72 protein-coding genes and 6 pseudogenes (1 of these 78 cut by a window edge) are annotated in these 52,819 nt (G+C 52.7%); 67 read left to right on the top strand and 11 right to left on the bottom strand.

Annotation, left to right across the window (positions count from 1 at the left end; all coding sequences use genetic code 11):
• From silS to copM, 3 genes and pseudogenes are all read left to right on the top strand, one after another.
• Window positions 1–609, top strand: a pseudogene (gene silS / locus BV390_RS24405) (copper/silver sensor histidine kinase SilS); the annotation flags it as partial.
• A gap of 245 nt (window positions 610–854) precedes the next feature.
• Window positions 855–1,286, top strand: a complete 432-nt coding sequence (gene silE / locus BV390_RS24410) for a silver-binding protein SilE (protein WP_007374411.1) — start codon at window positions 855–857, stop codon at window positions 1,284–1,286.
• 145 nt (window positions 1,287–1,431) lie between these two features.
• Complete coding sequence (gene copM, locus BV390_RS24415; RefSeq protein WP_032752126.1) at window positions 1,432–1,782, top strand: CopM family metallochaperone; 351 nt, start codon at window positions 1,432–1,434, stop codon at window positions 1,780–1,782.
• Between the two features lie 407 nt (window positions 1,783–2,189).
• Here the strand turns inward: copM and BV390_RS24420 are convergent, their stop codons facing one another.
• Together BV390_RS24420 and merR are read right to left on the bottom strand one after the other, a co-directional pair.
• A complete protein-coding gene (locus BV390_RS24420; protein WP_007374408.1) occupies window positions 2,190–3,098 on the bottom strand; it encodes an HNH endonuclease in 909 nt (302 codons plus the stop codon).
• Between the two features lie 229 nt (window positions 3,099–3,327).
• Window positions 3,328–3,783 carry an Hg(II)-responsive transcriptional regulator gene (gene merR, locus BV390_RS24425; RefSeq protein WP_001166628.1) on the bottom strand — a complete coding sequence of 152 codons (456 nt, stop codon included), beginning with the start codon at window positions 3,781–3,783 and terminating at the stop codon, window positions 3,328–3,330.
• Window positions 3,784–3,854: 71 nt separating this feature from the next.
• On the opposite strand from merR, the gene BV390_RS24430 reads away from it, so the two are divergent.
• The 9 genes from BV390_RS24430 (at window position 3,855) to BV390_RS24475 (ending at window position 8,851) form a co-directional block, all read left to right on the top strand.
• Entirely contained in the window at window positions 3,855–4,205 is a 351-nt protein-coding gene (locus tag BV390_RS24430; RefSeq protein ID WP_001294660.1) for a mercuric transport protein MerT, read from the top strand.
• Between the two features lie 15 nt (window positions 4,206–4,220).
• Window positions 4,221–4,496, top strand: a complete 276-nt coding sequence (gene merP / locus BV390_RS24435) for a mercury resistance system periplasmic binding protein MerP (protein ID WP_000732276.1) — start codon at window positions 4,221–4,223, stop codon at window positions 4,494–4,496.
• A 27-nt stretch (window positions 4,497–4,523) separates the two neighbouring features.
• Window positions 4,524–4,931 carry an organomercurial transporter MerC gene (gene merC / locus BV390_RS24440; RefSeq protein ID WP_000522993.1) on the top strand — a complete coding sequence of 136 codons (408 nt, stop codon included), beginning with the start codon at window positions 4,524–4,526 and terminating at the stop codon, window positions 4,929–4,931.
• A gap of 38 nt (window positions 4,932–4,969) precedes the next feature.
• Window positions 4,970–6,652: a mercury(II) reductase gene (gene merA / locus BV390_RS24445; protein ID WP_032752124.1), complete on the top strand. Its 1,683-nt coding sequence runs from the start codon at window positions 4,970–4,972 to the stop codon at window positions 6,650–6,652.
• A gap of 17 nt (window positions 6,653–6,669) precedes the next feature.
• Window positions 6,670–7,035 carry a mercury resistance co-regulator MerD gene (gene merD / locus BV390_RS24450; protein WP_001277463.1) on the top strand — a complete coding sequence of 122 codons (366 nt, stop codon included), beginning with the start codon at window positions 6,670–6,672 and terminating at the stop codon, window positions 7,033–7,035.
• A complete protein-coding gene (merE, locus tag BV390_RS24455) occupies window positions 7,032–7,268 on the top strand; it encodes a broad-spectrum mercury transporter MerE (protein WP_001087807.1) in 237 nt (78 codons plus the stop codon). Before merD ends, merE begins: the two co-directional genes overlap by 4 nt.
• 65 nt (window positions 7,269–7,333) lie before the next feature.
• Window positions 7,334–7,546: a DUF3330 domain-containing protein gene (locus tag BV390_RS24465; protein WP_000993245.1), complete on the top strand. Its 213-nt coding sequence runs from the start codon at window positions 7,334–7,336 to the stop codon at window positions 7,544–7,546.
• Window positions 7,509–8,564, top strand: a complete 1,056-nt coding sequence (locus BV390_RS24470) for a hypothetical protein (RefSeq protein WP_223526262.1) — start codon at window positions 7,509–7,511, stop codon at window positions 8,562–8,564. The genes BV390_RS24465 and BV390_RS24470 overlap by 38 nt, the downstream gene beginning before the upstream one ends.
• The gene (locus BV390_RS24475; protein ID WP_032752120.1) at window positions 8,561–8,851 is read left to right on the top strand and encodes a hypothetical protein; all 291 of its coding nucleotides are present in this window, start codon (window positions 8,561–8,563) and stop codon (window positions 8,849–8,851) included. The genes BV390_RS24470 and BV390_RS24475 overlap by 4 nt, the downstream gene beginning before the upstream one ends.
• On the opposite strand, the gene BV390_RS24480 is transcribed toward BV390_RS24475, so the two are convergent.
• Window positions 8,841–9,044 carry a hypothetical protein gene (locus BV390_RS24480; RefSeq protein ID WP_013087123.1) on the bottom strand — a complete coding sequence of 68 codons (204 nt, stop codon included), beginning with the start codon at window positions 9,042–9,044 and terminating at the stop codon, window positions 8,841–8,843. The genes BV390_RS24475 and BV390_RS24480 overlap by 11 nt on opposite strands.
• A gap of 599 nt (window positions 9,045–9,643) precedes the next feature.
• Here BV390_RS24480 and BV390_RS24490 point away from each other — a divergent pair.
• From BV390_RS24490 to BV390_RS24505, 4 genes are all read left to right on the top strand, one after another.
• Complete coding sequence (locus BV390_RS24490; protein ID WP_032700769.1) at window positions 9,644–9,997, top strand: hypothetical protein; 354 nt, start codon at window positions 9,644–9,646, stop codon at window positions 9,995–9,997.
• Between the two features lie 62 nt (window positions 9,998–10,059).
• Window positions 10,060–10,668: a hypothetical protein gene (locus BV390_RS24495; RefSeq protein WP_032700768.1), complete on the top strand. Its 609-nt coding sequence runs from the start codon at window positions 10,060–10,062 to the stop codon at window positions 10,666–10,668.
• Between the two features lie 228 nt (window positions 10,669–10,896).
• Window positions 10,897–11,226 carry a hypothetical protein gene (locus BV390_RS24500; protein WP_032700767.1) on the top strand — a complete coding sequence of 110 codons (330 nt, stop codon included), beginning with the start codon at window positions 10,897–10,899 and terminating at the stop codon, window positions 11,224–11,226.
• Window positions 11,223–12,011 (top strand): site-specific integrase, encoded by a 789-nt coding sequence (locus tag BV390_RS24505; protein ID WP_047722707.1) that lies wholly within the window; start codon window positions 11,223–11,225, stop codon window positions 12,009–12,011. The genes BV390_RS24500 and BV390_RS24505 overlap by 4 nt, the downstream gene beginning before the upstream one ends.
• A gap of 56 nt (window positions 12,012–12,067) precedes the next feature.
• Here BV390_RS24505 and BV390_RS24510 read toward each other — a convergent pair whose 3' ends face one another.
• Both BV390_RS24510 and BV390_RS31205 read right to left on the bottom strand, forming a co-directional pair.
• Window positions 12,068–12,325 carry a hypothetical protein gene (locus tag BV390_RS24510; protein WP_032700766.1) on the bottom strand — a complete coding sequence of 86 codons (258 nt, stop codon included), beginning with the start codon at window positions 12,323–12,325 and terminating at the stop codon, window positions 12,068–12,070.
• 128 nt (window positions 12,326–12,453) lie between these two features.
• Window positions 12,454–12,567, bottom strand: coding sequence for a hypothetical protein (locus BV390_RS31205; protein WP_162180131.1), 114 nt, complete (start codon window positions 12,565–12,567; stop codon window positions 12,454–12,456).
• 739 nt (window positions 12,568–13,306) lie between these two features.
• On the opposite strand from BV390_RS31205, the gene repE reads away from it, so the two are divergent.
• Window positions 13,307–14,062, top strand: a complete 756-nt coding sequence (repE, locus tag BV390_RS24515; RefSeq protein WP_001568031.1) for a replication initiation protein RepE — start codon at window positions 13,307–13,309, stop codon at window positions 14,060–14,062.
• A gap of 542 nt (window positions 14,063–14,604) precedes the next feature.
• On the opposite strand, the pseudogene BV390_RS31610 reads toward repE, so the two are convergent.
• Window positions 14,605–14,680: pseudogene (locus BV390_RS31610) on the bottom strand (hypothetical protein); the annotation flags it as partial.
• Between the two features lie 129 nt (window positions 14,681–14,809).
• Between BV390_RS31610 and BV390_RS24525 the strand changes: the two are divergent.
• Window positions 14,810–16,015, top strand: a complete 1,206-nt coding sequence (locus tag BV390_RS24525; RefSeq protein WP_011977818.1) for an AAA family ATPase — start codon at window positions 14,810–14,812, stop codon at window positions 16,013–16,015.
• A complete protein-coding gene (locus BV390_RS24530) occupies window positions 16,015–16,989 on the top strand; it encodes a ParB family protein (RefSeq protein WP_021312406.1) in 975 nt (324 codons plus the stop codon). The genes BV390_RS24525 and BV390_RS24530 overlap by 1 nt, the downstream gene beginning before the upstream one ends.
• A gap of 81 nt (window positions 16,990–17,070) precedes the next feature.
• On the opposite strand, the gene BV390_RS24535 is transcribed toward BV390_RS24530, so the two are convergent.
• Window positions 17,071–18,342 carry a Y-family DNA polymerase gene (locus BV390_RS24535; RefSeq protein ID WP_032700856.1) on the bottom strand — a complete coding sequence of 424 codons (1,272 nt, stop codon included), beginning with the start codon at window positions 18,340–18,342 and terminating at the stop codon, window positions 17,071–17,073.
• Window positions 18,342–18,773: a translesion error-prone DNA polymerase V autoproteolytic subunit gene (gene umuD, locus BV390_RS24540; RefSeq protein ID WP_001568036.1), complete on the bottom strand. Its 432-nt coding sequence runs from the start codon at window positions 18,771–18,773 to the stop codon at window positions 18,342–18,344. The genes BV390_RS24535 and umuD overlap by 1 nt, the downstream gene beginning before the upstream one ends.
• Before the next feature lie 231 nt (window positions 18,774–19,004).
• On the opposite strand from umuD, the gene parM reads away from it, so the two are divergent.
• The 11 genes and pseudogenes from parM to BV390_RS24605 all read left to right on the top strand — a co-directional run bounded on the left by parM (window position 19,005) and on the right by BV390_RS24605 (window position 25,620).
• The gene (gene parM, locus BV390_RS24545) at window positions 19,005–19,976 is read left to right on the top strand and encodes a plasmid segregation protein ParM domain-containing protein (RefSeq protein ID WP_032425559.1); all 972 of its coding nucleotides are present in this window, start codon (window positions 19,005–19,007) and stop codon (window positions 19,974–19,976) included.
• A 2-nt stretch (window positions 19,977–19,978) separates the two neighbouring features.
• Window positions 19,979–20,650: a plasmid partitioning/stability family protein gene (locus tag BV390_RS24550; protein WP_032700854.1), complete on the top strand. Its 672-nt coding sequence runs from the start codon at window positions 19,979–19,981 to the stop codon at window positions 20,648–20,650.
• A 63-nt stretch (window positions 20,651–20,713) separates the two neighbouring features.
• Window positions 20,714–20,944 (top strand): hypothetical protein, encoded by a 231-nt coding sequence (locus BV390_RS24555; protein WP_032700853.1) that lies wholly within the window; start codon window positions 20,714–20,716, stop codon window positions 20,942–20,944.
• 317 nt (window positions 20,945–21,261) lie between these two features.
• A pseudogene (locus BV390_RS24560) lies at window positions 21,262–21,541 on the top strand (hypothetical protein).
• A gap of 377 nt (window positions 21,542–21,918) precedes the next feature.
• Window positions 21,919–22,599 carry a DNA methylase gene (locus BV390_RS24570; RefSeq protein WP_032700852.1) on the top strand — a complete coding sequence of 227 codons (681 nt, stop codon included), beginning with the start codon at window positions 21,919–21,921 and terminating at the stop codon, window positions 22,597–22,599.
• Complete coding sequence (locus BV390_RS24575) at window positions 22,599–22,820, top strand: hypothetical protein (protein WP_032700851.1); 222 nt, start codon at window positions 22,599–22,601, stop codon at window positions 22,818–22,820. Before BV390_RS24570 ends, BV390_RS24575 begins: the two co-directional genes overlap by 1 nt.
• An 11-nt stretch (window positions 22,821–22,831) precedes the next feature.
• A complete protein-coding gene (locus BV390_RS24580; RefSeq protein WP_032700850.1) occupies window positions 22,832–23,251 on the top strand; it encodes a DUF1380 family protein in 420 nt (139 codons plus the stop codon).
• 53 nt (window positions 23,252–23,304) lie between these two features.
• Entirely contained in the window at window positions 23,305–24,090 is a 786-nt protein-coding gene (locus BV390_RS24585) for a hypothetical protein (protein ID WP_032700849.1), read from the top strand.
• A gap of 401 nt (window positions 24,091–24,491) precedes the next feature.
• Window positions 24,492–24,920: an antirestriction protein gene (locus BV390_RS24595; RefSeq protein ID WP_032700848.1), complete on the top strand. Its 429-nt coding sequence runs from the start codon at window positions 24,492–24,494 to the stop codon at window positions 24,918–24,920.
• A 77-nt stretch (window positions 24,921–24,997) separates the two neighbouring features.
• Window positions 24,998–25,189, top strand: a complete 192-nt coding sequence (locus tag BV390_RS24600) for a hypothetical protein (RefSeq protein ID WP_032700847.1) — start codon at window positions 24,998–25,000, stop codon at window positions 25,187–25,189.
• A gap of 185 nt (window positions 25,190–25,374) precedes the next feature.
• Window positions 25,375–25,620 carry a DNA polymerase III subunit theta gene (locus BV390_RS24605; protein WP_074172513.1) on the top strand — a complete coding sequence of 82 codons (246 nt, stop codon included), beginning with the start codon at window positions 25,375–25,377 and terminating at the stop codon, window positions 25,618–25,620.
• Window positions 25,621–25,730: 110 nt separating this feature from the next.
• Here BV390_RS24605 and BV390_RS24610 read toward each other — a convergent pair.
• Window positions 25,731–25,943: pseudogene (locus tag BV390_RS24610) on the bottom strand (hypothetical protein); the annotation flags it as partial.
• A 92-nt stretch (window positions 25,944–26,035) separates the two neighbouring features.
• On the opposite strand from BV390_RS24610, the gene BV390_RS31615 reads away from it, so the two are divergent.
• From BV390_RS31615 to BV390_RS24630, 4 genes are all read left to right on the top strand, one after another.
• Complete coding sequence (locus BV390_RS31615) at window positions 26,036–26,284, top strand: hypothetical protein (RefSeq protein WP_223306709.1); 249 nt, start codon at window positions 26,036–26,038, stop codon at window positions 26,282–26,284.
• Window positions 26,285–26,412: 128 nt separating this feature from the next.
• Window positions 26,413–26,643 (top strand): CCDC81 family HU domain 1-containing protein, encoded by a 231-nt coding sequence (locus BV390_RS24620; RefSeq protein ID WP_032700845.1) that lies wholly within the window; start codon window positions 26,413–26,415, stop codon window positions 26,641–26,643.
• Window positions 26,644–26,768: 125 nt separating this feature from the next.
• Window positions 26,769–28,076, top strand: a complete 1,308-nt coding sequence (locus BV390_RS24625) for a DUF3560 domain-containing protein (protein WP_086544384.1) — start codon at window positions 26,769–26,771, stop codon at window positions 28,074–28,076.
• 48 nt (window positions 28,077–28,124) lie between these two features.
• Window positions 28,125–28,688, top strand: a complete 564-nt coding sequence (locus BV390_RS24630) for a class I SAM-dependent methyltransferase (protein ID WP_032700843.1) — start codon at window positions 28,125–28,127, stop codon at window positions 28,686–28,688.
• 273 nt (window positions 28,689–28,961) lie between these two features.
• On the opposite strand, the pseudogene BV390_RS24640 reads toward BV390_RS24630, so the two are convergent.
• A pseudogene (locus BV390_RS24640) lies at window positions 28,962–29,205 on the bottom strand (hypothetical protein); the annotation flags it as partial.
• Window positions 29,206–29,521: 316 nt separating this feature from the next.
• Between BV390_RS24640 and ssb the strand changes: the two are divergent.
• From ssb to BV390_RS24710, 13 genes and pseudogenes are all read left to right on the top strand, one after another.
• Window positions 29,522–30,070 (top strand): single-stranded DNA-binding protein, encoded by a 549-nt coding sequence (gene ssb / locus BV390_RS24650; RefSeq protein ID WP_032732060.1) that lies wholly within the window; start codon window positions 29,522–29,524, stop codon window positions 30,068–30,070.
• 48 nt (window positions 30,071–30,118) lie between these two features.
• Complete coding sequence (locus BV390_RS24655; protein ID WP_009654057.1) at window positions 30,119–30,352, top strand: DUF905 domain-containing protein; 234 nt, start codon at window positions 30,119–30,121, stop codon at window positions 30,350–30,352.
• Between the two features lie 67 nt (window positions 30,353–30,419).
• A complete protein-coding gene (locus BV390_RS24660; protein ID WP_032744120.1) occupies window positions 30,420–32,477 on the top strand; it encodes a ParB/RepB/Spo0J family partition protein in 2,058 nt (685 codons plus the stop codon).
• Window positions 32,478–32,520: 43 nt separating this feature from the next.
• Window positions 32,521–32,952 (top strand): conjugation system SOS inhibitor PsiB, encoded by a 432-nt coding sequence (gene psiB, locus BV390_RS24665; RefSeq protein ID WP_004118968.1) that lies wholly within the window; start codon window positions 32,521–32,523, stop codon window positions 32,950–32,952.
• Window positions 32,949–33,677, top strand: a complete 729-nt coding sequence (locus tag BV390_RS24670; RefSeq protein WP_004118966.1) for a plasmid SOS inhibition protein A — start codon at window positions 32,949–32,951, stop codon at window positions 33,675–33,677. The genes psiB and BV390_RS24670 overlap by 4 nt, the downstream gene beginning before the upstream one ends.
• Window positions 33,674–33,872 (top strand): annotated as a pseudogene (locus BV390_RS31985) (theronine dehydrogenase); the annotation flags it as partial. The gene BV390_RS24670 and the pseudogene BV390_RS31985, both read left to right, overlap by 4 nt.
• 208 nt (window positions 33,873–34,080) lie before the next feature.
• On the top strand, window positions 34,081–34,410 hold the full coding sequence (locus tag BV390_RS24675) for a type II toxin-antitoxin system RelE/ParE family toxin (RefSeq protein ID WP_004118963.1): 330 nt from the start codon (window positions 34,081–34,083) through the stop codon (window positions 34,408–34,410).
• On the top strand, window positions 34,391–34,672 hold the full coding sequence (locus tag BV390_RS24680; RefSeq protein WP_004118961.1) for a helix-turn-helix domain-containing protein: 282 nt from the start codon (window positions 34,391–34,393) through the stop codon (window positions 34,670–34,672). Before BV390_RS24675 ends, BV390_RS24680 begins: the two co-directional genes overlap by 20 nt.
• Window positions 34,673–35,490: 818 nt before the next feature.
• Complete coding sequence (locus tag BV390_RS24690; RefSeq protein WP_032700867.1) at window positions 35,491–35,766, top strand: hypothetical protein; 276 nt, start codon at window positions 35,491–35,493, stop codon at window positions 35,764–35,766.
• A 56-nt stretch (window positions 35,767–35,822) separates the two neighbouring features.
• Window positions 35,823–35,981 carry a hypothetical protein gene (locus BV390_RS24695; protein ID WP_162180130.1) on the top strand — a complete coding sequence of 53 codons (159 nt, stop codon included), beginning with the start codon at window positions 35,823–35,825 and terminating at the stop codon, window positions 35,979–35,981.
• Between the two features lie 25 nt (window positions 35,982–36,006).
• Window positions 36,007–36,354 (top strand): hypothetical protein, encoded by a 348-nt coding sequence (locus BV390_RS24700; RefSeq protein WP_032700835.1) that lies wholly within the window; start codon window positions 36,007–36,009, stop codon window positions 36,352–36,354.
• 93 nt (window positions 36,355–36,447) lie between these two features.
• The gene (locus BV390_RS24705; protein ID WP_032700834.1) at window positions 36,448–36,594 is read left to right on the top strand and encodes a hypothetical protein; all 147 of its coding nucleotides are present in this window, start codon (window positions 36,448–36,450) and stop codon (window positions 36,592–36,594) included.
• 684 nt (window positions 36,595–37,278) lie between these two features.
• A complete protein-coding gene (locus BV390_RS24710) occupies window positions 37,279–37,809 on the top strand; it encodes an antirestriction protein (protein ID WP_032716647.1) in 531 nt (176 codons plus the stop codon).
• A 37-nt stretch (window positions 37,810–37,846) separates the two neighbouring features.
• Here BV390_RS24710 and BV390_RS24715 read toward each other — a convergent pair whose 3' ends face one another.
• On the bottom strand, window positions 37,847–38,326 hold the full coding sequence (locus BV390_RS24715) for a transglycosylase SLT domain-containing protein (protein ID WP_032732069.1): 480 nt from the start codon (window positions 38,324–38,326) through the stop codon (window positions 37,847–37,849).
• A 424-nt stretch (window positions 38,327–38,750) separates the two neighbouring features.
• On the opposite strand from BV390_RS24715, the gene traM reads away from it, so the two are divergent.
• The 20 genes from traM to traN form a co-directional block, all read left to right on the top strand.
• Window positions 38,751–39,137, top strand: coding sequence for a conjugal transfer relaxosome DNA-binding protein TraM (gene traM / locus BV390_RS24720; RefSeq protein ID WP_032744117.1), 387 nt, complete (start codon window positions 38,751–38,753; stop codon window positions 39,135–39,137).
• A gap of 188 nt (window positions 39,138–39,325) precedes the next feature.
• Window positions 39,326–40,000, top strand: coding sequence for a hypothetical protein (locus BV390_RS24725; protein WP_077254474.1), 675 nt, complete (start codon window positions 39,326–39,328; stop codon window positions 39,998–40,000).
• Between the two features lie 196 nt (window positions 40,001–40,196).
• Complete coding sequence (locus BV390_RS24730; protein ID WP_071995759.1) at window positions 40,197–40,352, top strand: TraY domain-containing protein; 156 nt, start codon at window positions 40,197–40,199, stop codon at window positions 40,350–40,352.
• 73 nt (window positions 40,353–40,425) lie between these two features.
• The gene (gene traA, locus BV390_RS24735; RefSeq protein WP_032744115.1) at window positions 40,426–40,794 is read left to right on the top strand and encodes a type IV conjugative transfer system pilin TraA; all 369 of its coding nucleotides are present in this window, start codon (window positions 40,426–40,428) and stop codon (window positions 40,792–40,794) included.
• 13 nt (window positions 40,795–40,807) lie between these two features.
• Entirely contained in the window at window positions 40,808–41,113 is a 306-nt protein-coding gene (gene traL, locus BV390_RS24740; RefSeq protein WP_032744112.1) for a type IV conjugative transfer system protein TraL, read from the top strand.
• Between the two features lie 18 nt (window positions 41,114–41,131).
• Complete coding sequence (traE, locus tag BV390_RS24745; RefSeq protein ID WP_032744110.1) at window positions 41,132–41,698, top strand: type IV conjugative transfer system protein TraE; 567 nt, start codon at window positions 41,132–41,134, stop codon at window positions 41,696–41,698.
• Complete coding sequence (gene traK / locus BV390_RS24750; RefSeq protein ID WP_032744107.1) at window positions 41,685–42,419, top strand: type-F conjugative transfer system secretin TraK; 735 nt, start codon at window positions 41,685–41,687, stop codon at window positions 42,417–42,419. Before traE ends, traK begins: the two co-directional genes overlap by 14 nt.
• Window positions 42,419–43,843: an F-type conjugal transfer pilus assembly protein TraB gene (gene traB / locus BV390_RS24755; protein ID WP_085397430.1), complete on the top strand. Its 1,425-nt coding sequence runs from the start codon at window positions 42,419–42,421 to the stop codon at window positions 43,841–43,843. Before traK ends, traB begins: the two co-directional genes overlap by 1 nt.
• Window positions 43,844–43,905: 62 nt before the next feature.
• Window positions 43,906–44,475, top strand: coding sequence for a type IV conjugative transfer system lipoprotein TraV (traV, locus tag BV390_RS24760; RefSeq protein WP_071995755.1), 570 nt, complete (start codon window positions 43,906–43,908; stop codon window positions 44,473–44,475).
• Between the two features lie 610 nt (window positions 44,476–45,085).
• The gene (locus BV390_RS24775) at window positions 45,086–45,337 is read left to right on the top strand and encodes a hypothetical protein (RefSeq protein ID WP_048252518.1); all 252 of its coding nucleotides are present in this window, start codon (window positions 45,086–45,088) and stop codon (window positions 45,335–45,337) included.
• The gene (locus BV390_RS24780) at window positions 45,337–45,741 is read left to right on the top strand and encodes a hypothetical protein (RefSeq protein ID WP_032744097.1); all 405 of its coding nucleotides are present in this window, start codon (window positions 45,337–45,339) and stop codon (window positions 45,739–45,741) included. Before BV390_RS24775 ends, BV390_RS24780 begins: the two co-directional genes overlap by 1 nt.
• Window positions 45,738–46,082 (top strand): hypothetical protein, encoded by a 345-nt coding sequence (locus BV390_RS24785; protein WP_032744094.1) that lies wholly within the window; start codon window positions 45,738–45,740, stop codon window positions 46,080–46,082. The genes BV390_RS24780 and BV390_RS24785 overlap by 4 nt, the downstream gene beginning before the upstream one ends.
• Window positions 46,079–46,477: a hypothetical protein gene (locus tag BV390_RS24790; protein WP_227502459.1), complete on the top strand. Its 399-nt coding sequence runs from the start codon at window positions 46,079–46,081 to the stop codon at window positions 46,475–46,477. The genes BV390_RS24785 and BV390_RS24790 overlap by 4 nt, the downstream gene beginning before the upstream one ends.
• 84 nt (window positions 46,478–46,561) lie before the next feature.
• Complete coding sequence (gene traC, locus BV390_RS24795) at window positions 46,562–49,201, top strand: type IV secretion system protein TraC (protein WP_085397431.1); 2,640 nt, start codon at window positions 46,562–46,564, stop codon at window positions 49,199–49,201.
• Window positions 49,201–49,590 carry a type-F conjugative transfer system protein TrbI gene (gene trbI / locus BV390_RS24800; RefSeq protein ID WP_032744089.1) on the top strand — a complete coding sequence of 130 codons (390 nt, stop codon included), beginning with the start codon at window positions 49,201–49,203 and terminating at the stop codon, window positions 49,588–49,590. The genes traC and trbI overlap by 1 nt, the downstream gene beginning before the upstream one ends.
• The gene (gene traW, locus BV390_RS24805) at window positions 49,587–50,222 is read left to right on the top strand and encodes a type-F conjugative transfer system protein TraW (protein WP_032744087.1); all 636 of its coding nucleotides are present in this window, start codon (window positions 49,587–49,589) and stop codon (window positions 50,220–50,222) included. Before trbI ends, traW begins: the two co-directional genes overlap by 4 nt.
• A gap of 100 nt (window positions 50,223–50,322) precedes the next feature.
• Window positions 50,323–50,658 carry a hypothetical protein gene (locus BV390_RS24810; RefSeq protein ID WP_227517248.1) on the top strand — a complete coding sequence of 112 codons (336 nt, stop codon included), beginning with the start codon at window positions 50,323–50,325 and terminating at the stop codon, window positions 50,656–50,658.
• Window positions 50,655–51,644, top strand: coding sequence for a conjugal transfer pilus assembly protein TraU (traU, locus tag BV390_RS24815; protein ID WP_032744082.1), 990 nt, complete (start codon window positions 50,655–50,657; stop codon window positions 51,642–51,644). Before BV390_RS24810 ends, traU begins: the two co-directional genes overlap by 4 nt.
• A 12-nt stretch (window positions 51,645–51,656) precedes the next feature.
• Entirely contained in the window at window positions 51,657–52,286 is a 630-nt protein-coding gene (gene trbC / locus BV390_RS24820) for a type-F conjugative transfer system pilin assembly protein TrbC (protein WP_032744080.1), read from the top strand.
• Window positions 52,286–52,819, top strand: the beginning of a protein-coding gene (gene traN / locus BV390_RS24825; RefSeq protein ID WP_032744076.1) for a type-F conjugative transfer system mating-pair stabilization protein TraN. It continues 1,422 nt past the right edge of the window; 534 of the gene's 1,956 nt are visible here — the first part of the coding sequence; its start codon is at window positions 52,286–52,288; its stop codon lies beyond the right edge, outside the window. Before trbC ends, traN begins: the two co-directional genes overlap by 1 nt.

Raw genomic sequence — 52,819 nt, forward strand, 5'->3', positions numbered from 1 at the left:
AGTCAGGATCGAACACAGAGGGAACTTGAGGATGTCCTCTATTCCAGTCTTGAAGAGTATAACCGGATGACCAAAATGGTCAGCGATATGCTGTTCCTGGCACAGGCAGATAATAATCAGCTGATACCTGACAGGGTCATGTTTGACCTCAGAGCGGAAGTCATGAAAGTCTTCGAGTTTTTCGAAGCCTGGGCCGAAGAACGCAATATCACGCTCAAATTTAACGGGATGCCCTGCCTGGTTGAGGGAGATCCACAAATGTTCAGAAGGGCGATCAATAATCTGTTATCCAATGCCCTGCGTTATACCCCGGAGGGACAGGCAATCACCGTCTCAATAAGAGAGCAGGAGAGCTTTTTTGACCTTGTGATTGAAAATCCGGGGAAACCAATCCCTGAAGAGCATTTATCAAGGCTGTTTGACCGTTTTTATCGGGTAGATCCGTCCAGACAACGAAAAGGAGAAGGCAGCGGCATCGGCCTTGCGATTGTGAAGTCCATCGTGGAAGCACATCACGGAAGAGTGCAGGTGGAATCGGACGTACGTTCAACTCGTTTTATCCTATCCGTGCCCAGACTGGAGAAAATGATTCCGGAAACCCAGTACTGAGAATAAAGATTTAAATGACAAAGATGTCATTAGCCTGTCATGCAGCAAACAGAAGCCATTCGATATAATTAGTGCAACTTATCAGGAAGGCATTATTACTTCATCCATACACGGCATCAGCACAAGCCAGGAGTTGTATTAAAGCCTCATCCCGGCGGAATAAGGTCTGTAGAGTTGTCAGTTGTACTACTGAGGACACAGATCGAAATTCACGGACATCACTAATTCAGAAATGGAGAGTTACCATGAAAAATATCGTCTTAGCATCAGTGTTAGGTTTGAGCTTAATTTCTACGGCCTGGGCCACTGAAACTGTAAATATCCATGAGCGTGTCAATAATGCTCAGGCTCCGGCCCATCAGATGCAGTCTTCTTCAACTCCAGCCGCCATCCAGGGGGCAGCTCCACGGATGGCCGGTATGGATCAGCATGAACAGGCTATTATTGTTCATGAAACCATGAACAATGGTTCAGCAGATGCACATAAAAAAATGGCGGAAAGTCATCAGAAGATGATGGGAACTGGCACCGTTAACGCTTCCCGTCCGGCGACTTCGTTTGCGGCGATGAATGAACATGAAAGAGCAGCTGTTGCCCATGAATTTACGAATAACGGTCAGTCCGGCCCCCATCAGGCTATGGCTGATGCACACCGCCGCATGATCAATGCGGGCTGATGACAACTGAAGTTTCCGTGCGGTTACCCTTTCCTTGATAGATTGTCCCTTATACGGATATGTTGTTATTTTTTGCCCCCTTCAGGGGGCTTTTTTGTCTGACTCAGCTAAACTTATCCGGTAACCATCTGAAAGGGTTTATTATATGAAAATCACAAATTCGCTTTTTGTTATACTGATGTTATCCCTGCCAGCGATTTCCGCAGAACATTCAGAAATGAAAATGTCAGATATATCCTCATCGGCATCGTCACAGGAATATATGTCCGGCATGAAAGGTATGCATGACAAAATGATGGCCGCTGTAAAAGAGTCCGATCCCGACAAGGCTTTTGCGAAAGGCATGGTAGCACACCATGAAGGGGCAATAGCAATGGCTGAGACCGAGCTAAAATACGGAAAAGATCCGGAAATGAGAAAGCTCGCGCAGGACATCATTAAAGCTCAAAAAGGTGAAATTGAGCAGATGAATACATGGCTTGGTAATCAAAAATAATGATTGCGGAAATAATATATTGCGCGTACAGTCAGAGTGTTCCCGGGCACGGGAACCTGTTAATCGTTAATTAATCAAAACCCGATTCATTTCGGGTTTTTCCTTTTACCCCCCCCAACGCATGCACTGCACCGAGTGAAATTCACCTGAGCCAATTCTGCTTGCTTATTATTTCGATGGGAATTGCTGATTTTAATTAAGTCTATGTTTTAAAGGTGTTTCTCATGCCTGGGTTTGGCAGGGGTTCGTCCTGTTCTCTGGTCATGCGCAATGGCAATTCGCAGTCAGGGCTCAAGACTACTTTTACCTCTTTTTTAACAGAAAGTTTCTGGACCCGATACTTGCCGGAAACATCATCTGCTGTTCATCCCGACCAATAAAACGAAGGTATCACTCTCGTTTGAATCTCACTTACTTTCCATTTTGTAATAAAGAATCAAGTTTTCCAGTGATATATCAATACCAACTTTTTTTAATAACCTTTTTCGCGCAGTGTATATTTCTTTCAGCATATCTTCATAACCCTGACCAAGGTGAATTTGTTTATGGCAATTGCAACACAGAGATATGATATTTTCTTCAACATCAAGAGATGTGTCAAAAGCATCTTGCCTGGACATAGGTACAATGTGATGAGGTTCTGTGTAATTTAAGGATGAATTTCGCCTTCTGAATGTTGGGTGGTCACTATCGACTTCACATCTGTAACCTGCTTTATTCAGCGCATTTTGGGATACGCCTTTACTCCTGGGATACGAGAGGCCATTTTTTACTTCTATTGCATTTTTCTTTGGTTTGGCTTCCCCTGTATATTCAAACGTCTGAACGTTGTCAAAGATATTACTTTTCTCTATGGCATTGATCAACTCATCGTCAGAGTAATACTCACTGCTGGCCATTTCTGTTGTACCAAAAAAATCCAGTTCGTTAATTGCCTGAACAAGTTCCTCACGAATTGTCCATAAGTTTCTTTTGGGTTTTCCGCCGATTTCTTTACTCTTCATTACGGTAATGAATTTTGTACCGGATGCGATATTTCCGACACCTTTAACCTCGAATCTACCAAGTTCTTTTTGAACTCTGCCACCCAGTCCGTTTATGACTCCATTAGCACTCATGCTGTGCAGGTCGTACTTCTTACCAATATCGAAGCATGTGCAGGAATGATTTGGCTCAATAAACCATTTTTTTAACGCTGCAATACTTTTTGTGTCAAAAACTTTATCATTTGTTAATAAAGTTTTCCATTCTTCCACACTGATATCAATGTCACAGACATACTCTCCATCAATCACTTCGCATATTTTTTTAATCACATTCATTCCCCTGTTATACAGATAGTCATAATGAAAATATAAAGCTCGCTAACCGGTATGGTTGCGTAAGGACCGTAGTCTCTCAGAGACCGTGCTTTCTTTTTTTTCAGGCCTGGACACTAAAGGGTCTGTTGCACCCCGAAAAAATTTGTTGCGGGGATTGCTCATTGAGATGAGCCTCTGCTCGATCATACCAGGGGTCGTCTCAGAATTCGGAAAATAAAGCACGCTAAGGCGTAGTCACCCCGTGACTCCCCCGCGCCGATGCAGCGAGCTTCGTTCCGTCTTGCAGTGACGCAATCAGCGGGCAGGAAACGTTCCCTTTCCGCGCATGGCAGGCGCACACCAGTTCAGACAGCACGGCCTCCATGCGTGCCAAGTCGGCCATCTTCTCGCGCACATCCTTGAGCTTGTGCTCGGCCAGGCCGCTGGCTTCCTCGCAATGGGTGCCATCCTCCAGCCGCAGTAGCTCGGCGATTTCGTCCAGGCTAAAGCCCAGCCGCTGGGCCGATTTCACGAACCGCACTCGTGTTACATCCGCCTCGCCATAGCGGCGAATGCTGCCATAGGGCTTGTCTGGCTCCGGCAGCAGGCCCTTGCGCTGGTAGAACCGGATGGTCTCCACATTGACCCCGGCCGCCTTGGCAAAAACGCCAATGGTCAGATTCTCAAAATTAATTTGCATATCGCTTGACTCCGTACATAACTACGGAAGTAAGCTTAAGCTATCCAAACCAAATTTGAAAGGACAAGCGTATGTCTGAACCACAAAACGGGCGCGGCGCGCTCTTCGCCGGTGGGCTGGCCGCCATTCTTGCGTCGGCCTGCTGCCTGGGGCCGCTGGTTTTGATCGCCTTGGGGTTCAGCGGGGCATGGATCGGCAACCTGACGGTGCTGGAACCCTATCGCCCGATCTTCATCGGCGCAGCGCTGGTCGCGCTGTTTTTCGCCTGGCGGCGCATCTACCGCCCGGCGCAAGCCTGCAAACCGGGTGAGGTCTGCGCGATTCCCCAAGTGCGAGCTACTTACAAGCTCATTTTCTGGATCGTGGCCGCGCTGGTCCTGGTCGCGCTCGGATTTCCCTACGTCATGCCATTTTTCTATTAATCACAGGAGTTCATCATGAAAAAACTGTTTGCCGCCCTCGCCCTCGCTGCCGTTGTTGCCCCCGTGTGGGCCGCCACCCAGACCGTCACGCTGTCCGTACCGGGCATGACCTGCTCCACCTGCCCGATCACCGTCAAGAAGGCGATTTCCAAGGTCGAAGGCGTCAGCAAAATTGACGTGACCTTCGAGACACGCGAAGCGGTTGTCACGTTCGATGATGCCAAGACCAGCGTGCAGAAGCTGACCAAGGCAACCGGAGACGCGGGCTATCCGTCCAGCGTCAAGCAGTGAGCCACTGAACCCGAACCTGGGGCGATCATGGGACTGATTACACGCATTGCCGACAAGGCTGGCGCGCTTGGCAGCGTTGTTTCCGCGATGGGATGCGCTGCCTGTTTCCCGGCTATCGCCAGCCTGGGCGCGGCCATCGGCCTTGGCTTTCTACAGGAATACGAAGGGTTGTTTATCTCCAAGCTGCTGCCGCTGTTCGCAGTCGTGGCTTTGCTGGCGAATGCACTGGGCTGGCTGAGTCATCGGCAATGGTACCGCAGCCTGCTCGGGATGGTCGGCCCAGCCATCGTGCTGGCGGCCATGCTCTTGTTTTTTGGCAATTGGTGGACGGCGAACCTCCTCTATGTCGGTCTGGCCTTGATGATCGGGGTGTCGATCTGGGATCTGCTCTCACCGGCCAACCGCCGCTGCGAACTACCACCCAAACACGGCTAACTGCATTGGCAGTTGCCGAAACGAAAAGGAACGATGCAATGTATTTGAATATCACCGGAATGACCTGCGACTCGTGCGCGACACATGTCAAGGACGCCCTGGAGAAAGTGCCGGGCGTGCTGTCGGCGCTCGTGTCCTACCCGAAAGGCTCCGCGCAACTCGCCACCGATCCCGGCACCTCGCCAGAGGCGCTGACCGCCGCTGTGGCCGGCCTCGGCTACAAGGCCACACCCGCCGATGCCCCATCCACTTCAGCGCGGGGCAGACTGCTTGGCAAGGCGCTGGGATGGCTGGGCGGTGGCGACAAGGCTGGTGGTGATGGGGACGGACTGCACGTCGCCGTTATTGGCAGCGGCGGAGCCGCGATGGCGGCGGCGCTGAAGGCCGTCGAGCAAGGTGCGAACGTCACGCTGATCGAGCGCGGCACCATCGGCGGTACTTGCGTCAATGTCGGCTGCGTGCCGTCCAAGATCATGATCCGCGCTGCCCATATCGCCCATTTGCGCCGTGAAAGCCCATTCGACAGTGGCATCGCGGCGACTGTGCCTGCGATTGATCGCAGCAAACTACTGGCCCAGCAGCAGGCGCGCGTCGATGAGCTGCGCCACGCCAAGTACGAAGGCATCCTGGACAGCAACCCGGCCATCACCGTGCTGCATGGTGAAGCGCGTTTCAAGGACGACCAGAGCCTTGCCGTCCGTTTAAACGATGGCGGCGAGCGTGTGGTGGCGTTCGACCGCTGCCTGGTCGCCACGGGTGCCAGCCCGGCCATGCCGCCGATTCCGGGCCTGAAAGAGTCACCCTACTGGACTTCCACCGAGGCCCTGGTCAGCGACACCATTCCCGAGCGCCTGGCCGTGATCGGCTCGTCTGTGGTGGCGCTGGAACTGGCGCAAGCCTTTGCCCGGCTGGGCAGCAAAGTGACGATCCTGGCACGCAGCACGCTGTTCTTCCGCGAAGACCCGGCCATCGGCGAGGCCGTTACAGCCGCGTTCCGTGCCGAAGGGATCAAGGTATTGGAATACACGCAAGCCAGCCAGGTCGCGCATGTGGACGGCGAATTCGTGCTGACCACCGGGTACGGTGAAATACGCGCCGACCAGCTGCTGGTCGCCACTGGCAGGGCACCGAACACGCGCAGCCTGGCATTGGAAGCGGCGGGAGTCGCTGCCAATGCGCAGGGGGCCATCGTCATCGACAAGGGCATGCGCACCAGTACGCCACACATTTATGCGGCTGGCGACTGCACCGACCAGCCTCAGTTCGTCTATGTGGCGGCAGCGGCCGGCACCCGTGCTGCGATCAACATGACTGGCGGCGATGCGGCCCTGGACCTGACCGCAATGCCGGCCGTGGTGTTCACCGACCCGCAGGTCGCCACCGTGGGCTACAGCGAGGCGGAAGCACATCACGACGGGATCGAGACCGACAGTCGCACCTTGACCTTGGACAACGTGCCGCGTGCGCTTGCCAACTTCGACACACGCGGCTTCATCAAGCTGGTCATCGAGGAAGGTAGCGGACGGCTCATCGGCGTGCAAGCGGTGGCCCCGGAAGCGGGTGAACTGATCCAGACGGCGGTGCTCGCCATTCGCAACCGTATGACCGTGCAGGAACTGGCCGACCAATTGTTCCCCTACCTGACCATGGTCGAAGGGCTGAAGCTCGCGGCGCAGACCTTCAGCAAGGACGTGAAGCAGCTTTCGTGCTGCGCCGGATGAGGAAAAGGAGGTGTTCAATGAGCGCCTACACAGTGTCCCGGCTGGCCCTTGATGCCGGGGTGAGCGTGCATATCGTGCGCGACTACCTGCTGCGCGGATTGCTACGGCCGGTCGCGTGCACCACGGGCGGCTACGGCTTGTTCGATGACACCGCGTTGCAACGGCTGCGCTTTGTACGGGCTGCCTTCGAAGCGGGTATCGGCCTGGACGCACTGGCGCGGCTGTGCCGGGCGCTGGATGCTGCGGACGGTGACGGTGCGTCTGCGCAGCTTGCCGTGTTGCGGCAACTCGTCGAGCGTCGGCGCGAGGCCCTGGCCAGCCTCGAAATGCAACTGGCCGCCATGCCAACCGAACCGGCACAGCACGCGGAGAGTCTGCCATGAACAGCCCAGAGCACTTGCCGTCTGAGACGCACAAACCGATCACCGGCTACTTGTGGGGCGCGCTGGCCGTGCTCACCTGTCCCTGCCATTTGCCGATTCTCGCCATTGTGCTAGCCGGCACGACGGCCGGCGCGTTCATCGGGGAGCACTGGGGTATTGCAGCCCTCACGCTGACCGGCTTGTTTGTCCTGTCTGTGACGCGGCTGCTGCGGGCCTTCAAGGGAAGATCATGACCGCTTCCCAGCCAGCCGAGAGTGGGCAGCTTTGAGCTTCGCTACCAATCTGGAGGAGTACCACCATGAACGCAAACGCCCCGAACACTGCCAGTTGCACCACCTGCTGCGTATGCTGCAAAGAAATTCCGCTCGATGCCGCCTTCACCCCGGAAGGCGCGGAATACGTCGAACATTTCTGCGGGCTGGATTGCTATGAACGCTTCCAGGCACGCGCCAAGGCCGCGACAGAATCTGACATTGCGCCTGTCCCTGGCGGTTCGCAGCCGTCAGATTGAGGCATACCCTTCACATACTGGAGATAACGTCCTCTATGAACAGCCTCTTCCAATTTCCAGTGTCGCGGTCGCTAAAAATCTCTTTCGGCTCATCGATGCCAAAACCGGAGAAGCCTTTGACATCGAAGAAGAACTGTGGGCCTATGAGCGTCTGACGGCCGCAGTAGTGAACGACATTATTCACGAACATAATTTTTCTCGACTTCGTCTGGCTAAGCCCGGCGATTTCCCGTTCGAGACACTGACCAGCTTTGCAGTAATGCAGCTGCTTTTAAATTTACATAATCCCCAGAATAAGAATCCCTACAAGCAGGATCTTCTTGACCACTTTCATCATGACATTGAAATGCATTTTGAAGAATATATAAAAAGCATTCAGTCACTGCCTGGCACCCAGCCCGCACTAATGAACGACAGTTTTTATCAAAAATTGCTTCGCGTAGCCAACGCGTCCTCATCCAGAGAGGATAAATGTCGGGCGATTTTTACTTTGTTCAGCCTGCTGGCTATTCTCAATAAACCCACGCCTTATGACATGATCAATGTCTTCCGGAATAAAATATTCAGTCGGACGAGCGTGATTGAAATAATACACACCGGCCACGCTTTTGACAGTACTAACCCCAGGCCAGTCTTTGCGATAGCCCCGAATATATTTTGTTTATACACAAAACAGAATAGAATATATCTGCCGTTGTCTCATAATTTCACTTTGTGTTTTATTATTGGCTCACCATTAACATTCCGTCCCCGGATAGACGTTTTTTCACCACGACCCGAACTGCTAAAGTGTTGTGACGATCGCCACTTAAATTTCTACAAAGTTTCTTTTGATTACATTGATAATGTCATGAGCACCATCGATATGTACAATGTAGGAAATTCAAGCACTTTCTATTCTGCTTATCAGCTCAGCGACGTTGAAAAATACCTCGATTTGCAGGAAAAAGATCACCAATATTACTATACGCCTGCAGACCCCGTGCGATGGCTCCCTCAGCAGCCGGATTCATTATGAACCCAGAAAACCAGCAACGTATACGGGAGATGATTGAATCCGGAGAATTTAACGGGTATACGCTGGTCAGCGGAGAAGACTGGCAGCTCCCCACGGCACGCGAAACTACCTTCGTTCGGGGGCTGATCCCCCTGACTGACATCCAGCTGGCCAACCGGCTGAATGTGGACGAACGTACCGTCCGCAAGTGGAAATCCGGCCAGACCCGGATGGTGTTCACCACATGGTGTTGCCTGTGCTGGCTGGCCGGGCTGGGGATGCTGCTGGATAACCTTCTCAGCGATTAAAGAGACGCTTCCAGATACGTCTGAGAATGAAGCGTCTCTGGTATCGCCAGCGGGAACGGTAGATATGGGGCAGGTCGTCATAGTTTTTCCAGAATAGGGTCCAGCCCTGATACCCTTTGTCCACTAAAAGGATGTAGCCGCCGGTACTGACGATGCCATATGCGATGGCGGTGAGGATGAGAAATACAGTCATACGATGTTCCTTATGTAAAACTGTATTTAGGAAATCTGATGCGGCCTTTAAGGCCGGTCTGTAAAAAAAACTGAAAAAAGTTTCTCTTTCCTTATAGTTGCCATTTAAGCCTCAGTCAGCCGTAAAATTTGCACTCCATGCAATAATCCCCAAATCACAACAATCCGCCTCTTTTCTTGATTCTGCTGCAATAATCCTTCTTTCTTTCTCCGCAGATCCGATTTCTGTTAGTTCCGGATCTGCCGGTCGTCATCCGGCCCCGCCCTACCCTCCATCACAATATGCAGTGGCTCTCTAAGCTGCAGGAGCTACCAGATGTTGTGTTCCTCCCCAGCCCCGTGACCCGCCCCCCCGCGGCCGAAAACTGCGGTATGATTATTTTGTGGGCGTGATACACTTCCGGAAAGTCTCAGATAGCGTAAAAGTCGGATCCACCAGAAACCGGCATCCGGTAATTTACTGGTGTTGTTATAAGGTTGCTAATTATTAGATAATGAAAATGTTACGACAGGGAGAATCACCTAAGTGACAGTGAATGATGCTGCACATCATAATTGCTCTGAGTGATTATTAACCTGCAAACCAGAAAGGAGGTCAGTATGGGACGTTCCGTTAAGGTCAAAATCGGTGGAAGGGAGTTTGCGTCCAAAAAAGCCGCTGTGGACTATTTCATGGATCAGCGTGAGGCTGTAAAGGGATCTGGCCCGCTCCGGGAAGGTCAGTTCTTTGATGAGCTGCTGGAGCTCTATACACGGTACTGTGAGGTCACAAACTGGGAGTTGAGTAACAGAGTGATTTACGCATTCAGTGTTGATTATGAACCACGCAAGAATGGCCAGACCTGGGCATCGCATCTCTGCTACTGGGTGCAGTTTTCACCGAAGGACAAATTATCCTTTTCGGTAAGGGAAGCAGTGGATGAGATCGCAAAAGCTGCAGCTGAACAACCGTAGCTGAGTGCGGGATTTCCGGATAAGGTACCGAACCGGGGCTGTTAAAAGATTCTGGAGCTGAAATGAAAAAGGGAAAAACGTCAGAACCGGGGCTGCTGGCCAGCGACAGCGACTGGCACAATAATGCCTGCCTGAATTACATGCCGGATCATGGTACAGCTTACACCGAAGGTTACAGGCGGGCTGCTGATATTCTGATTAACCACATTGATGAATCCGGGCGGGACCAGGATTTTCTGGTTTATCCGGTGTTGTTTCTCTACAGGCATCACATCGAACTCATTATCAAACAAATTATTGGGCTGGCTCTGGCACTGACAGAAGAGCCGGATAAACGCCAGTACAAAAAAGATGACCATAACCTGAATACCTTATGGCCGCTGGCACAAAAGCTGATCCTGGACGTTGATGACAGCTACCGGCCTTCCGATTTTAAAATCGTCAAAGAGGTGGTTAAAGCTCTTCACCAGGTGGATGAACGGGCGACAGATTTCCGTTATGCCCGGAGAAATGACGGCACCCGCAGCCTCGAGGGGATCCATTACGTTAATACTCGTCGCTTCGGGGAAAAAATGGGGGAGGCTTCAGATTTACTGGATGGAATAGATAACCGCCTCCGGTACCTGCTGGACTGTAACGCCGAATGGAATAGTATTCTGGGCAGCTTCTGACAGCCAGAAACGGTGCGAAACTCCATCAGACTTACCTGAACACCCAATGATACGGAGATATCGATTATGACAGGCCTCATACCTTCAGCTACTTCTCAGGGCTCGATGGCCGCCCTGCCACGGTAAGACGCATCTTTCGCGGAAAGCGCACCCGTCATGTGATGATGTTTGACGAAATGTCAATGCTGTACGAAAAAGAGAAAACCCGAATGATAAAGGTATATGTATATGAGTGATAACAACAATTCTGTTTCACACCAGACCATTGAACTGCTGACACGCTGTCTGCAGCTGCAGTCAGAAAAAGACGGTATTCAGCGCCCCACGCCTGACAAAGCGCTCGTTGGCGTGCCCGTTGATGACTTCACCCGCCAGATCCATCAGGCCTGCCTGTACGCCTCGATGACCGACAGCCTGCTGGCCCTGCAAAACCGACTGGCCGATACGGGCCGGCAGCTGGAACAGCAGGGGCAGATCCACGTCGACGCCGGCGAAAACTACGCCGTGGCCGCTGTTGCCTGGCTTGAACGCTTTACGGGGACAGAGAACGCGCAATGACGGTACCTGTTCCGGCCATTCCCGGCGTACACTCTGGTGTGATCCCATCGCAGCTGCCGGTCGCTGTCGACTATCCGGCGGCACTGGCCCTGCGACAGATGGCGCTCGTACAGGATGAGCTGCCGAAATACCTGCTGGCGCCGGAAGTGAGTGCCCTGCTCCACTATGTGCCCGACCTTCATCGCAAGATGTTGCTGGCGACGCTCTGGAATACCGGCGCCCGGATTAACGAAGCCCTGGCGCTGACCAGGGGAGATTTTTCGCTGGCTCCACCGTATCCGTTTGTTCAGCTGGCCACCCTCAAGCAGCGTACAGAGAAAGCGGCCAGAACGGCAGGAAGAGCACCTGCAGGCAGTCAGGCCCATCGCCTGGTTCCCCTCTCCGATCACCAGTACGTCAGCCAGCTGCAGATGATGGTGGCCACCCTGAAAATTCCGCTGGAAAGACGAAACAAGCGCACCGGCAGAATAGAGAAGGCGCGTATCTGGGAGATCACAGACCGTACCGTTCGCACCTGGCTTAGCGAAGCGGTGGAGGCCGCAGCGGCCGACGGGGTGACGTTCTCAGTACCGGTGACCCCCCATACGTTCCGTCACTCCTACGCGATGCACATGCTGTACGCCGGTATTCCGCTGAAAGTGCTGCAGAGCCTGATGGGCCACAAATCGATTAGCTCGACGGAAGTCTATACGAAGGTGTTCGCACTTGATGTTGCTGCGCGTCATCGAGTTCAGTTCCAGATGCCCGAAGCGGATGCGGTGGCCATGCTGAAAGGGAATACTTAGTGTAGAGGGGAATGATGCTGGCGAACGTCCTGCTCGCCGCTGAGGTCTGTCAGAAGTTATCTGGCCCAACTGGCGGGAATATCTGCACTGTATCCCTGATACCGCTCATAAATCGCATGCTGAAGCATTTTAATACGATCTGACAATGTGTCGGCGTCCGACATATGCCGCCATTCCCCCTCAATAGTGGGTTTCCAACCATCCGGGAGATTGAGCGTGATCAATACCTTTGTATCACGAATAATCACCCCGTCAGTGAAAGGATTAAGACCACTCCTTACGGTATTGTTTATCTGTATATATTCAAGTTTCATCTTGTTTCCTCATGTTGTCCGGATCGCAAGCATAGATATCTGAACTCAAATTGCCTAGCTAAGCGTTTGGATATGCCGCTTTTTACCCCTTATACAGCGAAGCTGGCCAATGGCCAGCCCGCATGGACTTATCGCTTTTGCCAGTATATCAGCATGGCAAGGAACAGGATTGTTGCCCCCTGAGAAGCGGGTGAGGCAGTCAGGAACGTCTCCAGCAATGGCATTATCGTAAATCTCCGCATTATTAATTTAAGGTGTGTCATAGGCCTTGGCCCCGTTTACAGGAAGTAGTGTTCTGTCACGACGGCAGCCAGGGTTAATAAAAACGATTCGAATATGCCTGCAGGGACGATAGAAATCTTCGTGCGGGTTGTCACGTTGGCGGAGTAGGTCAACAATGAAGAGAACAAGCTTTATGCCTTACGTCGCGGAAAATTAAATGTAAGGCGTTGAAAAGTCGCTTACGCAACTCAGTTATGGCGGGTCGGATCTCTCACAACCGGTGGAACTGGACTGTATGTTCTGTATGTCTAAATTCCGGCCACGGATATGAGCGAGCCAGCAGTGCTCGCCGCAGCCGAGCGACAGGGCAAAGCCCCGAGTGAGCGAGGAAGCACCAGGGAACAGAACTCATAAATTCTGCATACGCTCAATGCCTGAAAAATCACCTCCCCTAGGGATTATCCACTTATCCACGGGGATATTTTTATAAGATCTTTTTTAATAGTTGTTAGATCTTTATTTTTAGAATGCTCACAGGCCTTTATCCATGCGGGTTCCAGGGAGGGATCTGTGACAAACCGCCCTTTCAGTGTGACAAATTACCCTCAAATAGCCGTCCTTTCTGTGACAAGTTGCCCTTAACCCTGTGACAAATTGCCCTCAGGAAGTGTTGCTTTTCACAAAGTTATCCATCCCTGTTGACTCTGTTTTATAAAGTGTGACAATCTGAAAACCTGTCACACTTCACATGGACCTGTCATGGCGGAAATAGCGGTTATAAACCATAAAAAACGTAAAAATAGCCCGCGGATTGTCCAGTCAAATGAGCTGACTGAGGCGGCATATAGTCTTTCCAGGGATCAAAAACGTATGCTGTATCTGTTCGTTGATCAGATCAGAAAATCCGACGGCTCCCTGCAAGAACATGATGGCATTTGCGAAATTCACGTTGCTAAATACGCTGAAACATTCGGGCTGACCTCCGCTGAAGCCAGTAAGGATATACGACAGGCTTTAAAAGGTTTTGCAGGTAAGGAAGTGGTTTTCTATCGCCCTGAAGAGGATGCCGGCGATGAAAAAGGGTATGAATCCTTTCCCTGGTTTATCAAACGTGCGCACAGTCCATCCAGAGGGCTTTACAGCGTACATATCAACCCATATCTCATTCCCTTCTTCATCGGGCTACAGAACCGGTTTACGCAGTTCCGGCTAAGTGAAACAAAAGAGATTACCAATCCGTATGCAATGCGTTTATACGAATCCCTGTGTCAGTACCGTAAACCTGATGGCTCAGGTGTCGTGTCTCTGAAAATCGACTGGATCATGGAGCGCTACCAACTACCTCAAAGCTACCAGCGTATGCCGGATTTTCGCCGGCGTTTCCTGCAGGCAAGTGTTGATGAGATCAATAGCCGGACACCAATGCGCCTCTCTTACATCGAGAAAAAGAAAGGCCGCCAGACGACTCATATCGTATTTTCCTTCCGTGATATTACCTCGATGACAACAGAATAGTTTGAGGGTTATCTGTCACAGATTTGAGGGTGGTTCGTCACATTAGATCCGGCAGGTTGAGGGTGATTTGTCACAGTTTTGCTGTTCCATCCCTGGTGGCCTGCGCTTATTCATAGTTTTTTGGCTATAACCGGTAGTGAAACCAAGTTTGAGGGCAATTTGTCACAATACATGAGTGCAGTTTGTCACAGTTAAATGAGTGCAGTTTGTCACAGTTAAATGAGTGCAGTTTGTCACAGTTAAATGAGTGCAGTTTGTCACACTAGGTCTTCCCCTCTTCCCGTTAGTCATGTGACATGAGGGGGCAAGTTCGTCATAATCAATGAGGGCAGATTGTCACACTTGTTGCTCTGATCAGGCTATCCGTGTGTGCCTATACTTGTGGTGTTTCCCGCAGCCCTGGCCGTCCATGAAGTTGACCTGTTTCCCACAGAGGATGGATAACTCTTCTTGTGCTGAGCGTAAGAGCTATCTGCCTGTACAGTTCCTCCCCGCTTCCTCGCCAGTTCGCTCGCTACGCTCGGTTACATGGCTGCGGCGAGCGCTGATACCCTTCTCTATACCCTTTTGTACGAGTTGTTGTGTGATGGTCATAAGTGCGTCTGCGTGTTGCGGCACTGTGATTGAGTGGCACGCCCGTCGAGCTTCTCCCCCCTCCTGTTGAGAGCGAAATCAAAACAATATGATTTTTTGCTTGCAACATGACTCTTTTTGTTCAAAATGACAAAAAACGTCATGAGGTGATAAATGGACAATATTGAGCAGTTACGGAAAGTTGCTACACGTGCAGGTAAGCTTCTGACATCTTTGAGCGAGAGTATCCGCCAGCAAAAAGAGGAATTGAAGCTTACCGAGTTCTATCAGGAATACAGCAAAGCCGCTCTGTATAAGCTGCCTAAGCTCAGTAAAGGCAGTGTTGAGTATGCTGTGGCCGAAATGGAAGCCGGTGGCTACATTTTCAAAAAGAAACCTTCTGGTAATACAATGAAATACGCGATGACGATTCAGAATGTCATCGATCTGTATAACCATCGTAAAGTACCCAAGTACAGGGATCGCTTCGATAAAGCCTTTACGATTTTTGTATGTAATCTTAAAGGTGGTGGTTCCAAGACAGTTTCTACCGCTTCATTATCACATGCTTTTCGAGCTCATCCTCAGCTTCTGTTCGAAGACCTGCGTATTCTGGCCATCGATTTCGATCCGCAGGCATCTCTGACAATGTTCCTGAGCCATGAGAATTCAGTGGGCCTGGTTGAAAATACGGCTGCTCAGGCCATGCTCCAGAACGTGTCTCGTGAAGAATTACTTTCCGATTTTATAGTACCGTCTATTATCCCTGGTGTTGATGTAATCCCCGCTTCCATTGACGATGCATTCCTTGCTGAAGGCTGGAAGGGATTGTGTGAAGAACATCTTCCAGGGAAAAATATTCATGCTGTGCTTAAAGAGAACATTATCGATAAGCTCCAGCATGACTACGACTTTATTTTCCTTGATAGTGGTCCTCACCTTGATGCGTTCCTGAAAAACTGCATTGGGGCGGCAGACCTGATGTTGACCCCTCTTCCACCGGCTACGGTTGATTTTCATTCTTCCCTGAAGTTTGTGGCCAGCCTCCCTGCCCTCATAGATTCCATCGAAATGGATGGGCACACCTGCAATCTCATCGGTAATGTCGGCTTCATGTCCAAGATCCTGAACAAGTCTGATCACAAAATTTGCCATAGTCAGGCCAAAGAGGTTTTCGGTGCCGATATGCTAGACATGGTTCTGCCGAGACTGGATGGTTTCGAACGCTGCGGGGAGACTTTTGACACAGTTATTTCAGCAAATCCAGCAACCTATGATGGAAGTACAGAGGCACTAAAAAGCGCAAAATCAGCAGCGGAAGACTTTGCGAAGGCAGTCTTTGATCGCATCGAGTTCATTCGTACTAACGGAGGTATGTGATGTCGAATGAGAAAAGAAAAACCATCGGCAGACAGTTAAATACTCAGGCGTCAATGGTCGAAATGACGGACACCGGTAGAAGCCAGGTATTTACCTTAAAAACCGGCAGGAAGGTAACGTTCAGGTTTGTTCGGGTGCCTGCATCTGAAGTTGAAAGTAAGACCTTCGTAAACCAGGAAAACAACGGAAGAGATCAACTTGCACTGACCAGGGAGTCCCTGAAATCCATTATCCAGACGATTAAGTTTCAGCAGTTCTTTCCCTGTATTGGTATTAAGCAAAGTGAAAGGATTGAGATACTGGATGGTTCAAGACGGCGAGCCTCAGCAATTTTTGTCCGTACAGGCCTTGATGTAATGGTCACCGAAGAACATTTATCAGCTGATGAAGCTCGCCAACTGGCTAAAGATATCCAGACAGCTAAAGAACATAATCTTCGGGAGATTGGCCTGAGATTGATCGCTCTTAAAGAGTCCGGATTTAATCAAAAGGAAATTGCTGAACTGGAGGGGTTATCTCAGGCTAAAGTTACCAGGGCGCTGCAGGCGGCGGCCGTACCGCAAGACTTGATTTCTCTGTTCCCGGTTCAGTCGGAGCTATCGTTTAGTGACTATAAACTTCTTTTAGAAGTTAATGAAAAACTCAGTGAAAAGGGATTAACGCCTGAAGAACTCATTCAGTCTGTATCAGCTCAGCTCGATGCAATTTTGAGTGATGGCGAACGACCAGAAGACGAACAGAAAGCCAGTATTCTGAAGCTGATTTCTCAGGCATCTCAGGCATTGATAGATCCATCTCCCAAGGAAAAGTCAGTGGTTTCCCCACTCTGGTCTTTTGAAGAAAAGGACAAGTTCGCGCGTAAGCGTGTGAAAGGGCGTACGCTGACTTATGAGTTTAGCCGTATGTCAAAAGTGATTCAGGATGAACTGGACAAGGCTATCAACGAGGTCCTTGACAGAAATTTGAGTCAATAATTTCGCCATGGCGATTTCACATCTAACTTATTGTAATTAGGCAGTTTAGGCTGAGAATTTCAAGGTGAAATCGCCAAAGTTTCACGCCAGTTTCGCTGCAGGAATATCTGACCATCGTGTCGTATAAGCAGGAGAAAGCATCTCCCGTTTCATCTGCCATTCCGGGGCCATACCCCGCCCCGCAAACCATACTTTACCCAGCCCTGAGTTGTTGATCCCGTCCAGAACCCTCATCAGCTCAGCACTGTGAGGGCGTGGCGGGCGTTCGTCGAACAGCTGCAGCTGCGAAACGCCGGAGCCGGTGAAGTCATTCAGCATAACTCCGGCTTTGGCATACCGGTGCCCATCCCTCCAGATACGCTCCAGAGCCGTTGTGGCGGCTGCAATGATGTCCCTGGTGTCCTGAGTGGGTGTAAGAAGTTTTTCCGTAGCCACGTTGCCGTAGTAAGGCTCTTTAACGGCGAACGGAGACGTTTTGATGAAAACCGAAATATGCCGGCAATACTGGTGCTCTTTACGCAGCTTTTCAGAGGCCCGCTCTGCGTGCTGACAGATAGCCTGACGGAGCGACTCGTACTCCGTGATCTTCACGCCAAAACTGCGGCTGCAGACAATTTGCTGTTTCGTCGGAGGGGCTTCCTCAAGCGAAAGGCAGCTTTCCCCGTTCAGTTCCCGTACCGTTCGCTCAAGGACGACAGAAAAATTTTTGCGGATGAAGGCCGGGTTCGTCAGAGCCAGATCGAGCGCGGTCTTTATGCCCAGCACATTTAGCTTGCGTGCAATACGGTTACCAACCCCCCAGATTTCTTCAACCGGCTGCAGTGAAAGCAGTTTCCGCGTTCTCTGCGGATTTCCCCTGGTCAGAGCGAGTACGCCACGAAACTGTTTCCACTCTTTTGAGGCCCACTGGGCTGATTTTGCGAGGGTTTTCGTTGGTCCGGCGCCCACGCCAATGGTCAGGCGGGTACAGTCATACACGTGCTGACGCAGCTGCCGGCCGAAGTCCTCAAGCTCCATACAGTGCTCCACGCCGGTCAGGTCGAGGAACATCTCATCAATTGAATACTGTTCCACCCTAGGGGCCAGTTCCTCCAGGCAGTTCATCACGCGCGCCGACATCGAGGCGTAAAGTTCATAGTTACTTGAAAACGCATATATTTTTTCCGGGTACCTTTCGTTTTTTATCTGAAACCACGGAGTCCCCATTTTGATCCAGGGCTTCGCCTCGGCGCTGCGAGCGATTACGTTCCCGTCGTTGTTGCTCAGGACGACTATTGGCTTTCCTTTCAAATCCGGTCGGAAAACACGTTCACAGCTGGCATAGAAGCTGTTCACATCGGCCAGGGCAAACATCAGTACATCTCTCTCGGGCGGTGGATGATATGCGTGACGACGCCAAAGATATCCAGCTCGTCGGGGTCAGGATAAATCGGCGACCAGGAGGCATTCATGGGCTGCAGCGTCAGTCGTGGCGTCAGCAGAAGCCTTTTCACCGTAAACTCCCCCTGTACGCTGGCGACAACGATATCGCCGTGCCGCGGCTTTTCAGCACTGTCCACAACCAGCAGATCGCCATTGTACAGACTGCCGTCGGCCATGCTGTCTCCGCTGGCACGCAGATAGTAAGTCGCGCTCGGATGCCGTATGCAGTAATCATGGAGATCCAGATCGGACTCGACATAGTCAGCTGCAGGGCTGGGAAAACCGCAGCTGGCCAGATCGGCAAACAATGGATGGGCCTGTGGCGGGAGTTCTTTCCCGGTGCTGAAAAGCTGTAGTTTCATCTTTCCTCCTGATATCTCAAAACACTGGTTATGCATACAGTATATTTGACAGCGTGACGATAATCCAGAACGCCCGCCGCACGAACATTTTGAGTAAATAAAGGTGCTCAAAATGTCATTGTTAATCATTTTGATGTATTTATATTACTCATATTGAGAAATATAACTTTGTTTTTTTCATTTTGCTCTTATAATTAGTATCAAATTGAGTGTAATTAACGGAGCATAATGATGAATATTTACTGCGATGATGGTTCAACTAATGTTAAGCTGGCATGGTTTGAAGGAGATGAGCTTCAGACACGGGTCTCTGCGAACTCCTTCAGGCATGGCTGGAAAGTGGCGGAATTCAGTGCGGCAACGTTCAATTATCAGGTGGGCACGCTGAAATACACCTGGGACAGCGTCAGCCGGGATGCCATCCCGACAACAAACGTGGAATATCAGTACGGTGATCTCAACCTGCTGGCTGTGCATCATGCGCTGCTGAACAGCGGACTGGAGCCGCAACCGGTGAGCCTGACCGTGACGCTGCCCCTGAGTGAATATTACGACGGGGACTGCCAGCGGAACGAGGAGAACATACGACGCAAACGAGAAAACCTGATGCGTGAGCTGGTTCTGAATAAGGGCAGAGCATTTACCGTAACGGACGTGAAGGTGATGCCGGAATCACTGCCGGCGGCGTTCTCCCGTCTCGCGGAGCTGAAGCCCGGACCCGCTGAGACCACCCTGATTATTGATCTCGGCGGAACCACGCTCGATGCCGGCGTGATTGTCGGACAGTTTGATGATATCAGTGCGGTACACGGTAATCCGTCTGTCGGCGTGTCACAGGTCACCCGCGCAGCTGCAGGCGCGCTGCGGGCGGCAGACAGCGAAACCAGCGCGCTTATTGCCGACACGGTCATCCGCAACCGCAATGATCGTCAGTATCTGCAGCGTGTGATCAACGATGCAGGTAAAATTGACGAGGTTCGGAACAAAATAACAGAGGCAATCACCTCCCTGGGTGCGCGAGTCACCAGTGAGCTGACTGCCTTCAGGAACGTTAACCGGGTATTCCTGGTCGGGGGAGGGGCCTCCCTCATAGAAGAAGCTATCCGTCAGGCCTGGCCTCTGGCCCCTGACCGTATCGAGGTTATAGGCGATCCGCAGATGGCGCTGGCCAGGGAGATTGCCCTTTACAATAAAGAGGACTAAACGTGCCGGACGGCCAGTATTCTTTCTATCTGCACAGCGACGATCGCACCGACATCGCGGCGATGGCAACCATCAGCACCATCTCACAGCCCCTGCGCGGTGAGTTCATCCGTACCGCCGCCACCGCCGGGGCGGTGGTATACCAGGTGGATGCCCGTTTACCGGCGCTGATCCCGGTGTTCTTTGCCGGGCAGCTGAGCGCTGCCCGCCTTTGCGCTGTTATGGCCCTGGTCTCCGGAACCTGGTCCTCACTCACAGGACTTCCAGATGAGCCCGAAAATGGTGAGGCTGCTCTGCCCATGTCACCGGAGACGGAATACCAGCGCCGGCGTTACACCCTGACGCTTCAAAATGGCCGGAGTGGGGAACGGGTGGAAAGTGTGCTGACGGAAGCGTCATCCCGTCTGCGTGGGGATCTGCTGAGAAACCTGATTATCACCGGTCTGGCCCTCCACACGACGGCACCGGAACTGCCGCGCCTGTTGACCAGTATGCCGGTACCGCCCACCTCGGTCAGTGAGCTGCAGGCACTGGTTCAGCAGATGGCCGGCACCACTGCCGTGAACAGGGCTGCTGCTGCAGTACCGGATACGCCGGCAACATCTGCCATGCCGGTGTCTGGTTCGGATACCCGGGAAATAAAGAAAAATATGCGGCGTGCATTCGGTGACTAAAAGTACGAGTCACATCCAGTAATATACCGATATCAAATGGTTTTCATCCCCAGGGAGATTCTCATGTCACCAGGATTCAGAAGTGTTCTCCGTTTCGCCCGCATTCCCGTCGACAGCAGTGAACTGGTCCGCAGGAAATTCGGCAGCCGACTGATTGGCATTGTGACGCTGTGTCTGCTTCCGCTTCTGGTTTTTGACGTTCCGCAGTGGGTTTTCATTTTGTCGCAGGTCATCTGGGGGGCAGGCGTCTATATTGGCCTGTCCGTGGCCGGAGACAAGACCCGGCCACGCTGATATCCTTTCCGCTTTGCTTAAAAAAAGAACAGCTGACGCGGCGCCTGTCTTAGTGCTCTTCTCCGCCACCTGCCTCCAGGTTATCCACAGCGTTAAACAGACGTTTTGTGGATAGCGGGTTCCCGACAGTTTCTTCTGCTTTCACCCGTTAACCCGTGCCTCCGCTGCCGCACGCTGCCAGTGTGCCGCGTCCGGTTTGCCACGGGACGGGCGCCTTTACAAATCCTGCCTGGCGTGGTGGCGGTTTGCGCCATGCTGAGGAACGCCCTTCAAGCCGCTTTCGCGGCATAACCTCGCCGTCGAAAAGGGTGCGGCAGATGGTGTATTACCTGGTATCCGCGACTGACCTGGAGCAGGCCGAAGCGGGTGTCCTGGAAATGGGGCGCACCTGGTGGCCATCCCTGAAACGCGAGGATGACCGGCATCGGTAGGAGTATCCCGGTGGTCTGGTTTGACAGCATCATTCTGCTCGAGGACGTGGAGAACAGCACCCTGCGCGGGCTGAAGTTCCTCGATGTGTGGACCGTGACCGGCGCGCCGGATGCCCCGGTACTGCGTGACGAGTGGGGGAATGACTGGCGGGATACCACACGCTGACATGACATCTGCCGGGCAGAGCTCCTGCCCGGTACGTCAGAAAATAATGATGTCGCGTTGCTCCGCATCGATGCCGCGCCTGGCGCGGGGATAGTCACTGCCCGGAGCCAGTGTGCCGCGCCCGGGTGGACACGGGACGGGCGGCTTTTCCGCTCCTGTCCGGCGTCGTTGTGATTTTACGCCATCCACTCGCATTCTGATGATCGCCCTTCAAGCCGCTTTCGCGGCATAGCCTTGCCGTCGGAAAGACTGACGGCTGCGGTATTCCACGGTCAGCTTGACCCGTTACCGGTCGCGGCGTACAGGCTCCGGGCAGCAGGGAACGGACGTCGTACCGACGTCCTCCTGAGTGCCCCCTGTCACCACGAGGTATCCCTATGTCCCGTTTTATCCTGGGTAACTGTATCGATATTATGGGCGGCTTTCCCGATCGCGCCGTCGATTTCATTCTGACCGATCCCCCGTACCTGGTCGGCTTCCGTGACCGTTCCGGCCGCACCCTCGCCGGCGACAAAACTGACGAATGGCTTCAGCCTGCCTGCAATCAGATGTACCGCGTACTCAAAAAGGACGCGCTGATGGTCAGTTTTTATGGCTGGAACCGCGTCGATCGTTTTATGGCCGCGTGGAAAAGTGCCGGGTTCAGCGTGGTCGGGCATCTGGTGTTCACCAAAACTTACGCGTCCAAATCCGCCTATGTCGGCTACCGCCATGAATGCGCCTATGTCCTGGCAAAAGGCCGTCCGCCTCTGCCGCAGGACCCGCTGCCGGACGTGCTGGGCTGGAAATACAGCGGCAACCGCCACCATCCGACCGAAAAGCCAGTGACCAGTCTTCAGCCGCTGATCGAGAGCTTCACACACCCGAACGCCATTGTTCTCGACCCGTTTGCCGGCTCTGGTTCCACCTGTGTGGCTGCCCTCCAGGCTGGGCGCCGTTACATCGGTATTGAACTGATGGAGCAGTACCACAACGCCGGAATCGCCCGCCTGTCAGCTGTCCAGCGCGCCATGCAGCGCCCGGCCGCCAACGACGTCTTTTATCCGGAGGCCGCGTAATGAACTATGCCGGACACGAAAAGCTGCGCGCAGAGGTGGCGGGACTGGCCAACAACATGTGTGACCTGCGGGCAACGCTGAACAACATGGAGCACCGCTACCGCTTTGATTCCGATGTGCTGGCCGAACGCCTGACCCGCCAGACGCTTTTTCGCATCAATGCCCTGTTTATGGCGGCGTACAACGACATTCTTGAGCTGGATGCCTGCTTTAAGGACTAAGGAGAAAAACCATGTACGGAACCTGTGAAACCCTCTGCCGGTTGCTGAGTGAGCTCTATCCCGCAGAAACCCCGCTGAACCTGATTGTCTGGTCCCCGGAGGATATCGAAGCGCTGGCCGGTGGGATGGAATGTGTCGTATCTGAACAGGACATAAAGGCGGTGCTGGAGCGCATGGACGCCATACCGGAAGACCAGCGGCTTGAGTCGGGTGTGTCTGCCGGTGCGGTGATGGACCTGATCGATGAGGTAAAAGAGGCCGTTCCGGGAGTCCTGGTGCCGGCTGACCTGCTCGAAACCCTGCTCATCACCACGGAACAGGCGTTGTGGGGCAGGGAATGGGCCGCCCGGGACGGTAACTATCCTGTGCCGGAAAGCGTTACTCACCGCCTTGCTGATGCAGCAAAAGTGCGTGCATTACTGAAAAACTGACATCCACACGCCGCCCGGGCGGCGTGTCATTACCCTGTTTCGAGGAAGATACCATGCAGGAAACCACCACCTTAAACGCCCTTGTGATGCGCCGTGCACGTGATCTGCTGGCTGATTACGGATGGCCGGTCCATACCGATGTTGGCCAGCGTGATCCGGTAAATAAACCGGGATGGATAAGTATTTATGTCCGTCTGGACGCGGCCGCTATTGTTCACCTGCTTCCTTTGCTTTGTACCGGTGGAGTACCCGCAGCGCTGCAAACTGCCATGACAAAAATAGCCGGGACGCCAGCGCAGATTATTTTATCCGGCAGCCGCTATGCCGACGCGCCGCAACTGCCGGAGGACGGAACACAGATAACCTTTCCCTGGGCCGGGGAATGGCTGACAGAGCCTGAAATTCAGGCTGTGACGGATTGCCTGTTTCGTGCCGTGCGGGATATTTCCCGGCAGGTCCGGGAGGATGCGCGCCGGATTGAGGCCGCGCTGACCACGCGCGGGGAAACGCTGTTTTACCGCCAGACACGAAATTTCCGTCTGGTTGTGAAGGAAAGTGATATGCCCTGCTGGCTGGACGAAGAGGACGACAATGTACCGGTGGTACTGGATGCCCTCCTGAACAAAGGCGCGCGCTACAGTGCCGTTGAGTACTTTGTTATCAGCGACAAAGTGGATCAGATCCTGGCATGTGGGCAGATATGTGATGTGTTACGGATACCGGGAGAGCCTGCGCGCCGGTGGATGGATTTATCCCTGTTACATGAGGTCATGGCAGAAGCGCGCGCAGAAATCACCTTTGTCCGCAGTGCCCTTTCAACAATCCGGTCAGTGTCGTGAACCGCCGGGGGTTGCGGCCCCCGGGAGCATCCTGGAAGGATAAGGCTGTCGCCGGCTCCGCTTTTCCTCGGCCCCGTCCCTGCGTGACGTTGCCTGAGAGCTTTCCACTCTGTCAGTGCTGTGCGTGTGCGGGCTGTGCCGTGCCTCCATCGTAGCCGGGCGGCCGGGAATGCAAGGGTGCGCTTCGCCGCTGCGGTCACCCGGTCCTTCCTTCCCGTCTGCCGGGATTTTCCGGTCGTTCGCCCGCTCAGGATTCACGGACTCACCCTGCAACTCCCGGCTGCCGTGTGCGTCAGGCTGCGGCTTCCCTTGCGCCCCTGCATTCCCGACTGATCGCCCGCCTGTTATGGAGGCACGGCACCGCCCGGTGTCGCAGTCCATGTGATGACGGAGGTTTTACCATGCAGTATGTGACAACGCGCCCTGTCCTGAATGTTGAAGAGTCCGATCGGCTTTCTTTCCTGCCGTACATGTTCGGCACGGATTTCATGATCGCAGAATTACAGGTGTATGCCCTGGCGAAAAAATGGATGCCTGAAGTTGACGGCGGTTTCTGGCACTTCATCCGCTTACCAGAAGGGGGTGGCTACATGATGCCTGATTGCGGGCGGGTTCATCTGGTGAACGGTGAAAACTGGTTCGATCGTACCGTCAGTGCCGACGCGGCGGGCATTATTCTGACCAGCCTGGCAGTTAACCGTCGTCTGGCGTCCTGGCATGACTGCGGTAACCCGGCCCTGACCCACCTTTACATGCTGCGTGATGCCCAGATCTGGGATCACATTACCTTTCACCCGGAATGCAACGCCATTTACGCCGCGCTGGACTGATTAACGACCCGGACGGCATGTATCCAGTAACGGAATCATACACGGCGGGGAAATCCCGCCGGTTAAGGAGAATACCGATGAATATTGCAACAGAAACCCGTGAAATACTCCGACAGTACAAAGCCCTGATTAATGCCCGCCGCCGTGATGCCGGTCAGCGGGAACTGACAACCGCACAGGTCATGGATGAAATCTGCGAGTACATGACCTGTCAGTGTGCCGTGTATCTCGCCGGTCATTTCATCTTACAGGGTGGAAAAGGACGGTAAGCACGATGGCAGGCGCAGGAGGAGAGGGCGCCTGTCTGCCCGCGCGCAAAACCCTGGCAGGCTGTGCCTGCCGGAGAGGCGTTTCGCCGCGCCTGCGGCGCCGCACACGCTCTCTCCGTTACTGGTCGATAAGATCGACGAAAGGGGATACTCTCTCCTGAGTTGTTTCTTAACCGGTAATGCCGATGTCAAAGTGGAATATCGCCTCTTTCTCAAAAGAAGAACAGGACAAAGTCTCCGTCGATAAAGCGGCCGCTGCCGTCGCATGGCAGGAGCGTATGAACAAGCCTGTTGTGCCCGAACTCGCGGAGCGTGAACAGCCTGGGCATCTCCGTGAGTATTTCCGGGAAAGATTGCGTATTCACAGACTGAACAGTCAGCAGCTGCCGCGCGCAAATGCTCCTGAATATCAGAAGACAGAAGAAAGTTAAGGAGAGTGGGCCAGTGGTTGCTTTCCTGAATTCAGCCTGGCACAGCATTGTGCTGTACAGAAAAGGAAAAAATTTCCGTTCCTGACGTTCCTTTTTCACGACGGGCGTCCAGGCGGGCTGTCGTGAACGGAGCCAGCCTGGCTGTCTCCGCCCTGCCGGGCTTCCATCCCATGACGCAACGTCAACGGCAGGCTTACAGCCTCCGTTCCGGAGGCGCCGCCCTGTCGCGCCGTGCCCTGCGCTCCCTGCACCCCGGCCAGTGACCGCCGGGCTGTAAGGGGCACCGCCGTTTCGCGTGCCGCGCTCCGACGCTGCGGCGGGTCCCCGCTCTGTTCCGCTCCTGGTGCATCACCCGTTTAAGCCCCTTTCGCCTGGGCTGAGACAAGCACAACCCGCCTGGCTGTCCAGGGCCGGCGTGGCCTTTCGCAATAAATTTTCCCCGGCCATTCCGCAGGCTCCATTAGACCGGAAAAAATTTCCCGCTCACCCCGGACATCTGCACCGGGCCGTGCTCGTTGACGCCCTTGCGGCGAAGGTTCTCAAACGGGTGAAGTTTATACCATCGGGAATATCGCAGCCGGTTCCCGCAAACGTCAAAACCGCGGCTCCTGAAACTCAACGGGTGATGTTCTTTAAAAATCAGGAAAAAAACGATGCTGATTAAAGGAGGCAGAAGAAGCAGACAACGAACCGCAGAAATGAAAAAAGCAGGGTAGCCCCTGCTTAATCCACGCCGTAAAAATCGCTCGAACGGTTCTACGGCTTCATTAACTACCAGAAGGAGTTAACGTAATGATCGTTACTATTGTTTCACCTTCCGCAGAGGCTGTAAAGCCCCGCCGTCATCCGCGCATTTTCCGCGCCGATATTCCCGCGCCGGAGATTGACCCCGCGTTAAAGGCTTTTGGCCGCCATATCGCCAGAAGTCACCGCAAGGGGCGCGGCGTTCATATCCCCGCGATGAAAAACGCCGCTTTTGGGCAGGTGCTCCGCACGCTCGAACTGAAACGCGCATTTAACTGATGAGGTGAGCCGCCCCGCGAGGGGCGGCAACCGCAGGAAGGAGAAAAGTTATGACTCAGGCTTTTGCACAGACACTCAGTGCTGACACTATCCCGCAGACCGGCGCTGAAGAGGAGATCGGCCAGATGTATCGGGGGACCTATTCCCCGGATGATAACAAGTTGCGGCTTTATGCCTCGCTCCGTCTCGATGAAGAGACGTATAAAAAAGTGCATGATGCGGGGTTCCGGTGGGCGCCGAAACAGGGACTGTTTGTGGCGCCAGCCTGGACACCGGGCCGCGAGGATGTGTTACTGTCTCTCGCCGGTGATATCGGGGACGAAGACAGCACACTCTTTGACCGTCAGGAGCAACGCGCGGAACGCTTTAACGACTACAGCGACAAACGCGCCGGTGAATCTGAGCGGGAGCTTGCGCATGTGGACGCGCTGGCGTCGGCTATCCCCTTCGGTCAGCCGATCCTGGTTGGCCATCACAGCGAACGCCGCGCGCGCCGGGATGCGCAGAAGATTGAAAACGGTATGAAACGCGCGGTGATGCTGTTCGAACGCGCAGAATACTGGGAAGAGCGCGCGCAGGCCTCTTTACGGCACGCGAAGTACAAAGAGCGTCCGGATGTGCGTTACCGTCGTATCAAAAAAATTGAGGCGGAATTACGCAAGGCAGAAAAGCACATTGCCCGGTCTGAAAAGTATCTGACGATGTGGCGCGCGCAGACTCTTGATCTGAAAATGGCGTTACTGGTCAGTAATTATGACCATATTTATGCCAGCTTCACGCTAGACAAATACCCCCGCCCGGCAGAGAAAAGCCAGTATGAGGGCTCGATGTCTCTCCATTCTGCCCTGTCTGAGGACATCATTACTTTTGAACAGGCGCGGGATATTGCGATCCGCTGCCATGAACGCACAATCCGCCATCAGCAACGCTGGGTTCATCATTATCGCAACCGTCTGAGCTATGAGCGCGCCATGCTGGATGAAAGCGGCGGTGTGGTCACCCGGACACAGGAATTTGAGCCTGGCGGGCAGGTGCTGAGCCGGGGCGAGTGGTTAACCATCATCCGCATCAACAAAAGCAATGGTCAGGTTAGTTCGGTGGAAACTCCCTGTTACCGTTTTCTGGGCTACGGCGGCACCATGAAACTGACCCCGGACCGCATCACTGACTATAAAGCTCCCTCAGCCGAAGAGGTCAGCACCGCGAAACAGGCCGCAAAACGTCCCCCGATCGTCAACTATCCGGGGGAGGGATCCCGGGAGATGACCAAAGCCGAATGGGCCAGAATGCCGGGGGACTATAAGGCTGTCCGGGGTGTGGCCGAAACTGAGACGCACGGCGCGTACCGCTTTCGCCGCTGCATGACGCACGGCTGTACGCTGGTGAATGTCTATATCACTGACATGAAAACCGTTGAAATTCCGAAAAAATGACAGGCAGACTCCCCGGCAGGTTGCCGGGGAGATCAGGGAGGTTGACTTATGCACAGAGAACTCAGGGCGCGTATTCAGACGATGCGGGCCAGGCTGGATGACCGGATGCCTGTGACAGAAATCCGGGCCAGTTCACAGCTGTTTGTCTCGCCCGATCCGCTCTGTCGTCGGCTGGTCAGTCTGGCGGAGGTGGTGGACTCTGATCATGTTCTGGAGCCCAGCGCCGGAACGGGCGCCATTCTACGGGCGGTCAGGGAAGGCGCGCCACGGGCACAGTGTGACGCCGTGGAGCTGAACGCGGATTTGGTCTGCCATCTCCGGGATCATTTCCCGGGCGTCAGCGTCTGGCTGGGTGATTTTCTGGAATACCGGCCGGAAAAGCACTACAGCAAAATTATCATGAATCCACCGTTTAACCATGCGCAGGATATCCGGCATATACAGCGGGCAGTGACGCTGCTGGCACCCGGCGGCGTGGTCACTGCGGTCTGTCTGAACGGGCCGCGACAACAATCCATACTGAAGCCGCTTGCTGATGTCTGGGAGCCATTGCCGCGAGGCACATTCACGTATACCGACGTTTCAACTGTTCTGCTCAGGATAGCTGCCTGAAAGCCGGTTAGCCCGGCGGGGGAGTGTGCCCCCGTCTGGCCGCGCCGGAAAAGGCCGCACGCCTGCGGCGCAGGAGGACCGGGCCGCGCTGACGCGCCGCCGGCTCTCCCTCTCCGCGTTCATCCTGTCCCTCTCTTCCTTCTGGTATTCTGGTTTACTGTTGTTCCTTTTTTCTTGTTCCGGATGAGCCGCTGATGGAGCGTGGTCATCCATCTGTTTCTGCCGGCTTTTCTTTTTGCTCTTCGTTTATTTCAGGTCCTGCAGTGGGCGTCCGGGCGGGCTGTCGTGAACGGAGCCAGCCAGGCTGTCTCCGCCCTGTCGGGCTTCCATCCCATGACGCAACGTCAACGGCAGGCTTGCAGCCTCCGTTCCGGAGGCGCCGCCCTGTCGCGCCGTGCCCTGCGCTCCCTGCACCCCGGCCAGTGACCGCCGGGCTGTAAGGGGCACCGCCGTTTCGCGTGCCGCGCCCCGACGTTGCGGCGGGTCCCTGCTCATTTCCTCTCCTGTGCCTTTTCACCGTTTAAGTCCCTTTCGCCGGGGCTGAGACAAGCACAACCCGCCTGGCTGTCCAGGGCCGGCGTGGCCTTTCGCAATAAATTTTTTCCGGCCATTTCGCTTCTCTCCATTAGACCGGAAAAAATTTCCCGCTCACCCCGGACAGCTGCACCGGGCCGTGCTCGTTGACGCCCTTGCGGCGAAGGTTCTCAAACGGGTGAAGGTCATACCTCCGGGAACAAAACAGCAGGTTCCCGCAAACGTCAAAACCGCGGCTTCCGGTAACTCAACGGATGATGGGGTTTTAAAAGCAAAACAACGGAGTAAGGAGAGTCATCATGGCAGCACGAGGCATCAATAAAGTCATTCTGGTTGGTCATCTGGGGCAGGACCCGGACGTGCGTTATATACCCAACGGGAGCGCGGTGGCCAACCTGACGCTGGCCACATCGGAAACATGGCGTGACAAACAGAGCGGGGAACTGCGCGAAAACACCGAATGGCACCGTGTGGTCATGTTCGGCAAGCTCGCGGAAGTGGCGGGGGAATACTTGCGTAAAGGCGCTCAGGTCTACATCGAGGGCCAGCTGCGCACCCGCAACTGGCAGGATGAGGCCGGAATCACACGCTATGTCACCGAGGTGCTGGTCGGGCAGAACGGCACGATGCAGATGCTGGGTGGGCGTCGTGAGGGCAGTTCGTCAGAGAGCGCCGTACCTCATCAGCCCGCACAGCCGCAGACTCCGGTACAACCTGCTGAACCCCCTGTGGCATCCCCGAAAGCGAAGGGCGGTAAAAAAGGCCGTCAGAGTGCCGCGCCGTCCCAGCAACCCCCGCAGCCGTCCCCGGATGATTACCCGCCGATGGATGACGATGCCCCGTTCTGATAACCCGTTTCAGGCCGGCCCTGCCCAGGTGGGGCCGAAAGGAGAGAGATGAGTATTTACGATAACGGTCCGTTACCGGATGACACCTTCACCAGAGCACAGGCTGAAGCGGTGGCGGCACAGTTTGAAAATGTCGCCATTGAAGACGATCAGGGTTCGCATTTTCGCCTGGTCGTTCGTCAGAACGGCGAAATGGTGTGGCGCGCATGGAATTTTGAAGCGGATGCCGGGAAATGGCTCAACCGTTATATCGAACGTTATGGCATCCGTAACACGCAATAAGCAGTAAGAGGTGCCGGACAGGGGGGCTGTCCGGCAGACAGTCATCAATATCAGAGAGGTATCAATTATGTCTGCAACAGAGTCTAAGGTAAAAACTGCACCAAAAACCAGCAAAAAATCGGTGAAACCTGCCGAAGCCGCCGCCCTGAAAGCGGCTCTCGATGCCGCGCCGATTGAGTATGTCCCGGTGACGGCACTGGTAAAATCTCCCCTGAACGTCAGGACCATCCCTTATCCGGTGGAGAAAGTACGCTCAATGGCAGACTCCATTGAAGCGCTTGGCCTGTTGCAGAATCTGGTCGTTCATTCTCTTCATGACGGGCAGTGTGGTGTGGCTGCAGGTGGTCGTCGCCTGAAAGCTCTGCAGCTCCTGCAGAGTGAAAACCGTATCGATGCCGGATATCAGGTGATGGTGAAAAAGGTACCTGATGAACTGGCTGTTGCGGCATCAATGGCAGAAAACGAACAGCAGATGGCAATGCATCCGTCTGAACAGATCGCCGGGTTCCGCACGCTGGCAGCACAGGGGAAAACCCCCGCGCAGATTGGTGACTTGCTGGGGTTCGGTACCCGTCATGTTCAGCGTATGTTGAAGCTGACCGAACTGGCTCCCGACATTCTGGAGGCGCTGGCGAAGGATGAAATCACCACCGAACACTGCCAGTCACTGGCGCTCGAAAGCGATCAGAAACGCCAGGTGGAAGTGCTGGAATCCGCCCGCAAACGGTCCTGGAATAATGAAGTATCAGTGTCCTCGATCCGTAACCTCATTACCTCAGAAGAGGTCTCCACAAACGGCGACAAATTCCGCTTTGTGGGAGAGGCCGCATTCAGTCCGGAAGAAATCCGGGTTGATCTCTTCAGCAGCGAAAACGGCGGCTATGTCAAAAGTGCTTCTCTCGATACCGCCCTGCTGGAAAAACTGCAGAGTATCGCGGAACACCTTCGCGAAGCAGAAGGCTGGTCATGGTGCGATGGCCGCCTTGAACCGATTTCTCACTACGGGAAGGATACTAAAATCTGGCGTCTGCATGCTGTCCCGCCTGTGGCATATACCGAAGCCGAATCGGAACGACTTGCCTTCCTTGCACAACGCGAAGAAGAACTCGAAGTACAAAATACCGGGGATGACGGGGAGCGTGTTGCAGGTGAACTCAATGAGGTCTGGCATGAACAGCAGACCATTGAGTTTCGCGCTGAACACCGGACATGGCCCGATGAAATGAAGCAATCCGCCGGAGTGGTGGTTTCCTGGACTGGTCAGGAGGTGAAAGTACAGCGCGGTGTGGTGCTGTGCGCCGATGAAAAAATAAAGGAGAAGGATGCATCCACCGATCAGGCTCCTGAAAAAGTCGATCCGCTGGACGCCGTCGGTGTCCCGTTGCTGACCCGCCTTTCTTCTGAACGCACACTGGCGGTTCAGGCGGCCCTGTTGCAGCAGCCGCAGAAAGCCATCGCGCTGATGGTCTGGAAACTGTGTAATTCGGTTTTCCATACCACGACGTCCGTCAAAGAGCCGTTCTGCATTAGCGTGAGTGTGTCGCATTACGCGCTGACCCGTGAAGCACCTGACGGTGAAAACAGCGTTGCGTTTCAGGCAATCCAGGCTGAAAAAGAACGCCTTGAAGCCCTGCTGCCGGAAAACTGGCGAAAGGATATGACCACCTTCTTTACGCTCGATGGCGCAACCCTGATGGCGTTGATGGCTTTCTGCACCGCCTGTTCTATTGATGGTGTACAGGGCAAGGATGAGTTTGGTCGTAAACACCAGAGTTCGCTGGATGGGGTGGAAAACGCCATCCAGTTTGACCTTCGCGACTGGTGGAAACCGACGGCTGATAACCTTTTCTCGCACATGAAGCAGCCACACATTGTACAGGCACTCTCTCAGGCCGGACTGACTGGCGCAGCACAGGACGCCGCGAAAATGAAGAAAAAGGATGCCTCTGAACATGCAGAGCACTTCCTGTCAAAAACCCGGTGGGTTCCGGAATGGATGACCAGTGCCGACAACCAGAAACAGCCTGCCGCAAAGTCTGAACTCAGTCTGGCAACGAGTCAGAGCGATACAGACGCTGATGTCGACCACGTCACCGACCATAACAACCCGGCCTGCGCCGCCTGATAACGGAGACGCCGCCCTGGGGGGCGGCGGTAAGGAGAAACCTATGCACACGATCATTACCACCGATGTCCTGAAAACCATGTTCGCCGGAGAGCTGGAAGACTACCGCGCCGCCGGTGAAGATTTTCGCCGTGAACTCACCCATGCCGTGATGCGGGATCTGTCCTGTCCGGAGAGCTGGGACGTCAACGGAGAGTACAAAAGTGAATTCGGCGGATTCTTTCCGGTACAGATCCGTTTTTCCCCCTCTCACGGTCATTTTGATGTGGCGGTCTGCAGTCCGGGAGAGCTGAGTACGCGCTGGATGGTCGTTTTTGTGACCCGTGGCGGCCAGCCGTTCTCCGTTGTTCGTAGCATGGAAACATTTAACCCGGAGTTGATCTCCCACACGCTGGCACTGATAGCGTGTCTCGATACTGACGGCTATTCCTTTGCCAGTATCATCAGCACCCTGGCTCAGGAGGGCGAACTGTGATCCCCTCATCCCATGCCATTGTGACCCTGAAACCTGCACGCCAGGCTGCTTTGCAGGCCATCATGTTCGTGGAAGACGCCCGGTTTCGGGGCGCTCGTTTGCCCTCGATGCCCCATGTCCGCACGTTCCTGCGCATGCTGACCGGTTGCAGTCGAATTAACAGCGCCGTCGCCCGGAGTATTCCCGGCCTGCACCGTGATCCGAAAGACCGGCTGAATAATCTGAAGCAGGTGGAAGAGGCACTGGATACGCTGATTGCCAGTCAGGGGGAATGCTGCCCGCTGCCGCTGACAACCGATGTTCAGGCTGAACTTTTTCCGGAAGTGATTCACACCCGAACCGATCGGCGGATGCAGCGTGAAAATATTGCGTTCACCCGGAGAGTTCGGCGTGAAGGCAAAGAGATAGCACATACCTGGTTGCTGCGACAGAACCTGCTGGGGCAGGCTATCACGGAGCTTAACTTTCAGTCACCGGAGACCGTTAACACCTGGTACCGCCAGTGGGCTGACGAGTTTGACGCGCGGGATCTGGAGCCTGCCTTCTGGAACTGGCGATCGCGGTTTGCCTCGCTGGTCTCCCTGGACTGGCTGCGGGATGCCGGGGAGCCGCTGTATGGTGTCATGCATGAAATCAGCTTCATTGTGAGAGAGACACCGGAGTCTGTGCGTCAGGCAGAACGCTGGCAGGTCCCGAACAAGCTGACACACCGGAGCCGCGGATGAAGTGGCGCTATTCCCCGCGCTGGAAACTGGACCGGACCGCATAAACTGGTCTCCGACGTCGTGGAAGCCGGGAAACCTGCTCCCTAATCGATCATGTCGCGCTGGGTGGCGGGCGCAGGATATGCGGTGTGCGTGGGTTTTCTCTTTGGGAGGCAGAGCGTGCCGCTTAGATTGGTGCCCGGACAAAGGCAAGCAGAACAAATCCACCCCTGGATTATCGAAATACTGGCCTTGTCCGGGCAATCCATCGTAGCCATTTGAAAAGCCACAGGCACGTAAAAATTCTTTCAGTCCGTGATAATGACCAGGCCGCTAAGATAACTGCCAGAAAATTAGCTTATAGGTTAACTTTACTTTGATTAAAATTAGCCTGTAGGTTAATATACAGGAAACGGGAGGTCACATGTTTAGCGTCGTTTATCATCCGGATGCCAGGGAAGAAGCCACAGCATTACCCGTAAAAATCAGGGTGAAGTTTGACCGTCTCATCGGCAAACTGGAATATGATGCCCGGTTGCTGCGGGAACCAGACACCAGGCCTCTGGGCGATGGACTTTTCGAGATCCGCACGATGGGGACGGACATCGCCAGGGGCATATGGGTATACCACAAAGGCAATACCATCATTATGCTGCGGGTTTTCATCAAAAAGTCACAGAAAACGCCAGCGAAAGAAATCGATCTCGCCAAAAAGCGTTTAGCGGAGGTACTCAATGAAACTGGTAAGCCATAAAGAACTGCATAGCGAGTGGATGCAGGACGATGAATATCGCGCTGCATGGCAGGAAGAAGAACGCAAGGAGAAGCTCAGAGAGCTGCTGGCAGAATGGCGTAAGCATGACAACCTGACAAAAGCGCAGGTTGCTGAACGCATGGGGGTTACACCTCCGGTTATTTCCCGCCTGGAAAACAACATCACCAAAGCCAGCATTGACACGCTGACCCGATACGCTCATGCCTGCGGTATCAAGAAGCCTGTCATTGCACTGTACTGAGCAACCGGCCGGGGCTGGCCTTTTGTTTCTGTCAGCCCCAGCATTTTGTCTTATAGCAATTATGCGCATGTGTTGTATCGATTCTCACAGACAGGGCATGACAGAAGGTGGCGTAAATAACCAGAAGGGCAGGGGATAACCTGCCCGACTTCGGGAAAAGGCTGCTCACCTGCGGTGCCGGATAATACCGGCTGCGCTACGCGCCGCCCGTATTATTACGGCGCGGGCTTATCTCATCATGATTAATTATTCATCCCTGTTATATCTCATCCGGCATGCTGCTTTTTATCCCTTCCGGTATTTATCCTTACAGGCGAACCCAATGAATTCCGATCCGGGCGTCGTCCCTTTAGGGACACGGCTGTCGTGAACAGAGCCAGCAGGCTGTCTCTGCCCTGCGGGCTTCCATCCTGACGCAAATTCAAATTCACGCTTGCTGCATCCTTGTCAGGATGCGCCGCTTTCACCGTGCCGGCGATAAAGCTGCCGTCACTTTTATGGCGCCACGCCGTTCCGACGTGTCGGGTGTGTTCATCCTGTCCCCCCGGTGAGGCCATCCCCCGTGTGTCCTCACGCGGAGGGCTGGTCGTAGCACCGCCGTGTCGTCGCACAAGGGGTAAATAAACTCCGCCAAAAACTTTTTGCCAGGGACCGCAAAAACTTTTTGTCTCCGCCCCTTGTTCTCCTCCTTACAGCGTTGCTCCTTTGCCCTGTGCCGCGAGAGAACTCACCAGGGAGATGGACAACCATCACCACAGGAGAAAACCAGAATGCACACACGAAACGTCAAAACCGCCGCTCAAGAATCTTCCAGAAAGATGGGGGGAAAAGCCGTGTCATACACGATCCTCGTTGCTGATAAGCCAAAAAACTCAGAGGAAGAGTGGGACGTCATGGAATTCAGCAGCCTTGTTGCGCTGAAAAAATATCGCAGAAGCCACCCGGAAAAAATGAGCTTCAGCTATGGCTATGCCCTCAGCCGTGGCGTGGATAAGCAGTTCTGTCATATCAACGTGGCTGAAGCGGATCATTTCAAACAGTTTGTGCGCCTGATTGAGCGTGCAGGCTTCAATATCCAGGACAACCAGCTATGAACACACAAAACAACAACGTCAACACCGCCGCTTTTGAATCTACCGAAAGATGGGTTATGGCCTGCCCGGAACCGATCGCAGCAAAGGTACTGGCATTTCACGGAAAGAGCGCCAGCTATGCCTTTAATGTCCTGGCTGATTTGAAAGCTGCCGGTGCGTCATATGCACGTCGAAACATTATCGCAGATATGTTCCGGCGTTTAGGCGTGAAGTAACCAATTGAACCAGAAGGAGAAAACTATGTACTTACACCTCACCGAATCTTCAGCCCGTCCGGGAATGCAGGTGACTGCCGAAGCCGAGCATGAATACTGGCTCAGTCGCCAGAAAGCGGCGGTGAAAGCGCCCGCTGAAATCGACGTTCACGCCTTCCATGATGCGCTGGGCCTGATGTACCCGCTCAACTGGTCAACGAGTGAGAACGGCGGCTGGGAGACGTTCATGCTGCAGGAAATGGTCTGCGGTGACGTGGCAGAGATTTATGCCCGCTATGGAGCCAGATATTTCCGGCTGCGGGATGTGTGCAACCTGAGCCATGCGCAGATTAAAACGCGTATAAAGGAGGGATTTAACCTGTTCCAGAAATGAAAAAAGCAGGCTTTCGCCTGCTCATTCCGCGCCGGATACGTACCCGCAAAAGTTTGCATCCGGCATATGTAAAACCAACATGGAGATTAAACCATGCAATTTGACCCGCAAATCGTCGCACAGGCAAACGCGTTTGTAAATGCTTTACGCAGCGGGAAGCGTGCCCACGTCCCCGCTATGCGCCTGGAATACTGGCAACAGTTTTTGACCGTGGTCTACAGCGGCCTCGGTCTGGCGTGATGTGAAACCTGCCGCTCCGTAAGGGGTGGCTTTTTCAGGAGGTAAAATAAGGAGGCCGCGTAAATAACCGGAAGGGCAGGGGATAACCTGCCCGACTGCAGGAAAAGGCCGCGCACCTGCGGTGCAGAATAATACCGGCTGCGCTACGCGCCGCCCGTATTACTCCGGCGCGGCGTTATCTCATCAATATTCTTTATTCATCCCTGTTACATCTCTTCCTGCATGCTGCTGTTTATCTCTTCCGAAATTTATCTCTGGTGAGAGATTAAATAAATACTGACCCGGGCGTCGTCCCTGTCGGGACACGGCTGTCGTGAACAGAGCCAGCAGGCTGTCTCTGCCCTGCGGGCTTCCATCCTGACGCAAATTCAAAATCTCGCTTGCTGCATCCCTATCAGGATGCGCCGCTCTCACCGTGGCGATAAATACCCGCCATTCTTTGGCCTGAACGTGAATCCAATAAAGACCGGATTGACGTTCAGGGTTGTGTGCATTCTCAATTCTGCGCGATATCGCCCGACATCATCTTTCGCGGAGGGCGGCTTTTAGCATCGCCCGTGGCGTAAATAAAGGGTATATAAACGCTTCGCGCCCCTTTATTTACTCCCCGTCAGCTGCAAATTGCCCTTTGCCGCTCAGTGATGAAGTCGAACGATTTAATAAAACGCGAAGGAGACAACCAGCATGCACACAATACACGTCAACACCGCCACTCGTGAATCAGACGAACAATTTAAAACAGATAAATATCTGCGCTGTGCAGTGACCGATAACAAGGCGTGTCTGGATTTTATCCAGGCGCTCTTTTTTACCCCGTCTGCGGATAATATGGCAGATAACTGGTTACGCCAGCACTCCGATTACGACGGTGGTTTCTGGTCTTACTGGATTATTCCGCAGGGTGTCGGTGGGAATATTGCACCAAACCGTATCCAGTTCATCACCACCCAGACCAGATATATTGCGCCGGAAGGTGAGCAACGTTACAGGATGAACATCCCTGAGAATTATTTTGAGAATGAATTCAGCGCCGATGCAGCAGGAATTATTGCCACGCTGATGGTGATGAACAGTCTGTCCTGGCAGGTGTCAGAAATGGGGCCGGAATATGCACGGATCTGTCATCATCTTGTGTCCCGGCAGGATGCGTTGAGGAATTATGTCAACATTATCCAGCATCCCGAACGTCATTTAATCTGGCGTGCGATTGGTTAGTCGTGTAATGAAAGTAAAGGCCTCACGAATGAGGCCTTTACTTTTTAACAGCATGGGGTTGTCCTGCATTTTTATTGGTTTTGATGGCCCGGTAGATAACCTCAATCTTCCTCGCATATGCCAGTCGTCGCATGGCCTGCCTGTCCGTTCTGCGGAACCCGGCGTTGTAGGCACCGACCGCCTCCCAGCTTATACCCCATTTCTGAAACGCCAGTGCCAGATAATATGCGCCGGTGTAAATATTCAGGCAGGCATCTGTCAGAAGATTTTGCGGTTTAATTCCGTACTGCGACAGTTGCATATGGTGCTGCGAATCGATTTGCATCAGTCCGGCACCGTAGCCTGTTCCCGGATTTTTTCCGATGGCACCCACCACCCATTTTGACTCCTGCCATGAAATAGCCCGGAGCAGATCCGGATCTATTCGATAATCCCGTCCTGCCATATCAAAACAATCCGCTGCCATTGACGAACTGGAAAATAAAAAAAGAGTGAATGCCAGTGCCATTCCTTTCATGGTTATCCCTCCGGGGCCAGATGCCGGAATTACGTTAACCCATCCCAGATGCAGACTCAACAAATATGCACTCCTCACCACAAAATCACCACACCCCACGCAAAATTAAAATTTTGCAGATTTGTATTTTAGAACAGTGACATAACTTTCGTTATGTTATTTTATGTAATATAACACTGTATAATCACGAGTCGTAAGCAAGTCGTGTATAAGTTACAGGTAAGTCTGTGACGACTTATACACAACTCACGCATTTATTTTCATGTACTTATGATGACTTAACTCTAGGGTTGAGTCGTTATATACATCGTAAGACAACATACCTAGAGTCCAGACTTAAGTTTAGAGTTGTAATGAGATAAAACTCGCGTTATCTTCTGCTCATAATATCTCACCTGTTGCAAGTTTTAATAAAGGAACTGATATGGCCAGGGTCCAAGCGTATGCCAGCGATGAAGTAGCTGAGAAAATTAATGCAATTGTTGAAAAGCGCAAGGCTGAAGGGGCGAAAGATAAAGATGTAAGCTTTTCAAGTGTAGCTTCAATGCTTCTTGAATTAGGGTTGCGAGTTTATGAGGCACAAATGGAACGAAAGGACTCTGGTTTCAACCAGACTGAGTTCAATAAAATGTTGCTTGAAAATGTGATAAAAACCCAGTTTTCTATTTCTAAAGTTTTGGCTATGGAATCGCTCAGCCCACATATACTGGGTGACGAGCGTTTTGATTTCAAGTCAATGGTTGTGAACATCAGAGATGATGCAAAAGAGGTGGTGGAACGATTCTTCCCAGCTCTGGATGAAGATGAATAAAATAATAGAGTTTGTATCTTTATTTAAAGGATAAAAAAGAATAAAGATCTAGGCTTAGTAAGTGACAAGGACTGTCAGGGATTATAAAATGGAATTAGTGCAGTGATTAAAATTTGTTGTAGCGTTAGCGCCTGGGGCTTTCCCCCCCAGACGCCAACTATCCATAGTGTCCTTTCGAGGAGGCGCCTATGTGTGCGAAGGATCGTAGTCAAATTGCAGTATGCAGTCAAACAGAATCCATTCAATACTTTGTCGAAATGCTTAACATTTCGTCGAGTCCTTCTTTTGTTCGTGACTCCCACGGTAAACTTGTTCACACCAACTCACGCTTTGATCAAGTTTTTTTAACAAACAATGAACGCAATTCATGGTTTGCATCTATTCCAGTAGATACAGGAATGGAGTTGGTTCGTTCTGAATTAAGAGCTCTAACATCAAGAGTTGCTTGTCTTGTAAGTAATGTTCAAATTAATAATGAAGTTTGGACGGTATTTATAGAGTGTATGACTTTTAATGATGACTTATTTAGTAAATGGGTGTTCATAAAAGACTCTGATAGTATTGTTGATCAACTTGGCAGATATAAGGCTTTTTCTGTTCGTATGGATCGCTATATTGAAAAAATATCAAGAGCGGCTAGTTCTGAGTGGGCTATTATAAATCTATACTCAGCAGGGTTAACCCATTCAACTATTTCTAAAATTACTGGTGTGGAAGAGCAAACTTCAAAAAATGCCGTGAGTAAAATGAAGAGAGAGTTAAATTTCCCTGACAGAGATTATATTATATTATCGTCAATATATTCTCTAAATTATAGCAAGATAATTCATAATGTGATTAGTGTGTTAAAGTTGGATTGTTAGTATATTGTTAAACTAATAGTACGAATGGTACTTTTGATTTGTAAAAATACTTTACTCAAAATTGCTCCTCAATTGGTTTACTTTTGGTCTTGTCAATGTAAACTTTCTTAAAGTTTATTAACGTGGGGTTTGGGAGGGGCGATTGGAAACAAAGGTCAGGAGTAATGCGCGGCCTGCGCCAGGAAAAAATGTGCTTCTGAGACTGGATGATGAAACAAACCGACGGCTAATCAAAGCAAAAGACAGAAGCCGTAGAAGTAAAACGTCTGAAGCTTATTTTCGGTTGAAAGATCATCTGGAAAGATTTCCCGATTTTTATAATTCAGAAATCAATAAGCCAGGAGGTAAATAGAGAAAAAACTTAAATTATGCGAGTCCACATATCTGCTTTTTGAACTAATCATTCTTTATTAAAGGGAATAAATATGAATGCTGTATTAAGTGTTAAGGGAAATGCTTTCTCTGAAGAAACCAAACCGTCTTTTCTGTCACGCGTTTTCAATAAAAAGACAGCGCTGAAAGTGACCAAGGCTACGCTGCCGTTGGCAGTTCTGGCGTCGTTCTTCCCGGACGTTGCTATGGCCACCACTACCGCAACCGACCTGATGAAATCCGGTGATACCACCGTTAAAGGTACCTTCGGTAAATCATCCAGCGTGGTCAAATGGGTTGTTCTGGCAGAAGTTATCGCGGGCGGCATCATGTACATGATGACCAAAAATGTGAAGTTCCTGTTCGGCTTCGCCATCATTTCGACCTTTATTACCGTCGGTATGTCGGTCGCAGGTTACTAACAGGATAAAGGTGATGACGGGAGACGAATTAAAGAAATACCGTTTCCCGGAAACGCTGACAAACCAGTCCCGCTGGTTTGGTTTATACCTCGATGAACTTATCCCGGCCGTCATTTGCCTCGGCTGGGGTTTTTGGACCAGTAAGTTCCTCTTTGGTATAGCTGCAGCGGTACTGGTTTTCTGGGGTATTAAGAAACTCAAAAAAGGGCGGGGCAGTACCTGGTTGCGCGACCTTATTTACTGGTATCTGCCGACATCCCTTCTTAAAGGATTTTTTCACGATATCCCGGACTCCTGTTTCCGGCAGTGGATTAAATAAAACAGTGGGGAATAACACATGGAACATGGCGCCCGACTCAGCACCTCGCGTGTCATTGCGCTGGGATATATCTGTATGGGGACAGTCCTTCTTCTCAGTCTGTCTACCAATATCATTCTGGGGATTAATAACTACCGCCTTCAGAACGAACAGAAGGTGGCGGTGACTCCCATGCTGTTCAATGCGCCTTTCGCTGTTTCTCAGAATCAGGCGGACGCTTCTTATCTTGAACAACTGGGCATGAGCTTTATTGCATTACGTCTGAATGTCACGCCGGAAACGGTCGACGCCCAGCATCAACAACTGCTCCGGTATGTATTACCTGCCTCACAGAACAGTCTTAAGGTCCAGCTGGCTGAAGATGCGAAGCGGATAAAAGACAATAACGTGAACTCCACTTTTTATATGACGTCTGTTCGTGCGTATCCGGCAGAAAATCGGGTGGATTACCGTGGAGAACTGAAAACCTGGATAGGGGATTCTGCGCCCTACAGTGAAATTAAAAGTTACGTCCTGCAGTTTAATCGTGTTGATGGTGTCAGCTGGCTGGCGCGTTTTGGAGAAATAAATAATGAAAAAAATTAACCCGTTATTTATCTCCGGTTGCCTGTTTTTTTCGCTACCTGCGATATCGGCTACCCTCAGCGGTACGCTGGCTCCGACTGTTGTACCCCTGGCCAACGGCGGACAGGCAAACATCGCTGTCAGCAACACAGACCCAAACCTCTTCACGGTACCAGGAGACCGGATCACCGCCATTAACAGTCTGGATGGCGGGCTGACGAACCAGGAGCAGACCGACAGTGGCGGGGCGATCCTTGCTACGGTCAGCAAGAAACCATTCACGTTTATTGTGGAAACAGAGCGCGGCCTCAACTTTTCTGTCCGTGCGGTGCCGCGTGCCGGAGTGGGCCGGACTATCCAGCTGGTATCCGAGCTCACTGGCACGCCCGGGCCGGCTAAATCATGGGAGGAATCCAACCCGTATGAAAGCGTTCTTGTTTCGCTGAACCGCGCTGTTCGCCAGGGTCAGATCCCTGATGAATACCAGTCCATCCCTGTCACATCAGAAGTGTTATCCGTGCCTGCCGGCCTTCGCGCCACGGCGGCCCGGGTCTGGACCGGTCACCATCTTAAAGTTGTTCTGTACAACGTTGAAAATGTAACGCTGTCGGCGCGAAACATCCGGGAAAGCGATTTCTGGCAGGCGGGAACGCGCGCCATCATGCTCAGTGGCTCCGCGAGCCAGCTGGTTGGCGGTGGTCGCATGCAGGTCTGGGTTACCACGGCAGAGGAGTCACGTTGATGGCCAACTTTAATACGCTAATCAAACGTAAACAGTATCTCTGGCTGGTCCTCATTCTTGTCAGTGGTGCATGTGCGATTGCTGGCGGGATGTATCTGTCCGATCTGAATCTGAGTTCAGAAGAAGAAGCCCCCGTACAGGGTGAACCGGCGCCGGACATGACCGGGGTGGTGGACAGTCAGTTCAACAGTAAGGTGGAGCAACATGCGACCACGGAAATGCAGGCCACTGCAGCAGATCTGAATAAGCGCTTTGGCGCTCTGCAGGGAGAAGTGGATTTACTCAGTAAAGCGCGCAGCGCAGACCAGATCCGTATCGACAAACTCAGCAATGAAAATGTGGCCATGCAGGAGCAACTGAAGACGCTGGGCGTGAAACCGGCCGTGTCTGGCGGCGAGCCTGCGCCGTCGCCACCCTCGCCGCCGCCGGGACCGGAAGGGGAGCCGCAGCCGACAAATTTCCCTGCGCAGTCTGGTGGTGCAGTCCCTCCGCCAACAGCGTTCTATCCTGGCAATGGCACCGTGCAGGCTCCACAGGTTAGCTATCAGTCCGTACCGGTACCGAACCAGATACAGCGCAAAACGTTCAGCTATGACCGCGGTAAGAAAACAAAGTCACTGCCCTACATTCCGTCAGGCAGCTTTGCCAAAAGCAAGCTGATCGAAGGTGCTGATGCCAACGCTTCCGTTACCGGGAATGAATCAACCGTACCGATGTCGCTGAGAATTATTGGGCATGTGGAAATGCCGAACAGCAAAACCTATGACCTGACCGGTTGCTTTGTCGGCCTCGAAGCCTGGGGGGACGTATCGAGTGAGCGCGCCATCGTTCGCACCCGCAATATCAGCTGTATCAAAGGCGACAAAACTATCGACCAACCCATTCAGGGTCATGTGTCCTTTATGGGCAAAAACGGCATAAAAGGGGAAGTGGTGATGCGTAACGGAAAAATCCTCGGCTGGGCCTGGGGGGCTGGGTTTATTGACGGGATTGGTCAGGGGATTGAGCGAGCTTCGCAGCCAGCGGTCGGTCTGGGTGCCACAGCCTCCGTTGGCGCCGGTGATGTCCTGAATATGGGGATTGGCGGCGGATCATCGAAAGCGGCACAGACGTTAGGCGATTACTACATCAAACGCGCTGAGCAGTATCACGCGGTGATCCCGATCGGCGCGGGCAACGAAGTCACCATAGTGTTTCAGGACGGTTTCCAGCTGAAAACGATTGAGGAGATTGAAGCGGAGAAGAATGGCCAACAGCAGGAGCAGAACCAGCAGCAACCCGAACAACCTGAGAGCAGGTCACAGCAATCCGGCGGGAACCTGAATGGTTTTAATACCGATGAGATGCTGAAGAAACTGGGCAAGCTGGACCCGCATCAGTTCTCGCCGGGAGCAATGTCGAGGGGCGAAAACTCAGGTCAGTAAGTCAGGGTATGAACAAGGGTTAATCACCATAAATAACCCACCGGGAATATAAAGGGGAATATATGAAGGAATTAATGCTGTTAATTCCTCTGGGCAGCGCTTTGCTCTTAACCGGGTGCGCGGGCACAGAGTCTGATTTTGAATGTAATGCCACAACATCCGATACCTGTATGACGATGGAGCAGGCGAATGAGAAAGCAAAAGCCCTGGAGGAAAACGCATCAGCAAAGCCGGCTGCGGCAGGGTTGCCACGACTGGCTGACGGAAATTTCAGGACGTCTTCGCCAAACTCATACCCGCTGCCGCCTCAGACAGTCATTAATCCGGTGCGAAATACTGCGCCAGCTGTGACGGTGAGCAATAAATCCGGGTTCCTGAATACGGTACCGGTCAATCATGATGACGTCCTGAGAACCCGGACTGCTCCGGTATATATCAGGCCGGTTAGTGTTGGTACCTATACCTCTCCGTCTACGGTACCCGGTAATTATCCAAGGCCGCTAAGAAAGGGCGAGCAAACAGCGTCATTATGGATAGCGCCTTACGTTGATTCCGGGGATGTTTATCACCAGCCCACAACGGTTGTATTTGTTGTTACACCATCGGCGTGGGGCCAGCCGCGTATTAATTAATCGTCAGCGCCATAAATGGCGCTGTATTCCTCATTTTATGACTGGCTTTAAAACGAGTGCCCTGTGCGTTGAAAGGGATGGGCGGTAGCGTGCATAAATATTTTATGCTGAGAGGGGAAATGAAACCCATTTATCTGTTTATAGCCCTTATGTTGATGCTACCTGCTGGATTAGTTTTGTTGTCAGTGCTCGGAGCTGTGAAAGAAGGAAATCAGACATCTGATTTTACGGCGATTATATGGGTCTGTTTAATTATGGTGTTTACAGGCGTGGTTATGGTATTTAAATGGTTAGACAGTTAAATGATTAGACAGAGGTGATAAAAATCATGTGGGATGACAGGGTTATAAATTTTTTTTGTTTGCTTATAGTTGTATTGGCAAGCGTGATGTTTTTATTTAAATTAACGCAACCCAGCAATGATGATTTAATTAAGGACGGTAAATACTGGTCGACTGACTGCACCTTAAAGGAAGTTGACATTCCCACCGGCTTTTTAACCAGTAACATTAACCGCCTGGACTGTTCCGGGGTCGTTGTTAATGTGGTGACAGACAAGTATGACCGCGCAGTAACCGCTTATAACAAATCTAAATAGTAGAGGTGTAAGATGGTTAATTTTAAAGACTTTGAGCACGACAGAGATGAAAAAGATCGGAAGTATTGGGATTATGGCGAAAGTCAGGCCCTTGTTAATATGAATGAATGGATTGGAAATAATAATATTGAAGTAGTCGCCGTTGAAACTATGGTCACTGTTCGGGGTAATATGGCCAGTACTGTTAGCATGTTTAATGCATTTAGACTCTGGTATAAAGAACCTTTGAATGATGCGATGGATACACTGAAAGGAGGTCGGTAATGAGAACCTACTATCTGGAAGGTAATAATATTGCCTGGCTTAATGGTGTGTGGTTATTGCTTATCTTTATCGGGGTTGTCGGGGCACTGGCCATGTTTGTTATCCCTGAAAAAATTAATCTTCGAGTCTGCAGAGCTAATACGTTTTTCTTTAGTGCGCTTATGGCAGTGCTTGCGTTTGGCATGCTTATTGGCTTCTCAAGTCGGTCATTCACAAAGGATGAACTTGAAGCCGGGAGACACTGGAAGAATGACTGCAAACTGCTGGAGGTGAACATTCCAACAGGCACGTTTACTGATACTGTAAACAAACTGGATTGTGCGGGTGTCACTATCAATGTCCCTAAACCTGAATATGACGTTTATATCCGGCAGTGGAAATTGTATGAGGCTAAAAATAAATGAGTGCACGCCAGCTAAAACTTATCATTTCTCTTTGTGTTATTGTTTTTGTAGGCAGCATATTTTCCCCTATTTACGAAAACTATCTTGATAGTCAGCCTGCCACGCCGGAGCAACTACATACGATTATTCGCGAAACACCCTGTGCGGGTAAAGTATTGCTGCTGGCCCTTGACGTTAACGATGGTAATTCGTCTGAGCCGTTAACTCTCGGTTACGCAAACGAACTCGCGTCAGGGTGTAAAGAAAAAGAAATGCTAATGGAAAGCAAAAAAATCCGTGAGGGTGAAATGACTACATTCCGCGAAAAACAACTGAAAGCTCTGAACGGTATCAATAAATGAAAGGGGTGATGACAATGGGGTTTGTTACAAAATACGGGTCTTTGTTTGTCCCTGTTATCTACTGGCTTGTTTATCTGGCAGCCAGGTTTATTTATAACGGACTGGCGGGAGAGTACACGCCTGATTTCATTCAGAGCATTAGTCATGATGGTGTGTTTATTATCTGTAGCTTACTGGTGTTCTATCTTGCTTGTTTACGAATTAAAGACAGTGGTAGTGAAATCTCAGCAGTACTCTTTTGGTCTGTTGTTGGTTTTCATGTGGCCGCGTTAGTTATTACGTTTCTTATCTGTTTATGGAAGGGGGCGCTTTTGTGGGACGTTATTTTCTTCTGGCAACTGGGGGCCTCCATGTTATTGCTGTTTTTTATGCCTGCTTACCTTCTCCTGCGGTGATTAAACCGTTAATGCTGATATTTTCACGATAATCTGTTTTCTACTTTAGATGGTTAATTAACACCCTCATTAAGGAACGCTCGCATGAGTAATAACCTGATGGATACCGTTGCTCAGGCCGTGAATTCGCTGGTGTCTGCGTTTAAATTGCCCGACGAATCTGCCAAAGCCAACGACATGCTGGGCAGCATGAATTTCCCACAGTTCAGCCGGGTTTTGCCCTATAAGGATTATGACTCTGCGACCGGACTGTTTATTAATGCCAAAACCGTCGGTTTTATGTTTGAGGCCCGACCTTTACCGGGCGCTAACGCACATATCGTGGCCTCGCTGGAAAACCTGCTGAGAACCAAAATTCCCCGCGGTGTTCCGGTGACCATTAATCTTATCTCGAGCAAGCTGGTCGGGGACGATATTGAGTATGGATTACGGGAGTTCAGCTGGAGCGGTAAAGAGGCCAAAAAGTTTAATGCCATTACCCGCGCCTATTATCTTCGGGCGGCTGAAACACAGTTCTCCCTGCCTCCGGGGATGGATTTACCCCTGACTCTGCGTAACTACCGTGTCTTTATCTCCTGCTGTGTACCCCGAAAGAAACATTCGAAAGCACAGATCGTCGAGCTGGAGAACCAGGTAAAAATCATCCGGGCTTCCCTGCAGGGTGCGCAAATTCCAACGCGGATACTGGATGCCCAGGGCCTGGTCGATATCGTGCGTGAACAGGTGAACCCTGATCCGGGTGAAATGTACCGTAAGCCTTACAAACTGGACCCGTACCAGGACCTGAATTATCAGTGTGTGGATGACAGTTTTGATATGCAGGTCACTGCAAACCACCTGAAGATTGGTCTGCTGGACCGGAACGGTAAAGAGAAAGTCACCCGTGTTACCAATTATCATCTGGCCCGCGATCCGGAAATCGCCTTCCTCTGGACCAGTGCGGACAACTACGCCAACCTGTTGAACCCGGAGCTCTCCATCTCCTGCCCGTTTGTCATCACGCTGACGTTAATGGTGGAGGACCAGGTGAAGACCCAGAACGAGGCCAACCTGAAGTACCTCGATCTGGAGAAAAAAAGCAAAACCTCTTATGCGAAATACTTCCCGTCAGTGGAAAAAGAGGTTCAGGAGTGGGGGGACATCCGCCAGCGGCTGGCAACCAATCAGTCCTCTCTGGTGAGTTACTTCTTTAATATCACGGCCTACACCGACGATAACGCCGAAGCCTCTCTGGCGACCGAGCAGCAGATCCTCAACAGCTATCGTAAAGGCGGCTTTGAGCTGCTGCCCGCACGTTACCACCATCTGCGAAATTATCTGGCCATGCTGCCGTTTAAATCCGGTGAGGGGCTTTTCAAAGAGCTTCAGGCTGCAGGTGTCGTCAAGCGGGCAGAAACCTTCAATGTGGCCAACCTGCTGCCGGTTGTTGCTGACAGTCCGTTAGCGCCTGCCGGATTACTGGCGCCCACCTATCGCAACCAGCTGGCGTTCATCGACCTGTTCTATGAGGGGATGAACAACACCAACTTCAATATGGCGGTCTGCGGGACCTCCGGGGCGGGTAAAACCGGCCTTATTCAGCCACTGATCCGCAGCGTACTGGACTCTGGCGGTTTTGCCTGGGTATTCGACATGGGCGGCGGCTATAAGTCCTTATGCGAGAACATGGGCGGGGTTTACCTCGACGGTGACTCACTGAAATTCAACCCGTTTGCCAACATTCTGGATGACGCCAATTTTGACCTGTCGGCTGAGCGTATCCGCGACCAGATGTCGGTGATGGCGAGCCCGAACGGCAACCTGGATGAGGTGCATGAAGGTCTGCTGCTGCAGGCGGTGCAGGCGGCCTGGCTGAGCAAGCGTAATAAGGCCCGTATCGATGATGTGGTCGATTTTCTCAAAACCGCGAAAGAGAGTCCGGATTATGCCGAGTCACCGACCATCCGCAGCCGCCTGGATGAAATGATTATTCTGCTTGACCAGTACACGGTCGGCGGGATTTACGGTGATTACTTCAACTCCGATGAACCGTCATTGCACGATGATGCCCGGATGGTGGTCCTCGAGCTCGGCGGTCTTGAATCGCGGCCTTCACTGCTGGTTGCGGTGATGTTCTCGCTGATTATCTATATCGAAAACCGGATGTACCAGTCCCCGCGCAGCCTGAAAAAGCTCAACGTGATTGATGAAGGCTGGCGACTGCTGGACTTCAAAAACGAAAAAGTCGGCACCTTTATTGAGAAGGGGTACCGTACCGCGCGCCGCCACCTGGGGTCATATATCACCATCACGCAAAATATCGTGGATTTCGACTCACCCACCGCATCCAGTGCGGCGCGGGCGGCCTGGGGTAACTCCTCATACAAAGTCATCCTTAAGCAGTCTGCCAAAGAGTTTGCCAAATATAACCAGCTCTACCCGGATCAGTTTACGCAAATGCAGCGGGACATGATTAACAGCTTTGGGTCAGCCAAAGACCAGTGGTTCAGCTCCTTCATGCTGCAGGTGGAGGCACATACATCCTGGCATCGTCTGTTCGTCGATCCCCTCAGCCGCGCAATGTACTCCTCAAGCGGGGCCGATTTCGAGTACATCAAAGGTCGCAAAAAGCAGGGAACGGACATTCACGACGCGGTGTACGAGCTGGCCAGCCGGAATTTCCCGGCAGAAATGTCTGACCTGGAAGCCCGCATTGCCCATGACAACATAAGGAACGTAGCCTGATGGACAACAACTCTGAGCAGCAAAGAACGACATTCTTCACTTTACGACGGAGTCTGACCGTTATCGCCCTCGTGGGCACCATTCTGGCGACCAATGTCTTTATCACGCGTCTGGTGCTGGCACATACCGCGCCACGGGTGGTGGCCTTCGATATGAAGAAGACGCTGGACAGTTTTATGGACAGCGTCAGTCAGAAGCCGCTGTCAGAGGCGCAGTCAAAAGCGCTCTCAGACCGCTTTAACGCAGCGCTGGAGCAGAGCCTGGCCGACTATCAGAAAACGAATCATGTCCTGATCCTGGTTTCACCGGCCGTGGTTCAGGGCGCACCCGATGTCACCCGTAAAATCCAGACCGACATTGCCACCCGAATGAAGGGGGCGCGGGAATGAAACGCACCGGTATTGCCGTGCTGGCGTTTTGCCTGATTTCCCCGGGCGTGCCGGCGGCTGACCTGGGAACCTGGGGTGATCTGTGGCCGGTTCAGGAGCAGGACATGCTGACGCTCATTACTCAGCGTCTCGAGGCGCTACAGAAGTCGGGGAAATGGGCGCAGGAAATGGAAGCGTTCAAAGGACGCGTGATTGAGAACAGCCAGCGACCGGCGCCGGTTGAGGGAGTAGGGAAAGCGGATAAGTATGAACAGCGCTGGTTCGACCCCAGTATCCGGCTGACTGAGGACCTGAAAGATCACAACGGGCGGGTGTTCGCGCGCAAAGGCGACGTTCTGAATCCGCTGAAAACGGTCCCCTTTATGCAGACGCTGTACTTTATCGACGGTGACGATCCGGACCAGGTCGCCTGGATGAAACGGCAGGTCCCCGACACCCTGATAAGCAAAATTATTCTGGTGAAAGGGAGCGTGCCGGATACGTCAGTGGCGCTCGATGCCCGAATTTATTTTGACCAGAACGGTGTGCTTTCAAAACGGTTCGGCCTGACCAGGGTGCCGGCGCGCATTACCCCGGCGCCCTCGGGTGAGCGGCTAAATATTGAGACCTTCCCGTCTGTCCCGCAGCCATGAACAAGCGTGGCATGACCAGCAAAAGAGATGAATTATGACGTTGATATTAGCCGTAACAACGATGCTCCTGGCGCTCTTGACTGGGCTGATGTGGTCAGTCATGCGTAAGCAGGACACCGTTATACAGAGTCTCGCGACGAGAGAAAGCTACCTGGTATGTGAGGCCGATCGACTCCGGACAGACAACGAGAAATTGTATCGCTGGATGAGAGTCAACGGGGAGTTCGTTATCGATGAAATGACCCTTGAACTCGATGTGTTGCCCACCGTTCGCCAGACGAACCGCGATTCGTATCGCCGCCAGCTTTACCTGTTTAACTGCCTGTCCCTGATTGTATGGAACGGGATGGAGGGGGCGGAAGACGCGACCCGGGAAAAGGTCCGCAACAAAACCGATGCGCTCCGTCTTGTCCTCAGGGAGAACATTAACGAATGAAAGCCGCTGTGTTTTTCCTCATCTACGTTGCGTTCTCAACATTCTCTGGCCGCGCGGCCGCAGACCCGTCCTGCGAAGGCCGCTTTGTTAACCCGATTTCCGATGTGTGCTGGCAGTGTATTTTCCCGATGTCTATCGGGAGTGCCTCTGTGGCCGCCGGCGGCGGCCCGGACACGGTGAATCCGGCCAGCCCTATTCAAACGTGCCCCATGCCGCCACCGATTTTTTACCGTATTGGGATGGCGATAGGTTACTGGGAGCCGATGGCCCTGACGGATGTCAGCCGCTCTCCGGGGTGCATGGTGAATATGGGCGGGTTTAGCCTCAACCTGGGAAAAACCGGGATGGGGACCGCGAAAAAGGACGACAAGCAGGTCAACGGGGCCTTCTATCACGTGCACTGGTACAAATATCCGCTGACCAGCTGGCTCAGCATTATCACGTCGGCGGGTTGCCTGCAGGGCGGAGATATGGATATCGCCTACCTCTCTGAAATTGACCCGACCTGGGTGGACAGCAGCCTGACCACCATTCTGAACCCCGAGGCCGTTTTGTTTGCGAACCCGATTGCCCAGGGGGCCTGCGCCGCTGATGCCATTGCCAGCGCATTCAACAAGCCGCTGGACATCCTCTTCTGGTGTGCAGGCTCTCAGGGCTCGATGTATCCCTTCAGCGGGTGGGTCAGCAACGAATCCAGCCCGCTGCAGTCATCGCTGCTGCTGAGTGAACGCATGGCCTACAAGCTCCACCGGCAGGGACAGATCCTGGAGACCGTCGGGGCCGATGTCGCGGTCTGTTACGAATACCCGTCACCGATTATTCCCAAGGAGCGCTGGCGGTACCAGATGGTGAATATGTACCCCGACAGCGCGCAGTGCCATCCCCTGGGGCGAACGGTCACGCGCTGGGAGGTCGGGAAAAACCCGCCAGTAACCCGAAAGAACTTCGGCTATCTGATGTGGCGAAAACGTAACTGTGTCTACTGAAAGGAGTCTACTGTGAAATTACTGAACATACTGACGGTGATGCTGTTACTGACCCGTACCGTCGCCGCGGCAGAGGGCGCAGTTTCGTCAGACCCGATGGCGGCGGATCGTCAGTGGCTTAAGCAGCAGGAGGATTTCAGCGAGCAGTTGCGCCGGCATCCAGATAAGGCGTTGCAGCAGGATCTTGAAGCACAAATCAGCCGTAACCCCCTTACCCGTTCAGATCAGCAGTTCATCGATAATCTGGCCAGTCAGCAGCGGGAGTCGACCCGGGATAAGCCGGCGGAAGGTGCCGTGTATTTCATCTCCTTCTCAATACCGGACGAGGGGTTAAAACGGATGCTGCATGAAACCCACCGCTACGGTATTCCCGCCATGCTCCGGGGGCTCGTCAATAACGATATGAAAGCCACCACTGATGCAGTGATGGGATTGGTTAAAGCGGGGATCACCGAAGGGGTGCAAATCGACCCGACGCTCTATTCACAGTACAACATCCGCAGTGTTCCCGCGCTGGTTGTGCGCTGCAAAGCCGGTTTTGACGTCATACAGGGCAATATTCGCCTGAAGCAGGCCCTGGAAAAGGTGGTTGAGAAAGGGGATTGTGCAGAGACTGCCCGAAAACTGCTGGGAGGTGCCTGATGAAATCACTTCCCCTGATCCTGATGCTCCATATGTTCGTGCTCGGGACATTTATCTGGTTTACGGTTCCTGCCTGTGCTGACAGCACGTCCGATTACAAAGCGGGCGCTGATTATGCAAAACAAATACAGGGAAGCGGGACTGACGCGCTGAAGAATTTCAACGGGGCTGACACGCTGCCAGGGTATACCAGCAAACCGGCGCAGACGAAATATTACGGCGGCGTCTCCGCCAGCGGTGACAGTAACCTGAAAAGCGATTCCGCAGCGGAATGGGCCAGCAGTGATGTGGGGAACAGCATCACGGAGTCGTTTACTAACCGTCCCCCGGACAGTATTTCGGCCGACGCGCCATTCATTCAGGCGGCGAAAGAGACCGAGTCCAGAGCGGATTCGATTGTGGGGAATACCGGTCAGGCCTGTACGGCACAGGTGGTTAATCGTAGCGAGTTCACGAACCATACGTGCGAGCGGGATTTGCAGGTGGAGAACTTCTGCACGCGGGAGGCGACGCTGAAAGACAACGCCACGACG

The sequence above is a fragment of the Klebsiella sp. YJ genome (assembly GCF_002108615.1).
Lineage (GTDB): Bacteria > Pseudomonadota > Gammaproteobacteria > Enterobacterales > Enterobacteriaceae > Klebsiella > Klebsiella planticola.

Bases quoted from the DNA above. Each gene is read 5' to 3' on its own strand.
- BV390_RS24660 (WP_032744120.1), top strand. From the start codon at position 30,420: ATGTCTGCAACAGAGTCTAAGGTAAAAACTGCACCAAAAACCAGCAAA.
- BV390_RS24630 (WP_032700843.1), top strand. From the start codon at position 28,125: ATGCACAGAGAACTCAGGGCGCGTATTCAGACGATGCGGGCCAGGCTG.
- BV390_RS24655 (WP_009654057.1), top strand. From the start codon at position 30,119: ATGAGTATTTACGATAACGGTCCGTTACCGGATGACACCTTCACCAGA.
- merC (WP_000522993.1), top strand. From the start codon at position 4,524: ATGGGACTGATTACACGCATTGCCGACAAGGCTGGCGCGCTTGGCAGC.
- merA (WP_032752124.1), top strand. From the start codon at position 4,970: ATGTATTTGAATATCACCGGAATGACCTGCGACTCGTGCGCGACACAT.
- BV390_RS24555 (WP_032700853.1), top strand. From the start codon at position 20,714: ATGTCACCAGGATTCAGAAGTGTTCTCCGTTTCGCCCGCATTCCCGTC.
- BV390_RS24810 (WP_227517248.1), top strand. From the start codon at position 50,323: ATGCGTAAGCAGGACACCGTTATACAGAGTCTCGCGACGAGAGAAAGC.
- merE (WP_001087807.1), top strand. From the start codon at position 7,032: ATGAACAGCCCAGAGCACTTGCCGTCTGAGACGCACAAACCGATCACC.
- BV390_RS24575 (WP_032700851.1), top strand. From the start codon at position 22,599: ATGAACTATGCCGGACACGAAAAGCTGCGCGCAGAGGTGGCGGGACTG.
- merP (WP_000732276.1), top strand. From the start codon at position 4,221: ATGAAAAAACTGTTTGCCGCCCTCGCCCTCGCTGCCGTTGTTGCCCCC.
- BV390_RS24690 (WP_032700867.1), top strand. From the start codon at position 35,491: ATGGGGGGAAAAGCCGTGTCATACACGATCCTCGTTGCTGATAAGCCA.
- BV390_RS24625 (WP_086544384.1), top strand. From the start codon at position 26,769: ATGTATCGGGGGACCTATTCCCCGGATGATAACAAGTTGCGGCTTTAT.
- BV390_RS24695 (WP_162180130.1), top strand. From the start codon at position 35,823: ATGGCCTGCCCGGAACCGATCGCAGCAAAGGTACTGGCATTTCACGGA.
- BV390_RS31205 (WP_162180131.1), bottom strand. From the start codon at position 12,567: ATGCGGAGATTTACGATAATGCCATTGCTGGAGACGTTCCTGACTGCC.
- BV390_RS24680 (WP_004118961.1), top strand. From the start codon at position 34,391: ATGAAACTGGTAAGCCATAAAGAACTGCATAGCGAGTGGATGCAGGAC.
- BV390_RS24790 (WP_227502459.1), top strand. From the start codon at position 46,079: ATGAAAGGGGTGATGACAATGGGGTTTGTTACAAAATACGGGTCTTTG.
- traU (WP_032744082.1), top strand. From the start codon at position 50,655: ATGAAAGCCGCTGTGTTTTTCCTCATCTACGTTGCGTTCTCAACATTC.
- BV390_RS24505 (WP_047722707.1), top strand. From the start codon at position 11,223: ATGACGGTACCTGTTCCGGCCATTCCCGGCGTACACTCTGGTGTGATC.
- BV390_RS24785 (WP_032744094.1), top strand. From the start codon at position 45,738: ATGAGTGCACGCCAGCTAAAACTTATCATTTCTCTTTGTGTTATTGTT.
- BV390_RS24700 (WP_032700835.1), top strand. From the start codon at position 36,007: ATGTACTTACACCTCACCGAATCTTCAGCCCGTCCGGGAATGCAGGTG.
- traK (WP_032744107.1), top strand. From the start codon at position 41,685: ATGAAAAAAATTAACCCGTTATTTATCTCCGGTTGCCTGTTTTTTTCG.
- BV390_RS24710 (WP_032716647.1), top strand. From the start codon at position 37,279: ATGCACACAATACACGTCAACACCGCCACTCGTGAATCAGACGAACAA.
- BV390_RS24530 (WP_021312406.1), top strand. From the start codon at position 16,015: ATGTCGAATGAGAAAAGAAAAACCATCGGCAGACAGTTAAATACTCAG.
- BV390_RS24430 (WP_001294660.1), top strand. From the start codon at position 3,855: ATGTCTGAACCACAAAACGGGCGCGGCGCGCTCTTCGCCGGTGGGCTG.
- BV390_RS24535 (WP_032700856.1), bottom strand. From the start codon at position 18,342: ATGTTTGCCCTGGCCGATGTGAACAGCTTCTATGCCAGCTGTGAACGT.
- repE (WP_001568031.1), top strand. From the start codon at position 13,307: ATGGCGGAAATAGCGGTTATAAACCATAAAAAACGTAAAAATAGCCCG.
- BV390_RS24510 (WP_032700766.1), bottom strand. From the start codon at position 12,325: ATGAAACTTGAATATATACAGATAAACAATACCGTAAGGAGTGGTCTT.
- BV390_RS24705 (WP_032700834.1), top strand. From the start codon at position 36,448: ATGCAATTTGACCCGCAAATCGTCGCACAGGCAAACGCGTTTGTAAAT.
- parM (WP_032425559.1), top strand. From the start codon at position 19,005: ATGAATATTTACTGCGATGATGGTTCAACTAATGTTAAGCTGGCATGG.
- merR (WP_001166628.1), bottom strand. From the start codon at position 3,783: ATGCAAATTAATTTTGAGAATCTGACCATTGGCGTTTTTGCCAAGGCG.
- BV390_RS24480 (WP_013087123.1), bottom strand. From the start codon at position 9,044: ATGACTGTATTTCTCATCCTCACCGCCATCGCATATGGCATCGTCAGT.
- BV390_RS24725 (WP_077254474.1), top strand. From the start codon at position 39,326: ATGTGTGCGAAGGATCGTAGTCAAATTGCAGTATGCAGTCAAACAGAA.
- BV390_RS24600 (WP_032700847.1), top strand. From the start codon at position 24,998: ATGAATATTGCAACAGAAACCCGTGAAATACTCCGACAGTACAAAGCC.
- BV390_RS24675 (WP_004118963.1), top strand. From the start codon at position 34,081: ATGTTTAGCGTCGTTTATCATCCGGATGCCAGGGAAGAAGCCACAGCA.
- BV390_RS24525 (WP_011977818.1), top strand. From the start codon at position 14,810: ATGGACAATATTGAGCAGTTACGGAAAGTTGCTACACGTGCAGGTAAG.
- trbI (WP_032744089.1), top strand. From the start codon at position 49,201: ATGGACAACAACTCTGAGCAGCAAAGAACGACATTCTTCACTTTACGA.
- BV390_RS24490 (WP_032700769.1), top strand. From the start codon at position 9,644: ATGGGACGTTCCGTTAAGGTCAAAATCGGTGGAAGGGAGTTTGCGTCC.
- BV390_RS24495 (WP_032700768.1), top strand. From the start codon at position 10,060: ATGAAAAAGGGAAAAACGTCAGAACCGGGGCTGCTGGCCAGCGACAGC.
- BV390_RS24595 (WP_032700848.1), top strand. From the start codon at position 24,492: ATGCAGTATGTGACAACGCGCCCTGTCCTGAATGTTGAAGAGTCCGAT.
- umuD (WP_001568036.1), bottom strand. From the start codon at position 18,773: ATGAAACTACAGCTTTTCAGCACCGGGAAAGAACTCCCGCCACAGGCC.
- traE (WP_032744110.1), top strand. From the start codon at position 41,132: ATGGAACATGGCGCCCGACTCAGCACCTCGCGTGTCATTGCGCTGGGA.
- BV390_RS24605 (WP_074172513.1), top strand. From the start codon at position 25,375: ATGTCAAAGTGGAATATCGCCTCTTTCTCAAAAGAAGAACAGGACAAA.
- BV390_RS24780 (WP_032744097.1), top strand. From the start codon at position 45,337: ATGAGAACCTACTATCTGGAAGGTAATAATATTGCCTGGCTTAATGGT.
- traW (WP_032744087.1), top strand. From the start codon at position 49,587: ATGAAACGCACCGGTATTGCCGTGCTGGCGTTTTGCCTGATTTCCCCG.
- BV390_RS24500 (WP_032700767.1), top strand. From the start codon at position 10,897: ATGAGTGATAACAACAATTCTGTTTCACACCAGACCATTGAACTGCTG.
- merD (WP_001277463.1), top strand. From the start codon at position 6,670: ATGAGCGCCTACACAGTGTCCCGGCTGGCCCTTGATGCCGGGGTGAGC.
- BV390_RS24775 (WP_048252518.1), top strand. From the start codon at position 45,086: ATGGTTAATTTTAAAGACTTTGAGCACGACAGAGATGAAAAAGATCGG.
- traV (WP_071995755.1), top strand. From the start codon at position 43,906: ATGAAGGAATTAATGCTGTTAATTCCTCTGGGCAGCGCTTTGCTCTTA.
- traL (WP_032744112.1), top strand. From the start codon at position 40,808: ATGACGGGAGACGAATTAAAGAAATACCGTTTCCCGGAAACGCTGACA.
- traC (WP_085397431.1), top strand. From the start codon at position 46,562: ATGAGTAATAACCTGATGGATACCGTTGCTCAGGCCGTGAATTCGCTG.
- ssb (WP_032732060.1), top strand. From the start codon at position 29,522: ATGGCAGCACGAGGCATCAATAAAGTCATTCTGGTTGGTCATCTGGGG.
- BV390_RS24570 (WP_032700852.1), top strand. From the start codon at position 21,919: ATGTCCCGTTTTATCCTGGGTAACTGTATCGATATTATGGGCGGCTTT.
- copM (WP_032752126.1), top strand. From the start codon at position 1,432: ATGAAAATCACAAATTCGCTTTTTGTTATACTGATGTTATCCCTGCCA.
- BV390_RS24620 (WP_032700845.1), top strand. From the start codon at position 26,413: ATGATCGTTACTATTGTTTCACCTTCCGCAGAGGCTGTAAAGCCCCGC.
- psiB (WP_004118968.1), top strand. From the start codon at position 32,521: ATGCACACGATCATTACCACCGATGTCCTGAAAACCATGTTCGCCGGA.
- traB (WP_085397430.1), top strand. From the start codon at position 42,419: ATGGCCAACTTTAATACGCTAATCAAACGTAAACAGTATCTCTGGCTG.
- traA (WP_032744115.1), top strand. From the start codon at position 40,426: ATGAATGCTGTATTAAGTGTTAAGGGAAATGCTTTCTCTGAAGAAACC.
- silE (WP_007374411.1), top strand. From the start codon at position 855: ATGAAAAATATCGTCTTAGCATCAGTGTTAGGTTTGAGCTTAATTTCT.
- traM (WP_032744117.1), top strand. From the start codon at position 38,751: ATGGCCAGGGTCCAAGCGTATGCCAGCGATGAAGTAGCTGAGAAAATT.
- BV390_RS24715 (WP_032732069.1), bottom strand. From the start codon at position 38,326: ATGAAAGGAATGGCACTGGCATTCACTCTTTTTTTATTTTCCAGTTCG.
- BV390_RS24465 (WP_000993245.1), top strand. From the start codon at position 7,334: ATGAACGCAAACGCCCCGAACACTGCCAGTTGCACCACCTGCTGCGTA.
- BV390_RS24585 (WP_032700849.1), top strand. From the start codon at position 23,305: ATGCAGGAAACCACCACCTTAAACGCCCTTGTGATGCGCCGTGCACGT.
- BV390_RS24475 (WP_032752120.1), top strand. From the start codon at position 8,561: ATGAACCCAGAAAACCAGCAACGTATACGGGAGATGATTGAATCCGGA.
- BV390_RS24580 (WP_032700850.1), top strand. From the start codon at position 22,832: ATGTACGGAACCTGTGAAACCCTCTGCCGGTTGCTGAGTGAGCTCTAT.